The sequence below is a fragment of the Sphingobium sp. TA15 genome (assembly GCF_037101235.1).
In the GTDB taxonomy this organism is placed as follows: domain Bacteria; phylum Pseudomonadota; class Alphaproteobacteria; order Sphingomonadales; family Sphingomonadaceae; genus Sphingobium; species Sphingobium indicum.
On record NZ_AP025355.1, the window covers coordinates 558,215 to 615,634 of the forward strand.

At 63.1% G+C, this 57,420-nt stretch carries 51 protein-coding genes, 2 tRNA genes and 1 pseudogene (1 of these 54 running past the window's edge); 24 read left to right on the forward strand and 30 right to left on the reverse strand.

The annotated features are described in order from the left end of the window. Positions 1 to 16: 16 nt before the first annotated feature. The 3 genes from Sj15T_RS02820 to Sj15T_RS02830 form a co-directional block, all read right to left on the reverse strand. Complete coding sequence (locus Sj15T_RS02820; RefSeq protein WP_049775145.1) at positions 17 to 784, reverse strand: SDR family NAD(P)-dependent oxidoreductase; 768 nt, start codon at positions 782 to 784, stop codon at positions 17 to 19. A 5-nt stretch (positions 785 to 789) separates the two neighbouring features. Further along, positions 790 to 3,051, reverse strand: coding sequence for a TonB-dependent receptor (locus Sj15T_RS02825; RefSeq protein WP_013039790.1), 2,262 nt, complete (start codon positions 3,049 to 3,051; stop codon positions 790 to 792). A 121-nt stretch (positions 3,052 to 3,172) separates the two neighbouring features. After that, positions 3,173 to 4,120: a nitronate monooxygenase gene (locus tag Sj15T_RS02830; RefSeq protein ID WP_013039791.1), complete on the reverse strand. Its 948-nt coding sequence runs from the start codon at positions 4,118 to 4,120 to the stop codon at positions 3,173 to 3,175. On the opposite strand from Sj15T_RS02830, the gene Sj15T_RS02835 reads away from it, so the two are divergent. From Sj15T_RS02835 to Sj15T_RS02875, 9 genes and pseudogenes are all read left to right on the forward strand, one after another. Further along, on the forward strand, positions 4,119 to 5,120 hold the full coding sequence (locus tag Sj15T_RS02835) for an alpha/beta hydrolase (protein WP_081440638.1): 1,002 nt from the start codon (positions 4,119 to 4,121) through the stop codon (positions 5,118 to 5,120). The two genes, Sj15T_RS02830 and Sj15T_RS02835, sit on opposite strands and share 2 nt — an antisense overlap. 128 nt (positions 5,121 to 5,248) lie before the next feature. Continuing rightward, positions 5,249 to 6,031, forward strand: coding sequence for a TetR/AcrR family transcriptional regulator (locus Sj15T_RS02840; protein ID WP_013039793.1), 783 nt, complete (start codon positions 5,249 to 5,251; stop codon positions 6,029 to 6,031). Positions 6,032 to 6,850: 819 nt separating this feature from the next. Continuing rightward, positions 6,851 to 8,407 (forward strand): AMP-binding protein, encoded by a 1,557-nt coding sequence (locus Sj15T_RS02845; protein WP_013039795.1) that lies wholly within the window; start codon positions 6,851 to 6,853, stop codon positions 8,405 to 8,407. A 41-nt stretch (positions 8,408 to 8,448) separates the two neighbouring features. Then, positions 8,449 to 9,186, forward strand: a complete 738-nt coding sequence (locus Sj15T_RS02850) for an SDR family NAD(P)-dependent oxidoreductase (RefSeq protein WP_013039796.1) — start codon at positions 8,449 to 8,451, stop codon at positions 9,184 to 9,186. Positions 9,187 to 9,295: 109 nt separating this feature from the next. Next, positions 9,296 to 9,400, forward strand: a pseudogene (locus Sj15T_RS02855) (hypothetical protein); the annotation flags it as partial. A 106-nt stretch (positions 9,401 to 9,506) separates the two neighbouring features. Next, complete coding sequence (locus Sj15T_RS02860) at positions 9,507 to 10,688, forward strand: acetyl-CoA C-acyltransferase family protein (protein ID WP_013039797.1); 1,182 nt, start codon at positions 9,507 to 9,509, stop codon at positions 10,686 to 10,688. Between the two features lie 457 nt (positions 10,689 to 11,145). Next, positions 11,146 to 11,493, forward strand: coding sequence for a transposase (locus Sj15T_RS02865; protein WP_037484504.1), 348 nt, complete (start codon positions 11,146 to 11,148; stop codon positions 11,491 to 11,493). Continuing rightward, entirely contained in the window at positions 11,466 to 12,290 is an 825-nt protein-coding gene (locus Sj15T_RS02870) for an IS3 family transposase (RefSeq protein ID WP_242495903.1), read from the forward strand. Before Sj15T_RS02865 ends, Sj15T_RS02870 begins: the two co-directional genes overlap by 28 nt. Positions 12,291 to 12,380: 90 nt before the next feature. Next, on the forward strand, positions 12,381 to 12,716 hold the full coding sequence (locus Sj15T_RS02875; protein WP_148225544.1) for a hypothetical protein: 336 nt from the start codon (positions 12,381 to 12,383) through the stop codon (positions 12,714 to 12,716). A gap of 101 nt (positions 12,717 to 12,817) precedes the next feature. Here Sj15T_RS02875 and Sj15T_RS02880 read toward each other — a convergent pair. From Sj15T_RS02880 to moaA, 4 genes are all read right to left on the reverse strand, one after another. After that, positions 12,818 to 12,892 (reverse strand) — tRNA-Asn (locus Sj15T_RS02880). A gap of 181 nt (positions 12,893 to 13,073) precedes the next feature. Then, positions 13,074 to 13,148 (reverse strand) — tRNA-Asn (locus Sj15T_RS02885). 78 nt (positions 13,149 to 13,226) lie between these two features. Further along, the gene (locus Sj15T_RS02890; RefSeq protein ID WP_007683197.1) at positions 13,227 to 14,003 is read right to left on the reverse strand and encodes an NAD kinase; all 777 of its coding nucleotides are present in this window, start codon (positions 14,001 to 14,003) and stop codon (positions 13,227 to 13,229) included. Then, on the reverse strand, positions 14,000 to 15,010 hold the full coding sequence (gene moaA, locus Sj15T_RS02895) for a GTP 3',8-cyclase MoaA (RefSeq protein WP_041385817.1): 1,011 nt from the start codon (positions 15,008 to 15,010) through the stop codon (positions 14,000 to 14,002). Before moaA ends, Sj15T_RS02890 begins: the two co-directional genes overlap by 4 nt. Positions 15,011 to 15,129: 119 nt before the next feature. Between moaA and Sj15T_RS02900 the strand changes: the two genes are divergently transcribed. After that, positions 15,130 to 17,142 carry an EAL domain-containing protein gene (locus tag Sj15T_RS02900; RefSeq protein WP_041386337.1) on the forward strand — a complete coding sequence of 671 codons (2,013 nt, stop codon included), beginning with the start codon at positions 15,130 to 15,132 and terminating at the stop codon, positions 17,140 to 17,142. Here Sj15T_RS02900 and Sj15T_RS02905 read toward each other — a convergent pair. The 4 genes from Sj15T_RS02905 to Sj15T_RS02920 form a co-directional block, all read right to left on the reverse strand. Further along, positions 17,131 to 17,877 (reverse strand): TorF family putative porin, encoded by a 747-nt coding sequence (locus tag Sj15T_RS02905; RefSeq protein WP_013039804.1) that lies wholly within the window; start codon positions 17,875 to 17,877, stop codon positions 17,131 to 17,133. The genes Sj15T_RS02900 and Sj15T_RS02905 overlap by 12 nt on opposite strands. Then, entirely contained in the window at positions 17,864 to 18,274 is a 411-nt protein-coding gene (locus Sj15T_RS02910; RefSeq protein ID WP_013039805.1) for a hypothetical protein, read from the reverse strand. Before Sj15T_RS02910 ends, Sj15T_RS02905 begins: the two co-directional genes overlap by 14 nt. A 328-nt stretch (positions 18,275 to 18,602) precedes the next feature. Further along, a complete protein-coding gene (gene mfd, locus Sj15T_RS02915) occupies positions 18,603 to 22,067 on the reverse strand; it encodes a transcription-repair coupling factor (protein ID WP_013039806.1) in 3,465 nt (1,154 codons plus the stop codon). Between the two features lie 111 nt (positions 22,068 to 22,178). Further along, a complete protein-coding gene (locus tag Sj15T_RS02920; RefSeq protein ID WP_007683316.1) occupies positions 22,179 to 22,448 on the reverse strand; it encodes a succinate dehydrogenase assembly factor 2 in 270 nt (89 codons plus the stop codon). A gap of 85 nt (positions 22,449 to 22,533) precedes the next feature. Here Sj15T_RS02920 and recG point away from each other — a divergent pair, with 85 nt between their 5' ends. After that, entirely contained in the window at positions 22,534 to 24,597 is a 2,064-nt protein-coding gene (gene recG, locus Sj15T_RS02925) for an ATP-dependent DNA helicase RecG (RefSeq protein WP_041386339.1), read from the forward strand. A 387-nt stretch (positions 24,598 to 24,984) separates the two neighbouring features. Next, complete coding sequence (locus tag Sj15T_RS02930; protein ID WP_013039809.1) at positions 24,985 to 26,076, forward strand: mechanosensitive ion channel family protein; 1,092 nt, start codon at positions 24,985 to 24,987, stop codon at positions 26,074 to 26,076. Here the strand turns inward: Sj15T_RS02930 and Sj15T_RS02935 are convergent. Both Sj15T_RS02935 and tyrS read right to left on the reverse strand, forming a co-directional pair. Then, positions 26,048 to 26,401, reverse strand: coding sequence for a PilZ domain-containing protein (locus tag Sj15T_RS02935; RefSeq protein ID WP_007683312.1), 354 nt, complete (start codon positions 26,399 to 26,401; stop codon positions 26,048 to 26,050). The genes Sj15T_RS02930 and Sj15T_RS02935 overlap by 29 nt on opposite strands. A 76-nt stretch (positions 26,402 to 26,477) precedes the next feature. Then, positions 26,478 to 27,695 (reverse strand): tyrosine--tRNA ligase, encoded by a 1,218-nt coding sequence (tyrS, locus tag Sj15T_RS02940; RefSeq protein ID WP_013039810.1) that lies wholly within the window; start codon positions 27,693 to 27,695, stop codon positions 26,478 to 26,480. A gap of 168 nt (positions 27,696 to 27,863) precedes the next feature. Between tyrS and Sj15T_RS02945 the strand changes: the two genes are divergently transcribed. Then, the gene (locus Sj15T_RS02945) at positions 27,864 to 28,952 is read left to right on the forward strand and encodes an anhydro-N-acetylmuramic acid kinase (RefSeq protein ID WP_041385818.1); all 1,089 of its coding nucleotides are present in this window, start codon (positions 27,864 to 27,866) and stop codon (positions 28,950 to 28,952) included. A gap of 217 nt (positions 28,953 to 29,169) precedes the next feature. Here Sj15T_RS02945 and Sj15T_RS02950 read toward each other — a convergent pair whose 3' ends face one another. Continuing rightward, entirely contained in the window at positions 29,170 to 30,345 is a 1,176-nt protein-coding gene (locus tag Sj15T_RS02950) for a VWA domain-containing protein (protein ID WP_013039812.1), read from the reverse strand. A 140-nt stretch (positions 30,346 to 30,485) separates the two neighbouring features. On the opposite strand from Sj15T_RS02950, the gene Sj15T_RS02955 reads away from it, so the two are divergent. Next, on the forward strand, positions 30,486 to 31,850 hold the full coding sequence (locus Sj15T_RS02955) for a methyl-accepting chemotaxis protein (RefSeq protein ID WP_021223967.1): 1,365 nt from the start codon (positions 30,486 to 30,488) through the stop codon (positions 31,848 to 31,850). 400 nt (positions 31,851 to 32,250) lie between these two features. Here Sj15T_RS02955 and Sj15T_RS02960 read toward each other — a convergent pair whose 3' ends face one another. The 8 genes from Sj15T_RS02960 to Sj15T_RS02995 form a co-directional block, all read right to left on the reverse strand. Further along, on the reverse strand, positions 32,251 to 33,279 hold the full coding sequence (locus Sj15T_RS02960; RefSeq protein ID WP_013039814.1) for a hypothetical protein: 1,029 nt from the start codon (positions 33,277 to 33,279) through the stop codon (positions 32,251 to 32,253). Positions 33,280 to 33,373: 94 nt separating this feature from the next. After that, positions 33,374 to 33,787: a GFA family protein gene (locus Sj15T_RS02965; RefSeq protein ID WP_041385821.1), complete on the reverse strand. Its 414-nt coding sequence runs from the start codon at positions 33,785 to 33,787 to the stop codon at positions 33,374 to 33,376. A 38-nt stretch (positions 33,788 to 33,825) separates the two neighbouring features. Then, positions 33,826 to 34,671: a MoxR family ATPase gene (locus Sj15T_RS02970; RefSeq protein WP_007683305.1), complete on the reverse strand. Its 846-nt coding sequence runs from the start codon at positions 34,669 to 34,671 to the stop codon at positions 33,826 to 33,828. Between the two features lie 65 nt (positions 34,672 to 34,736). Beyond that, entirely contained in the window at positions 34,737 to 35,435 is a 699-nt protein-coding gene (locus tag Sj15T_RS02975) for a hypothetical protein (RefSeq protein ID WP_041386341.1), read from the reverse strand. Positions 35,436 to 35,593: 158 nt separating this feature from the next. After that, on the reverse strand, positions 35,594 to 37,639 hold the full coding sequence (gene rpoD / locus Sj15T_RS02980; protein WP_013039816.1) for an RNA polymerase sigma factor RpoD: 2,046 nt from the start codon (positions 37,637 to 37,639) through the stop codon (positions 35,594 to 35,596). A gap of 45 nt (positions 37,640 to 37,684) precedes the next feature. Then, a complete protein-coding gene (dnaG, locus tag Sj15T_RS02985; protein WP_013039817.1) occupies positions 37,685 to 39,580 on the reverse strand; it encodes a DNA primase in 1,896 nt (631 codons plus the stop codon). Between the two features lie 2 nt (positions 39,581 to 39,582). Continuing rightward, positions 39,583 to 39,972, reverse strand: coding sequence for a GIY-YIG nuclease family protein (locus Sj15T_RS02990; RefSeq protein WP_041385823.1), 390 nt, complete (start codon positions 39,970 to 39,972; stop codon positions 39,583 to 39,585). A 176-nt stretch (positions 39,973 to 40,148) separates the two neighbouring features. Further along, entirely contained in the window at positions 40,149 to 40,601 is a 453-nt protein-coding gene (locus tag Sj15T_RS02995; RefSeq protein WP_013039819.1) for a GatB/YqeY domain-containing protein, read from the reverse strand. Positions 40,602 to 40,754: 153 nt separating this feature from the next. Between Sj15T_RS02995 and carA the strand changes: the two genes are divergently transcribed. The 6 genes from carA to Sj15T_RS03025 all read left to right on the forward strand — a co-directional run bounded on the left by carA (position 40,755) and on the right by Sj15T_RS03025 (position 47,094). Further along, a complete protein-coding gene (gene carA / locus Sj15T_RS03000; protein WP_041386343.1) occupies positions 40,755 to 41,918 on the forward strand; it encodes a glutamine-hydrolyzing carbamoyl-phosphate synthase small subunit in 1,164 nt (387 codons plus the stop codon). Beyond that, positions 41,915 to 42,283: a ribonuclease E inhibitor RraB gene (locus tag Sj15T_RS03005; RefSeq protein WP_013039821.1), complete on the forward strand. Its 369-nt coding sequence runs from the start codon at positions 41,915 to 41,917 to the stop codon at positions 42,281 to 42,283. The genes carA and Sj15T_RS03005 overlap by 4 nt, the downstream gene beginning before the upstream one ends. A 26-nt stretch (positions 42,284 to 42,309) precedes the next feature. Further along, positions 42,310 to 42,534 carry a methionyl-tRNA formyltransferase gene (locus Sj15T_RS03010; RefSeq protein ID WP_148225545.1) on the forward strand — a complete coding sequence of 75 codons (225 nt, stop codon included), beginning with the start codon at positions 42,310 to 42,312 and terminating at the stop codon, positions 42,532 to 42,534. Further along, complete coding sequence (gene carB, locus Sj15T_RS03015) at positions 42,534 to 45,869, forward strand: carbamoyl-phosphate synthase large subunit (RefSeq protein WP_013039822.1); 3,336 nt, start codon at positions 42,534 to 42,536, stop codon at positions 45,867 to 45,869. The genes Sj15T_RS03010 and carB overlap by 1 nt, the downstream gene beginning before the upstream one ends. 81 nt (positions 45,870 to 45,950) lie before the next feature. After that, on the forward strand, positions 45,951 to 46,427 hold the full coding sequence (greA, locus tag Sj15T_RS03020) for a transcription elongation factor GreA (RefSeq protein ID WP_013039823.1): 477 nt from the start codon (positions 45,951 to 45,953) through the stop codon (positions 46,425 to 46,427). 7 nt (positions 46,428 to 46,434) lie between these two features. Then, positions 46,435 to 47,094: a rhomboid family intramembrane serine protease gene (locus Sj15T_RS03025; RefSeq protein ID WP_020818864.1), complete on the forward strand. Its 660-nt coding sequence runs from the start codon at positions 46,435 to 46,437 to the stop codon at positions 47,092 to 47,094. A gap of 35 nt (positions 47,095 to 47,129) precedes the next feature. Here Sj15T_RS03025 and Sj15T_RS03030 read toward each other — a convergent pair whose 3' ends face one another. From Sj15T_RS03030 to Sj15T_RS03050, 5 genes are all read right to left on the reverse strand, one after another. After that, a complete protein-coding gene (locus tag Sj15T_RS03030; protein ID WP_007683280.1) occupies positions 47,130 to 47,351 on the reverse strand; it encodes a DUF4170 domain-containing protein in 222 nt (73 codons plus the stop codon). Between the two features lie 105 nt (positions 47,352 to 47,456). Continuing rightward, positions 47,457 to 48,044: a DUF883 family protein gene (locus tag Sj15T_RS03035; protein WP_007683278.1), complete on the reverse strand. Its 588-nt coding sequence runs from the start codon at positions 48,042 to 48,044 to the stop codon at positions 47,457 to 47,459. Further along, on the reverse strand, positions 48,037 to 48,360 hold the full coding sequence (locus Sj15T_RS03040) for a hypothetical protein (protein ID WP_013039825.1): 324 nt from the start codon (positions 48,358 to 48,360) through the stop codon (positions 48,037 to 48,039). Before Sj15T_RS03040 ends, Sj15T_RS03035 begins: the two co-directional genes overlap by 8 nt. Next, a complete protein-coding gene (locus tag Sj15T_RS03045) occupies positions 48,357 to 48,671 on the reverse strand; it encodes a phage holin family protein (RefSeq protein ID WP_007683274.1) in 315 nt (104 codons plus the stop codon). Before Sj15T_RS03045 ends, Sj15T_RS03040 begins: the two co-directional genes overlap by 4 nt. A gap of 98 nt (positions 48,672 to 48,769) precedes the next feature. After that, the gene (locus tag Sj15T_RS03050; RefSeq protein ID WP_007683272.1) at positions 48,770 to 49,390 is read right to left on the reverse strand and encodes a hypothetical protein; all 621 of its coding nucleotides are present in this window, start codon (positions 49,388 to 49,390) and stop codon (positions 48,770 to 48,772) included. Between the two features lie 211 nt (positions 49,391 to 49,601). Here Sj15T_RS03050 and eno point away from each other — a divergent pair, with 211 nt between their 5' ends. From eno to Sj15T_RS03070, 4 genes are all read left to right on the forward strand, one after another. After that, entirely contained in the window at positions 49,602 to 50,876 is a 1,275-nt protein-coding gene (eno, locus tag Sj15T_RS03055; protein ID WP_013039826.1) for a phosphopyruvate hydratase, read from the forward strand. A gap of 76 nt (positions 50,877 to 50,952) precedes the next feature. Then, positions 50,953 to 51,264, forward strand: a complete 312-nt coding sequence (locus Sj15T_RS03060; RefSeq protein ID WP_007683268.1) for a septum formation initiator family protein — start codon at positions 50,953 to 50,955, stop codon at positions 51,262 to 51,264. A 126-nt stretch (positions 51,265 to 51,390) separates the two neighbouring features. Continuing rightward, positions 51,391 to 52,467: a pyruvate dehydrogenase (acetyl-transferring) E1 component subunit alpha gene (pdhA, locus tag Sj15T_RS03065; RefSeq protein ID WP_013039827.1), complete on the forward strand. Its 1,077-nt coding sequence runs from the start codon at positions 51,391 to 51,393 to the stop codon at positions 52,465 to 52,467. Beyond that, positions 52,467 to 53,837 carry a pyruvate dehydrogenase complex E1 component subunit beta gene (locus tag Sj15T_RS03070; RefSeq protein WP_013039828.1) on the forward strand — a complete coding sequence of 457 codons (1,371 nt, stop codon included), beginning with the start codon at positions 52,467 to 52,469 and terminating at the stop codon, positions 53,835 to 53,837. The genes pdhA and Sj15T_RS03070 overlap by 1 nt, the downstream gene beginning before the upstream one ends. 8 nt (positions 53,838 to 53,845) lie before the next feature. Here Sj15T_RS03070 and Sj15T_RS03075 read toward each other — a convergent pair whose 3' ends face one another. The 3 genes in view from Sj15T_RS03075 to Sj15T_RS03085 are tightly spaced (at most 12 nt apart) and all read right to left on the reverse strand, a layout consistent with a single transcriptional unit that may run on beyond the window. After that, entirely contained in the window at positions 53,846 to 54,565 is a 720-nt protein-coding gene (locus tag Sj15T_RS03075; protein WP_013039829.1) for a TadE/TadG family type IV pilus assembly protein, read from the reverse strand. Further along, a complete protein-coding gene (locus tag Sj15T_RS03080; RefSeq protein ID WP_013039830.1) occupies positions 54,562 to 55,167 on the reverse strand; it encodes a TadE/TadG family type IV pilus assembly protein in 606 nt (201 codons plus the stop codon). The genes Sj15T_RS03075 and Sj15T_RS03080 overlap by 4 nt, the downstream gene beginning before the upstream one ends. A gap of 12 nt (positions 55,168 to 55,179) precedes the next feature. Then, positions 55,180 to 57,420: the 3' portion of a Tad domain-containing protein gene (locus Sj15T_RS03085; RefSeq protein ID WP_013039831.1), read on the reverse strand. Its footprint extends 75 nt past the window's final position; only the last 2,241 of its 2,316 coding nucleotides appear in the window; the start codon falls outside the window, past its right edge; it ends in the stop codon at positions 55,180 to 55,182.

A 57,420-nucleotide genomic window follows, 5' to 3' on the forward strand; every position in this document is an offset into this window, starting at 1 on the left:
CGACCCACCGGCACCGTCATAGCGTACTGACGAGATGGCCACCGTCTACCGTTAGGATGGAACCTGTCATGTAGGATGAGGCGTCACTCGCGAGCAGCAGAAGCGGACCGTCCAATTCGTTCAGATGTCCAAGCCTTCGCTGCGGAATCCGCTTGATGATGGCCTTGCCCTTTTCGCTAGAAAATACCTCGTGGTTGAGGTCGGTCTCGAAATATCCCGGCGCGATCGCGTTTACCCGAACGCCGTGGCGCGCAAGCTCGAGCGCCATTGCCTTCGTGAGCTGAACGACACCTGCCTTGGACGTAGCATAGGGCAACACCCTCCCGAGTTGCCGCAGGCCTGCAATGGATGCGATGTTGATGATCGAGCCAGCTTTTCCACGCGCCGCCATCGCTCTCGCTATGAGCTGCGAAGTGGTAAAAACCGCAGTCAGATTGAGATCAATGATCTGCGCCCAGTCGTCATATCTTATGTCTAGAACATCGGCGTCGCGTGCTGTGCCGGCGTTGTTCACCAATATGTCAACCGCCGGGAACTCTGCCAGTTTCGTTTCAAAAGCAACGTGGTCCGTTACATCGACGGCAACTGGGCGGCATCGACCGCCATTATCCGTGATGCGCTTTGCCACATAGGCAAGTGCATCTTGCCGACGCGCGACAGCCAGGACTTCGGCTCCTGCGAGCGCGAGGACCTCCGCAAAGTGAGCGCCAAGACCCGAAGACGCGCCTGTGACGACCGCGACTTTGCCCGCCAGGGCGCCTTCCGCGGCAAAGATGTTGGCGATAGGCGTCACAGCTTGAACTTTCCTGCAACACCGATGACACGACCTTCGTCCAGCGCGCGCACGGTGAAACCAAAGGGCGCCGGCAAGTTTAGCACAAAGCCCTCGTTGGAATCGTTCAGCAGGTTCTTTCCATATAGCGAGATCTCAAACCGACTATCCGGCAGCGTGACAGTGAGGCTTGCGGTGAGCAGCCGACGGCTCGTCAGATATCTGACGTTGTCATCGCTACTAGGTGCAGCACTTCGGAAGGCGTAGTTGGCGTTTGCCGCCACCTTCGTCCCGTTCGCAAGCTCATATGTGTAGGTGCCCCCAATATTGTAGGACCAACGAGCGGAACGCGGGGGCTTCAATCTATAGTCTGCCGCGTCGATCTTTCCATCACCCGTCAAATCGAAGCGTACGTTTTTATAGTCCGTGTCGACATATCCGACATTGGCGTCGAGTTGCAGTCCCTCCACCGGAAGGAGAACCATCTCGGCGTCGAAACCATACACGGTCGCGTCGGTGGCGTTCGCTATCAATGCGATGGTGCCAAACGCAGGGTCGCCAACAATCGAGTCTCGTTGGAGGCCCTTCAGCGTATTGAGGAACACACTGCCGTTCAGCCTGAGTTTGCGATTGAGAAGGTCAGACTTGAAGCCGACCTCATAGGCCCACTGGTCTTCGATGTCATATCGCGGGTTTGACGCTGGCATGGTGTTAGCAGGCACGACCGGCACCACCCCCGGAAGAGATGCCCGGTTGGCAGCCTGCCGGACGTTGTACCCACCGTTGCGAATGCCGCGGCTCACGCTTGCATAAACGAGGACACCTGCCTCAGGCTTGTAGTTCAAGCTGAATTTCGGCGTAAACGTCGGCCATGTGTCGCTGTCGCGATACACGGGAGGGCCCCCGACACCGCAGGTTTTGGTGGCGTAGTCACAGGAGCTGACATTGCCGACCGATGGCTGAAGATATAGCTCCGCCCGTTTTCTCTCGGTGGTGTAGCGACCGCCAAGGGTGAGGGACAAGGTGTCGCTGAAGTGATATTCGCCTTGCGCGAAAACGCCGAAGGCACGCTGGTCAATCGTGCCACCATAGGTGCGGTTGATTGCGCCCGCGAGCAGGACACGATTCTCCAAGTAGAAATAGTGCTGCTGGAAAAAATATCCACCGACCGTCAGGTCCAGTTTTCCGAAACTTCCGGCGTACCGGATTTCTTCACTAAATTGATGCTGCCGCATAAAGTCGGTATTCGTGAACAAGGCGCCGGGTCCACCGTCAAAATCTGCCTGCCACTCGTTGCGGACATTCCGGTATCCGAATATATTGGTTATGACGCCATTGCCAAATCCGACATTTATCGCCGTGTCCGAAGTAATCGCATCGTAGTCGGTGCTCGTGAAACCTGGGTTGTCTTGCAGATTTTGAAAGCCGAGCGAACCTGAGTCTGCGGCAAGCGCCAGACGCTGGAACACACCGCCGTCGCCACGCGTGCGGCCGCGTTCATAAATGATGGTCTGTTCGACGTTGCTCCATGGCTCCAGCACTATCATGGGACGGACGAACCAAGATGTCTGCCGGCCCATGTCGCGTCCGAGCGTGGGATTATTGAACCAGCCATCATCCTTACGGTAATAACCGGCAACCTTGGCACGTACGCCGGTGGAAAGGGGGCCTTCGACGCTGCCGGCGATATTGTACTCGGGGCCGGTCTCGATGCTTGCCTGCCCTCTAATGGACAACGTGTCAGAAGGCCGGCGTGTACGAATGAGGATCGCGCCGCCTGTCACGTTTCGCCCTTGGAGCGTTCCCTGGGGGCCTCTGAGGATCTCAATGCCCTCAAGATCGAACGTGTCGAGAGTCACCCCGATGTTCGTGCCGAGATAGACGCCGTCCACAAACGTGCCCACCGCTGGCTCGGTCGCCGGACTGCTCGAATTGGTGCCTAGGCCACGGATGTTGAAGGAAGCAATGCCCCTCGTGCCGCCGTTTTCCTCAAGGGCCACGCCCGGCGCTCGGATCGCAATGTCGGTCAGATCTTTGAAGCGAGCCTGCTCAAGCTGGGTTGGCCCCAACGCGGTGATGGCGACAGGTACGTCTTGGAGCTTCTCCGCGCGGTTTTTCTTCTGCGCGGTGACCACGATATCTTCGAGCCCAGAGCGCGGGGCCTCCGCTGTTTCTGAGACGTTGTTACCAGCGCCCTGCGCGAGAGCCGGAGACGACATGCAACCCAGTATGGCCACGGCGGCACCGCACAGATAGCTACGCTTTCTAGATTTTTTCACGATCAAACCCCTCCATCGCCGCCAGGGCGACTTTCAATTTTGTTATCTGACTACAAAATATTGTTAACTGACTGTAGAGTCAAGTGCTAAGCGTGAGCGTCCTGGCTCTTGGTGTGGGAACTCAGGAGACTGAAGTGCGGAGTGCTTCGCGATACTGCTCGCCAAGTTCTGCAAGAAGATGCGCAATCGGGGCACTTCGGGTCACATCGCCGACACCGTGCCCACCAGCCCACACGTCCCGCCACGCTTTCACCGTCTCCAATTCGCGTGCGAGATCGAATTTCTCATGTTTTCCATCGCTAACAAAACCAGAGCGTTCGAGACTGGCGCGAAGCATATTCGACGGGATGCCTGTAACCTCTGACGTCAGGATGATGTCGTCGCCGTCGCTTTCCACGAGCATCTGACGGTAATCGGCGGATGCGGCGCTTTCTTCCGCCGCAATGAAGGATGTTCCAACCGCCGCCATATCAGCGCCCAACATCCGCGCAGCCGCGAGTGACCGACCGTTAGATATTCCGCCCGCCAAGACGATGGGGCCATCGAAGAATTTGCGAACCTCCGCCACAAAGGCAAAGGGGTTAAGCCAGCCCGTGTTGCCGCCGGCACCCGCGGTCAATAATATGAGGCCGTCAACCCCAGCTTGCGCAGCCCGCCTCGCATGCTTGATGCTCGCGGCATCAGAGAAAACAAGGCCGCCATAAGCACGGACACGTTCGATCACGATTGCCGGACTTCCCACAGAAGCGATAATCGCGGGGACCTTCGCAGCGATGCAAACTTCGAGATCAGCTTCCAGGCGAGTGTTGGTGCTATGGACGATAAGATTTACAGCCCACGGAAGATCGCGCCCTGAGGCAGTCGTAGCGGCGCCGATCTGTTGAACCCACTCGGCGAAAATCGCAGTCGTCCGGGCATTGAGTGCGGGTATGGACCCTATGGCGCCCGCGCGATTGGCCTCGATCACCATGTCCACCGTCGAGACGAGGAACATCGGCGCTACCACCACAGGCACACTCAGCCGCTCGCGAAGCTCCGAAGCCAGATTGCTGCTGCCGTAGCGGTCCATGCTGTTCTCCTTTCTAACCTGTTCTGACTTTGTCGTCAGACTATTGCAATCTATCGTCAGAGATGCAAGCCTCGCCGTCGATAGATTTCGAGGCGGACTGAAAATGGTGCTTTCACATGGACCTGAAGAAACGGACCTGACGCAGCCGATCACTCTGCGCGGTGCTGACTCGAACTGTTTGAAGGCAGATTTCTGGGAAGGCGAAGGCGACTATCTGGCGATTCTTCTCCACGGTGGAGGGCAGACGAGGCATTCCTGGCGTCGCGCGACAGCAGCGCTGTTAAGTCGTGGATATGCTGTTTTGTCTTACGATGCGCGCGGACACGGAGACAGCGAATGGATTGCCGACGGTGATTATCGCTACCAGGCTCACGGAGAAGACCTGCGCCACATTTGCGACGGTTTTGCAGCAAGCAAGCGTATCGTCCTCATCGGTGCGTCGATGGGTGGCATGGCGGCGCTCTATGCTGCCGGCCACTCGAAAGCGCATATAGCGGCGTTGGTCCTCGTAGATATCGTGCCCTGGCCCGTACAAGCGGGCGCAGATTCCATCTTGGCTTTTATGAAGGCCCATGGAGAAGGCTTTGAAAGTCATGCCGACGCCCTGCAGGCGGTCGGCCAAGCATTTCCGGATCGGCAATCGGGCGGCAATGTCGCGAGGATCGCGCGAAATCTGCGAAAGAGAGAAAACGGCAGATTTTACTGGCATTGGGATCCGCGCCTTCTTGATCATCAAGGGTTGGCGGAGGCCATCGTGGCTGAAGGCTGGGTAGAGCGCGCCACTTCAACATTTTTAGGGCCGACCCTCGTTCTTAAGGGCGCTATCAGCGATGTGATCGATGAGCAGGGAATAGCGCGTCTCCGTTGCGAAATGCCGCAGCTGGAAAGCAGGAGTATCCCTGGCGCTGGCCACATGATCGTGGGGGACAATAATGATGCTTTCAACGATGCCGTCGCGGCTTTTCTCGACGCTCACCTCGACAGCGCCTTTCCCACCTAGTGGCGCTGTCGACTAGCATTTGATATTTGGGCTGCAAACAATCATACCGTCAGTCGATAGACCGAACCTAGGGTCAGTCCTGCAACGGCGCATTGCCGAGCTGGGTCGACCTGCTCGAAAGGAAGACGATGGTTGCCAAGTGGCGGAATGCTTTTCGGACGAACGAGGAACTGCACAGGTTCAAACGCTACGCTGTCCTTCGAGAGGCAACGAGGACGATATCTCGCCGTGGCTTTCATAACACATCGCTTGACGAAATCGCCGAGGGTTTGGGCATATCTAAGGGAACATTGTATAATTACGTAAAAGACAAGCAGGAAATACTGTTTGACTGCCACATGATCGCCTTAGATCTCGGTGACCGTGCATGTGAAGTGGCCAAAGAATATGATGGAAGCGGACTTGATAAGCTCCGGATTTTACTACTGTGCTACATAGGATGGATGTATGGGGAAGACGGCATTGGTGGCGTGACTTCAGACGTCAACGCACTTCGCCTTGAAGATCGCGAGGTGGTCGTCAAACGACGCGACCGACTCGACCGAGAGATGGTTTCTCTCGTCGTTGGCGGGCAGTCAGATGGGAGCATCATTTCGACCGATCCGCACCTCGCCATTTTCGTAATTATGGGCGCGATTAATTCGATTGCCACTTGGTACGCTCCAGACGGCCGCATGGCTATAAATCAGATTGCCGAAGAGGTGGTCGCGATGCTGACCCGTTCTTTGGCAACAGATGTGTCCGCACACAACGCCGCATTTGCGATCCCACCGCATCCCGAAGTGTCACTCGCGTTCACTGCTCCGGTCGGCTCGCGTAAGGGCGTTGCGCCACGATCTGCGAAAAAGTCGCCGCGCGCTGAATCCAATCCAAAAAAAGCAGCGACCTCAAAAGGGCAGCGTAAAGTTTAGGCTTGGTGGCGTAATGGCACCCCCCCTGCGGCGAGAAATGGGGATCGGAGACAGGCGGCTTCCAGCCGCGACTGCAGGAGCAGCCGTCAATCAACACCGCCACCGTCGCGAACCAAGCCATGCCGCTCGCGATATCGGGCAGGCGATATGCCGAGTTGACGAATGAAGGCGCGTCGGAAGGTTTCTATATCCCGGAAACCGCATCGAGCAGCCGTCAACTTTGGTTGCAGGCCCTGTTCAAGCAACTTCCTCGCGGCTTCAATTCTCGCACTCTCGACCCATGCGGACGGTGTGGTGCCGATTTCGGCACGGAACATCGAGCAAAGTGACGAGGGCTTAGGACCAGTCGACATTCAGCCCATGGCGGCCTGCAAATGGCAGTTTTCCGTGCTTCCGGTGCTCACGTACTTTAAGTACGCTGCGCTCCGGGTCACGAAAAACTACCATTTTCGGCTCGCCCTGAACTGAATGTCGACTGGTCCTAGTCCTGCGCAGGTCGCGAGATCCGAGATGTCGTGCTGCAAGCCTGGATGTGCCATCACCCAGCGCTGCACTTCTTGCAAAACGGATCGGCCGGCAGGAGCAATCTGATGGTCGCGACTATATTGAAGCTGTCCCCCGGGCCTTCGGATATACATAACGAGCTGGCTCGCGCAACTTTTACAACACCGGACCGACTTCCATCAGTCCAGAAGGCTATGGAGAAATCGCGCTCCAAAATCTGAATATAAAGTCATTTGGTTGACGCCAGCGTATCGTTTGCCTATTCCCTAGCTAGGGCGCGCGAGAATCGGCGCGCCGCATTTGGGAGAGAGCCGAATGCTGATTATCGAGCATTTCGAGCATGGCGTTGCGCAGTTTCCGGATCGCGCGGTTCTCATCGATGACAATGGGTCGATGAGCTATAAAGAGATGGCGGGCACTGCTTGGACGATTGCGCAGGCACTACTTCGTATCGGCTTACCTGCAGACAGCTCTGTTGCGCTGCTGTCGCCTAATCACCGCATGGTACTCGCTTGTCAATATGGCACGTTGAAAGCCGGTGCGGTCTGGGTTCCGGTCAACTATCGTAATTCTGTGTTCGATAATGTCGCTCAGTTGGCCAAATATGATACGCGAGTATTGTTCTTTCATAGCTCTCTGCGAGAGCATGCTCTAGCGATCAAGGCAGCCATTCCGGATCTCAGAGCTGCGATCTGTATCGACATGGAAGTTGAAGGTTTTCCGGCTTTATCCGACTGGTGCCAGGATAAGGCTGCGCAGGAGCTGCCGTTCCCTGCGCGGGCGATGGAAGATCCCATCGCCATCCTAAGTACGGGTGGCACAACCGGAGAACCGAAGGGCGCTGTTCATACCAATCGGTCATTCGAAACTGTTATTTCGACGATCTATGCCCTGTTCCCTTTTGATGAGCCGCCGGTGCACTTGGTTGTTGCGCCGCTAACACATGCTGCCGCAGTCTTTCACTATGCTTTGCTACCGCGTGGCGGCACGCACGTCCTGCTCTCTTCAACGGATCCGGTCGCGGTTCTACAGGCTATTGAGCGTCACAAGATATCGGTAGTCTATTTGCCGCCTACTCTGATCTACATGATCTTGGCCCATCCTCGGTTGAAAGAGTTCAATCTGAGTTCGCTGCGCTACCTCATGTATGGGGCGGCGCCAATGTCGGTGGAGAAGTTGCGCGAGGCAGCCGCTGTTTTCGGGCCTATTCTCATTCAAAGCTACGGACAGACGGAGTGCCTCATGTTCACGACGGCCCTTACGCCGCGGGATCATGCCGAAATTCTCTCGAATCCAGCTATCGAGCATCGGATCGCGTCCGTGGGCCGTTCAGGCCCTTTCGCTCGGACTGAGGTCATGACGGAGGATGGGGAAGTCGCGGCTGATGGAGAGGTTGGTGAAATCGCATTCCGCTCATCAATGCAAATGACGGGCTTCTATAAAGACGCGGACGCTACGAACGCTATTCGTAAAAACGGCTGGCAGTTTAGTGGCGATCTCGGTCGGCGCGATGCTGATGGCTACATCTACGTCGTCGATCGTAAACGGGACATGATCATTTCAGGGGGATTCAACGTGTTTCCCGGAGAGGTGGAGCAGGTAGTCCTTGGTCACCCCTCCGTGCAGGATTGCGCTGTCGTCGGAACGCCGGACGACAAATGGGGAGAGATGGTAACGGCCGTCGTCGAACTCAAACCAGGTTCCTCAATCGACACCGCCGAATTCCTTACATTTTGCAAATCGAAACTGGGCAGCGTGAAAGCGCCTAAACGGGTCGACATCTGGCCGGAACTTCCACGTAGCACGGTTGGGAAAACCCTACGTCGCGTAGTGCGCGATCACTTTTGGGCAAACCAGCAACGCAAAATCTGAGCCTGTCTGGCTCGTCTGCGATAATCATCAGAGGAATGATCATGTCAGGTCAGGTTGAGGGCAAAATCGCGATTGTCACGGGCGCAGGCTCGGGCATCGGCAAGGCGATGGCCGAAATGTTCGCGAAAAATGGCGCAACTGTCGTTGTCGCCGATATCAGTGGCGATGAAGAGGGCGTGGCAAAGGCGATCGGAGGTCTAGCGAGCCATTTCAACGTTGATGTAACCCAGCATGAGCAGGTCGAAGCGCTGTTTGCCGACACGGTAGCGCGCCACGGAAGGGTCGACATTGTGCTGAACAATGCAGGTGTCAGCGGAGGTTTCAGGCCAATTCACGAAACCGCGCCTGAAACGATAGGCAAGGTGATTGACATCAATCTCACAAGTGCGTTTCGAGTTATGCGCTGTGGTATCATCGAAATGTTGAAAGTCGGTGGCGGTGCGATCGTAAACACCGCCTCGATCGCCGCATTTCGAGCGACATGGGGTCACTCTTCTTACACCGCCTCGAAAGGTGGCGTTGTGGCAATGACACGCGCGGCCGCAATCGAATATGCAGACAAGAACATTCGGGTGAATGCCCTTTGCCCCGGCGCTATCGAGACCGCCATGCTTTCGGGTGCCGATCCGGACATCAGGGAGCGGGTGCGGCAGTCTATTCCTATGGGACGGTTCGGTCAGCCCGAGGAAATGGCGTCCGTCGCACTGTTCTTGGCTTCACCCGCCGCGTCCTATGTCACTGGCGTTGCGCTGCTCGCTGACGGAGGCCGGGCCGGATGAATTCTACCCTTACGGGCGGCCCGACGAGTATTCGCATCGCTGTTTTGAGTGAGCTTAGCGACGGCGAGTGCCGTGTGTCAGCTACCCCGGAGACTGTAAAGAAATACATGCCTTCATAGTGGGGGTTGGCGTCGCAGGCCTTCAAGCGATCGCGACCGCCCGCCGGCTCGGAGCGCAAGTCAGTGCCACTGACGTGCGCGCAGCGACCAAAGAGTAGATTGAGTCGCTTGGGCGCTGGCCTGCGTCGACCTGGCCGCGTGCGGCGGCACCTTCAAGAGCCTCAACGCACGGTAACGCGATCACATTCACAGGAGTTTGGCATGAACGAGGTTTTTCTGGTGTCCGCAGCCCGTGCACCCATCGGGTCTTTTGGTGGCTCCCTTAAGGACTTCACGCCGGGCGACATTGGCGCCCTAGTAGCAAAAGCCGCCATTGCGCGCGCTGGCATCGAAGCGGATCTCGTCGCGAACGTTGTATTTGGTAGTGTCATTCCGACTATTCCGGGCGATGCTTATGTCGCTCGGATCGCCGCCATGGGCGCCGGCATTCCCAAGGAAGCACCGGCGTTGACCGTCAACCGCCTCTGCGGCTCCGGTATGCAAGCCATCGTCAGTGCGGCTCAGTCGATCTTGCTGGGCGACTACGGCATCGGCTTGGCGGGCGGCACCGAAATCATGAGCCGCGCGCCATATTTTGCCCAAGGTGTACGTTGGGGCCAAAAGATGGGCGATACTGCGATGCTCGACGGGCTGACGGGGGCACTAACTGATCCTTTCCACGCCTACCACATGGGCATGACTGCTGAAAATGTCGCACAAGAATACGGCATTTCACGGCAGGATCAGGACGAGCTGGCGCTTGAGAGCCAGCGACGCGCGGCACATGCGATTGCGCAAGGACGGTTTGTGGACCAGATCGTACCCGTGGACATCACGATCAAGAGAAAAGCCGTCACATTCGATACCGATGAATATGTTCGTGTCGACGCTACAGCTGAGGACTTCGCCGGGCTCAGGCCGGTTTTCAAGAAGGACGGCGGGACGGTTACGGCAGGTAACGCCTCGGGAATCAACGATGGTGCCGCAGCCATGATCCTTGCCAGTGGACAAGCAGTCAAGGATCACGGCCTGACGCCACTTGCCCGTTTGGTTTCTTACGGCCATGCCGGGGTTGATCCGGCCTTCATGGGCGTTGGCCCGGTGCCGGCAACTCGCAACGCGTTGGCAAAGGCCGGCCTTTCGGTCTCGGACCTCGACGTGATTGAATCCAATGAAGCATTCGCGGCGCAGGCCTGCGCCGTCACGCGAGCGCTCAGCCTCGACCCCGCGAAAGTTAACCCAAACGGCAGCGGCATTTCCCTCGGACATCCGATCGGCGCGACTGGCGCCATTATCGTGACGAAGCTCGCCTATGAGCTTCAGCGGACCGGCGGTCGGTTTGGCCTCGCTACCATGTGCATTGGCGGCGGCCAGGGCATTTCCACGATATGGGAGCGGACCTGATGGTTGTGACGCCCCATCTAAGTGCGGCGCACGGCGATCTTTTGCGTATCCTTCTGCCAGTCGCGGTCGGTCCTCGCTTCTAGCGCGGCATTCGCTGCATCTTGGGGCCGCTTATGAAAGCGCGGCTGTCATGGTCCGGGGAAGCTTTTTGCCTCAAGATGGCAAATGCCTACCTGCAGGCCGTCAGGAAGGCTTCAACGAGCGCAGATCTCGCAGATCTTATGGCCGCCGTGACGAGAGATATGGGATTCAAGCACTGGGCGTTGATCCATCACGACGATCGGTCCGTTGCCTCAGAGAGAGCGAGGGACATGGTCCCCCGCTCGCCAAAGCCAGGGACGAGTTCAACATGGGTCAAATCTCAGCGGAAATTACTCGCCTCCTGGAGTGGGCCCCTGGGGTCGGACAGGTGGGACCATAATGATTGACCGTGGGTTTGGCTTTTGGAGAAAAGCCAATGCGACACCGTTCCCACAGCATGGAGTTCAAACGTCAGGTCGTTCAGGAATATCTGGGCGGCGAAACATTGCATGGGCTGGCCAAGCGTCATGACGTTTCTCGCCAATTGATCCGGGTCTGGATTGAGAAGTATGAGGCGGGCGAGTTCGACGATGACGCGCAAGCGGCTGATCTCATCCAGCAATATGAGGCCCGCATCGCCGCGCTGGAACGCCTGGTAGGCAAGCAGGCTCTCGAACTGGAGTTTCTAAAGGGGGCTCTGCAAAGCGCACCGCGGCCGAGAAACGGGACTACATCCGTCATCACCGGCCCCTTGGCATCTCCGTCTCCCAGGGGTGCAGACTGATGGGTATCGCACGTTCAACCTATTATCATGGGCGGGTGAAGCGGGTTGACGAAGCCGATCTGCTGGCCGCAATCATGGCGATCTGCGATGAGTTTGAGGCTTATGGCTGGCGACGCGTACGGGCGGCCCTTCAGCACCAGGGCATCTGCGCAAATCATAAGCGCATCAAGCGTTTGATGCGGGAACACAGCCTTCAGCCGCGGAGACGGCGGAGATATGTCGCAACGACTGACAGTGATCACGATCTGCCGATCTTCCCGGACCTGGCAAAGGACGTCGCTCTGACAGGTGCGGATCAGCTCTGGGTCGCAGATCTGACCTATGTCGCGATTGCGAGTGGCTTTGCTTATGTGGCGATCATCCTAGACGCATGGTCAAGGCGGGTGGTTGGCTATGCCATCGGTCGGTCGATCGATGCCCGCCTCGCCATTGCCGCGCTTGAAACTGCTATCGCAAGTCGGCAGCCCTCACCGGGCCTCATTCATCATTCGGACCGTGGATCCCAGTACGCAGCCGCTTCCTACCGTGCGCTGCTGGCAGCCAATGGCATTACCGGATCGATGAGCCGGCGCGGAAATCCTTACGATAACGCCAAGGCGGAAAGCTTCATGAAAACGCTCAAGGTCGAGGCGGTCTACCCGATGGCGTTCGAGACTTTCGAGGATGTCGCCACCCATCTTCCACCGTTCATCGACCGCGTCTACAATGAACGCCGACTGCATTCCGCTCTGGGCTATTTGAGCCCGGTGCAGTTTGAGGAGTTACACACCAAAACTATGGTCAAATCCGCGGCCTGATACCTGTCCGACCCCAGGGGCCCACTCCATCCCCGGGTCCCTTCTCAGCGGCAATCAACAGAGAGAACCCTGCGCGAATCGCACACGGATATGAGCCGTGAGCGCCTAGAGACTGTTGAGCGGCTGCGCGCAGACGCTGATCGCCTTCAGGGACGGCTAGACAAACTCTACGTGGACCATCTTGATGGGCGTATTTCCGGCGAGATGCATGACCGGATGGCGGCAACATGGCGCGAAGAGCGCGAGCGTTGCATGCGTCATCTCGACAGCCTGCATTGCGTAGAAGATGCGGTTATCGACGATGGTATCGCATTGCTGGAGTTGGGTCGAAAGGCCCACAGGACGTTTAGTATACAGCCGCCAAACGCTAAAAATGCGGTTTTGAATCTGTTAGTTTCGAACAGTTTTTGGGCAGGGGGTCTCTGACGGTCGAGTTCAACGAACCATTTGGAATTATTGAGAAAAGCTTCGGTTGGGATACCGGCCAGGAACCCCCAAAGGGGGCAGAAAATCCGCCTAATCCTGTTTGGCTCCCCGAGTAGGATTCGAACCTACGGCCATTCGATTAACAGTCGAATGCTCTACCGCTGAGCTATCGGGGAGCGACCCGGCTTCCGCTGGGCAGGCCGCGCATATGCAGCGGCTTTTGCGAAATGGCAAGGGTGGGAAATGCCGCCGGTCCGAAAAAATGCGCGGGCGGCCCGATATGCGCGGAAAATGGGTCGGGGCGCATCGATCCGGCCGGTTGAGGGAGGATTTCCGGCACCGCCGCCGGATGGAAATTGGCTCCCCGAGTAGGATTCGAACCTACGGCCATTCGATTAACAGTCGAATGCTCTACCGCTGAGCTATCGGGGAGCGACCCGGCTTCCGCTGGGCAGGCCGCGCCTATAGCAGCGGCTTTCCGGCAATGGCAAGCGCCAAATGACGGAATTTTCACGCGATGAACTGTTCCGCCGCGATCCGGTCGTCCAGCGTATGTTCCGGGTCGAACAACAGCGTCAGCGGCGTCGCGCGGTCGATCTTCACCTCCACCTGGGCGACGTCGCGCACTTCGCGCTGGTCCGCCACGGCGCTGACCGGGCGCTTCACCGGATCGAGCGCGGTGAACTGGATCACGGTATTTTCCGGCAGGATCGCCCCGCGCCAGCGCCGGGGGCGGAAGGGGCTGATCGGCGTCAGCGCCACCAGCGCCGATCCCAGCGGCAGGATCGGCCCATGGGCGGAAAGATTATAGGCCGTCGATCCGGCCGGCGTCGCCACCAGCACGCCGTCGCACACCAGTTCGGGCAGGACGGTGCGGTCGTTGACCTTCACCTCCAGCTTGGCGGTCTGGCGCGTTTCGCGCAGCAGCGAGACTTCATTGATGGCGGGGATGGAAAAACGCTCCCCATCCACGGTGTCGACGATCATGCGCAGCGGGCTGACCTTGAAGGGCTTGGCGGCCTCTATCCGCTGTTCCAGCCGTTCGAGCCGCCATTCGTTCATCAGGAAGCCGACCGTGCCCAGGTTCATGCCGAACACCGGCAGGATGCGCCGCCCCTCCAGCATGGAGTGCAGCGTCTGGAGCATGAAGCCGTCGCCGCCCAGCGCGATGATCATGTCCGCCTGCTCCACGGGCACGAAATCATAGGAAGCGCGCAGCCTTTCCTCCGCCGCCTTGGCTGCCGGGCTGGGGGACGCGACCAGGGCGCGCCGGACGTCGTCGGTCATCCGCCGGTCACGCTCATATGCCGCCGCACCGCCGGCGCGGCGCCCGCGCCGATGCGGAAGTCATGCGCCGCCGGCTTCAGCCGCAGGGCGCGGTCGATCAACGGCTCCACCGCCGGCAATCCGCCCTGGCGGAAGGCGGCCTTCAGGTCGACATGATCCTCATGGCCCAGGCACATTAAGATCTTGCCCTCGCAGGTCATGCGCATGCGGTTGCAATCGGCGCAGAAATTATGGGTGAGCGGCGTGATCAGCCCCAGCCGCGCCTTCAACCCATCGACCGCATGATAGCGCGCCGGGCCGCCGGTGCGGTGCGGGATCGGCGCCAGCGCGCGATGGCGGCGGATGGAATCGGCGACCTGCGTCAGCGGCAGATAATGGTCCGTGCGGTCTTCCCCGGTCTCGCCCAGGGGCATGGTCTCGATCAGGGTCAGGTCGAAACCCTGATCGTCGCACCAATGCAGCATCGGCAGGATCTCGTCCTCATTGACGCCCTTGAGCGCGACCATGTTGATCTTGACCGCCAGCCCGGCCGCCCGCGCCGCCGCCAGCCCCTCCAGCACCGGCCGGATGTCGCCGTTCCGCGTCACATGGGCGAAACGTTCGGGGTCCAGGCTGTCCAGGCTGACATTGACGCGCCTGACGCCCGCATCGGCAAGCGCCTGCGCATGGTGCGCCAGCCGCGTGCCGTTGGTGGTGAGCGTCAGTTCATCCAGGCCCGCGCCCACATGCCGCCCGATCCGCCGGACGAGGTCGATGATGTCGCGCCGCACCAGAGGTTCGCCGCCGGTCAGCCTGATCCTGCGCACGCCCCGGGCGATGAAGAGGTCGGCCAGCAGCGCGATCTCCTCCAGCGTCAGAATTTGGTCCCTAGGAAGGAATGTCATCCGCTCCGCCATGCAATAGCGGCAGCGCAGGTCGCAGCGATCCGTCACCGAAATCCGCAAATAGCTGATCCGGCGGCCGAGTGCATCGGTCAGGGCCGTGCGTCCAGGATCGGCCATATCCATATGTCCTAGCTAGGCGATGGACCTGCCCCGTGCAAGCGTCACTGGTTGCGGCAGCGTAAACAGGTCGCTAACCGATGGACATTAGGGAAGAGGGCGTGAACCGTCCCGAGGAGCATCATGTGAGCGGCGAGACCGCACTGGACGGACAGCGCAGCCTCTTCATCCTGTCGCCGGGCGACCGCGACGGATTGTCGCAGCAGGCGAGGGCGGCGGGCTGGCGCGCCATCGCCGCCCGTCGCGCCACCGATGCCGCGCAGCGCTTCCTGCACAGCGACGCCCAGATCGCCCTGGCCGACATGCGCGGCGCGGGCGATGGCGACATCCGCCTGATCGCGTCGCTGGGTCCGTCGGTGGATGCGGGCGGGGGCGCGCTGATCGTGCTGGTCGACGCGGGGGACATGGCCGCGGTGCCGACGTTGCTGGAGGCGGGGGCGACGCATTTCCTTGCCGCGCCCTTCACGCCCGCCGAACTGCGCGCCACGCTGGCTTCGGCGCAGCGGCTGGTCGACCGGCTGGTCGGCGGGACGACGCACAGCCGGCGCGCCCAGCGCATCCGGCGCGGCGACGCGCTGTTCTGGGAGAGGGATGGGGACCGCATCCGCATCAGCGACAATCTTGCGCGCCATCTGGGCCTTGACCGGCAGAGCGTCGACCCGGCGACCTTCATCCGCCGCCTGCCGCGTGCCGAGCGCCGTTCCGTGATCGCCGCCCTGCGCGGCATGATGCGGTCCGGCCGTCCGGAGGCCTTCGCCCATGCCGCGCCGGGCCGTCCGGGCGACCGGCTGGTGCATCATCTGCGGCTGGTCGACGGGGTCGTCGCGGCGGATGTGGAGTGGCTGTCCGACGCGCATGGCCATGACGCCACCGGACGGGACGACCTGACCGGGCTGCGCTCGCGCCAGGCGGCGCTCGATTGGCTGGAACAGCGGCAGGGGCTGGCGACGACGGTGCTGCTGTTGTCGATCAGCCAGTTCGACCGCATGAACGCCGCCTATGGCCAGGTCGTGGGCGACGCGCTGCTGGGCCGGATCGCCCGCCGCATAGAGCGCATGACCGTCGACATGGCGGTCGGCGCGATGGTCGCGCGCATCGCCGGGACGGAATTCCTGATCGGCCTGACGGGCGAGGCGGCGACGGCGGAAAAGGCGACCTTCCTGGCCCGGCAACTGATTGGCGCCATCGGCCGGCCGTTCAGTGCTGGGGACCATCTGATCCGCCTCACGGCGCGCTGCGGCATCGCCCAGTCGCGGGCGGATGACGACGCCACCCGCCTTATCCGCCGCGCCGGCACCGCTTTGGCCGACGCCAGGGTCGGGGGCGGGGAGGGCATCCGCATCTTCTCCTCCGAAAAACGCAGCCGCCAGGTGGATGCCGACCAGTTGGAAACCGACCTGCGCCTCGCCCTGGATCGAGGGGAAATCGGCATATTGTTCCAGCCGCAATATCCCGTGGATGGGGAGCATATGATCGGCGTGGAGGCATTGGCCCGCTGGAACCATCCGCAATATGGCGCTCTGGGGGCGGGAATGCTGTTCGCCACGGCGGGGCGTTCCGACTATATGCTGCCGCTTTCCGCGCATATCCAGGCCGAAGCGCTGCGGCAGGCCGCCGCCTGGCCGCGCGCGCTGTCGCATCTGCGCCTGTCGATCAACGTCACGGCGGAGGACATCGCCCAGCCCGGCTTCATGCCGCAATTCCTGAACCTGGTGGACATGAGCGGCTTTCCCCGGTCGCGCCTGACGGTGGAGATCACCGAGAGCGGCCTGATCGAGGATGTGGACAATGCCACCGCCTTGCTGACGGCGCTGCGGGCCGAAGGGCTGGCGGTGGCGGTGGACGATTTCGGCACCGGCTATTCAAGCCTCGCCTATCTCAAGAGCCTGCCGCTCGATTATCTGAAGATCGACAGCGGGCTGGCGCAGGACATCGCCGGGACCGCCCGCGACCGAATCATCGTGCGCGGCGTCATCCATATGGCGAAGTCGTTGGGCCTGCGCGTCATCGCCGAAGGGGTGGAGACGGAGCAGCAGCTGGACCTCCTCACCCGCGAAGGTTGCGATTATTATCAGGGTTTCCTGCGTTCGGCGGGCGTTTCCTCCGCCGATCTGGTGGCGCTGGCGCTAAAGGCCTAACCCCACCCGTCCGATCAGGCTTGCCCCCGCATGGCGGCCTCCGGGGCCTGCGATGCCGCTGTCGGCATAGCGCAGGCCGGCGAACCAGCGGCCTTTCATATAGTCGACGCCGATGCCATAGTCCCAATAGGTGCCGTCCGGACGCAGCCGAGCGGCGCGGCCCGGGTCGCGCGCATCGCCCGAAGACCGGCCGATCCGCGCCGAGACGGTGAGGGGCGTGCCCGGCAACCCCATCGCTGCCGAAGCGGACAGATAGAGATTGTCGCCGCCGATGGACGATTGCCGGGGGGCATAGCTGCCGTTGAAATCGATGCTGGCCGGTCCGATCTGGAAAGCCGCGCCTGCGCCGAATTCGCCATAGCCTTGCCCCGAACTTCCAGGGAAAAGGCGATAGCGCCCTTCGGCGGAAAGCCGCCAGCCGCCGACCTGTCGCGCATAGGCCGCGCCCAGGTCGACGACGGCATCGGCTCCGCCGTGCCGGTCGCTGCCGCTCAGCGAGGCGGCCGTGCCGTCGATGCTCAGCCCGTCCGCCACGGGCACGGACAGCGTGCCCCGCAGCACCGGGTCGCCCTCGCTCCAACTCAGCCCCCGGCGCCGTTCCTCGCTGGCGACTTCGACCGTCGCGGAGATGCCGTCGGCATATTGCGCGAAGGCGGGGCCGGCGCCGACGCCAGCCTGGAAGGCGCAGGCCAGAAAGGCGCAGGCCAGCGCCGCCCCTTTCTCAGTTGGAGGCAAGATTGCGCACGGCGTCAAGCTCTGCCAGCAGCGGCGCGCGGTCCGCCTGCGCAACCGCGATCAGATGGTCGCGGATTTCGCCTTCATGACGCGCCAGATTGCGTTCCCCCGACTGGCGGCCGGGGGTGCAGGCGCCATGCTCGCTGCCCGAAAACTGCTTGTCGCTGGAAACCGTGCGGCTGAGCGCCGGCCCATGGCTGAGCGCCCGGTCGACCAGGATGGTGGCGGTCCACTGGCACCGTTGCATGTCCGTGCGGTTCGGGGTCTTGGCGCCGATGGTCCTGGCGCGGAACTCGGCGCGGGCGCTGTAGGTCGCCTCCACCGGCTTTCCCCCATGGTCGATCCGGACGCTGTGCGTGGCCGCCGCCGCGGCGAGGGCAATAAGGGTCAAACTCATGTCTTTCTCCTGCTCGACGCCGGACTTTGCTGTCCGGTCGTCAGAGCGGGATTTAGGTCGCGACTGTTGCTGGCTGTTGTCCCAGGGATGACAAAGGGGTGCTGGCGCTTGATGCGGGGAAACGCCAATAGCGGCATTGCCTCACCGTCACCCGGACCCTTCGGCAAGCTCAGGACAGGCTTGATCCGGGGAGCCGCTTTTCCCTCTGCACCGCGCCTCGTCCAAGGCAGCGGGACCCCGGGTCAAGCCCGGGGTGACGGATAGGGGAACGGCCGCTTCTCCACCCAAGAACACTCGGACTGGCGGATCTTGAATTTGTCGACACACCCTAGGCCGCGGCTTTCGCCAGCCCCTTGGAAAGCTGCAGCGCGCCATTGAGCCGCGCCGCCGGATCGGCCCAGGCGCGGTTCACCACGACCTTGCTGTCGGGCCGCAACCGCGCCACGCCGTTCAGCCGCTGGATATAGGCGACCAACCCCTCCGGCCGGGGGAAGCGGTCCTCGAAGAAGCTGACCAGCGCGCCCTTCGGTCCGACATCGATTTTCGCGATATTGGCGGCGACGCAATTCTGCTTGATCTCGATGATCTTGAACAGGTTTTGCGTCGGCGGAGGCAGCTTGCCGAAGCGGTCGATCAGTTCGGCGGCGAAGGCCTCCAGCCCCTGCCGGTCCTCGACTTCGTTGAGGCGGCGGTAAAGGCCCATGCGCAGGTCGAGGTCGGGCACATAATCCTCCGGAATGAGGATCGGTGCGTCGACGGTGATCTGCGGCGAGAAGCTCTCCCGCGCCTTCTCCAGCCCCGCGCCGCCGGCCTTCGCCTCCAGGATCGCGTCCTCCAGCATCGACTGGTAGAGTTCGAACCCGACCTCCTTGATATGGCCGGACTGCTCGTCGCCCACCAGATTGCCCGCGCCGCGTATGTCGAGGTCGTGGGACGCAAGCTGAAACCCCGCGCCCAGCGTGTCCAGGTCGGACAGAACCTTCAGCCGCTTTTCCGCCGTTTCGGTGATCACCCGGTTGGCGGGCGTGGTGAAATAGGCATAGGCGCGCGTCTTCGCCCGCCCGACCCGCCCGCGAAGCTGATAGAGCTGCGCCAGGCCGAAGCGGTCCGCCCGGTGGATGATGAGCGTGTTGGCGGAGGGGATGTCGAGCCCGCTTTCGACGATGGTGGTCGAGAGCAGCACATCGTAGCGCCTGTCGTAAAAGGCGGACATGCGTTCCTCCACCTCCGTCGCGCTCATCTGGCCATGGGCGACCACCGGCCGCACTTCGGGCACTTCGGTGCGGAGAAATTCCTCGATCTCCGTCAGGTCGGAAATGCGCGGCACGACGAAGAAGCTCTGGCCGCCGCGATAATGTTCGCGCAGCAGCGCCTCGCGGATCACCACTCCGTCCCACGGCATGATGTAGGTCCGCACCGCCAGGCGATCCACCGGCGGCGTCTGGATGACCGACAGTTCCCGCAGGCCCGACATCGCCATCTGCAAGGTGCGCGGAATGGGCGTCGCCGTCAGCGTCAGCACATGGACGTCGGTCTTGAGCGACTTCAGCCGTTCCTTGTGCGTCACGCCGAACCGCTGTTCCTCGTCCACGATGACAAGGCCCAGCCGCTTGAATTCCAGTCCCTTGGCCAGCAGCGCGTGGGTGCCCACCACGATGTCGACGGTTCCGTCGGCAAGGCCGGCCTTCACCGCCTTCGCCTCCTTGTCCGGCACCAGGCGGGACAGGCGGCCGATCTTCACCGGGAAACCCCGGAAACGCTCCTCGAAATTCATGTGATGCTGCCGGGCGAGCAGGGTGGTCGGGCAGATCACCACTACCTGCATCCCCGCCATCGCCGCGACGAAGGCGGCGCGCAAGGCCACCTCCGTCTTGCCGAAGCCGACATCGCCGCAGACCAGCCGGTCCATCGGCCTGCCAGCGCCCAGATCCTCTATCACGTCGCTGATCGCCCGGTCCTGATCGTCGGTTTCCTGATAGGGGAAGCGGTCGACGAAGGCGGGATAGCCCGCGCTGTCGGGTTCCGCCACGGTCGCGGGCCGCAGGGCGCGCTCCGCCGCGGTCTTGAGCAGTTCGCCCGCAATCTCGCGGATGCGTTCCTTCATCCGCGCCTTGCGCCGCTGCCAGGCCTCCCCGCCCAGCTTGTCCAGGCTGACGCCTTCGCTTTCGGAGCCGTAGCGGGAGAGAACCTCCAGATTTTCGACCGGCACATAGAGCTTGTCGCCGCCCGCATATTCCAGCGCGACGCAATCATGGGCCGCCTTGGCGACGGGAATCTGGGTCAGCCCCTCATAGCGGCCGATGCCATGGTCCATGTGCACGACCAGATCGCCGGGCGAGAGCGTCGCCAGTTCGGCCAGGAAAGCGTCCGCGCTTTTCTTCCGCTTGGCCCGCCTCACCAGCCGGTCGCCCAGCATGTCCTGTTCGGTCAGCACCGCCACGTCGGGCGCGGTGAAGCCATGATCCAGCGGCAGGACGGTCAGCACCGTGCTGCCCCCGGCCGCGATGCCCAGCGCCTCCTGCCAGCTGTCCGCCGCCGCGATCCGCTTCAGCCCATGATCGGCCAGCAGGCCGGAAAGCCGTTCCCGCGCCCCGCCCGAATAGCTGGCGATGACGACCTTCTTCTTTGTCCGCTGGAGCGCGGCGATATGCTTGCCCACCGCCTCATAGACATTGGCGTTCTGCGCCCGCTCCGGCGCGAAGTCGCGTGGGCCATCCACGGCGAAGTCGAGGACGGAGGCGCTTTCCGGCTCATGGAAGGGGGTGGTGGCGTGCATCGGCCAGTCGCGCGCCAGGGCGGCCCATTCCTCCGCCTCCAGATAGAGGGCCCGTGGCTCCAGCGGCCGATAGGCGCCCGGATCGGAGGATTTCGCCGCCGCGCGGTTCGCATGATAGTCCCTGATCGCCTCGAACCGCGCCTCCGCCGCGCCCGCCACGCCATGGTCCAGCAGGATCAGGCTGTCGTCGCCCAGATGGTCGGTCAGGGGCACCAGCCGTTCCTCGAACAGCGGCAGCCAATGTTCCATGCCCTGCAGGCGGCGCCCGTCGCTCACCGCCTGATAGAGCGGGTCGCCGGTGGCCGTGGCGCCGAAAATTTCGCGATAGCGGCCGCGGAAACGCTTGATCGTCTCCTCGTCCAGCAAAGCCTCCGACGCCGGGAGCAGGGTGAAGCCCTCGACGCTGCCGCTGGTCCGCTGGTCGGCGGGATCGAAGCGGCGCACCGTCTCTATCTCGTCTCCGAAGAAATCGAGCCTGAGCGGCTGTTCCTCGCCGCCTGGGAACAGGTCGACAATGCCGCCGCGTATGGCGAACTCGCCCCGATCATGCACGGTGTCGGTGCGCACATAGCCATTGGCCTGCAGCATGTCGGCCAGCCGCGAGATGGCGATCCGTTCCTTGGGCGCGAGCTTCGCCACCAGTTGCCGCACGCGGAACGGCGTCAGCGTGCGCTGGGTGAGGGCGTTGAGCGTGGTGAGGACGAGTTGCGGCCCCTGCGGCCTCCCTTGCAGGGCGTAGAGGCCCGCCAGCCGCGCCGCGGCGGTGCGCAGCGAAGGGCTGGCCCGGTCATAGGGCAGGCAGTCCCAGGCGGGGATTTCGACGATCTCGATCTCCGGCGCGAAATAATGCGCGGTATCCGCCACGGCGCGCATGAGCTGTTCGTCAGGGGCGACGAACAGGGTGCGGGACGGGGCTGCCCGCGCGATATCCGCCAGCAGCCAGGGCTGGAAACCGGCCGGCACGCCGGAAAGGGTCATCGGGGCGGAGGCTTTGAGAATCTTGAGAAGGTCGGTCATTCTTTACTCAGTCCCCCTCCCGCAAGCGGGAGGGGTTAGGGGTGGGCATTGCAACGGCGGTGGAGCAGGCCCACCCCCAGCCCCTTCCGCTTGCGGGAGGGGCGCGTGAGGCTACTTCTTCCCGATCTCCACGAAATCCATCTTCGCGAACCTTTCCCACATCGGCCCGCGCCATTGTTCCGGCAGCGGCAGCGTGCCCAGGGCCCAGGCCATGATGTCGGCATCCTGTTCCTCGATAAACCGTTCGAACCAATCCAGTTCCTCTTCGCCCCATTCCGCATGGTAGCGATCGAAAAATCCGCCCACCGCGAGGTCCGCTTCCTTGATGCCGCGATGCCAGGCCCGGAATTGCAGGCGGCGGATGCGAGGGTCTTCGTTCACAATTTGTTCCTTGGACGAGCATGGCGAAATTGCCGATCGGATGTTTGCGCATCGTCCCGGCTGGGCTAGACGCATGCAGATAGCCATGCGACCCGACATCCTCAACCCACTCTTCACCGAAATCGAGGCGCTGAAAGGCGTCGGCCCCACATTGGCAAAACCGCTGGAGCGGTTGGGCCTGGCGCGGGCCGTCGACGTCGCCTTCCACCTTCCGGTCAGCTTTGTCGACCGCCGCATGGTGGACGAACTGATGCTGGGCGATTCAGGCCGGGTCATCGGCATCACGCTGACGCCCACAGACTATCGCGCCTCCGGCAGCGCCCGCGCCCCGTTCCGCGTGATCGCGCAGGACCGGCACGGCAACAGCGTCGCGCTGGTCTATTTCGGCCGCAACAGCGCCTGGCCGCGCAAGCTGCTGCCGCTGGGCGAACCCAAATTCGTCTCCGGCAAGCTGGAGGCCTATGGCGACAATCTGCAGATCGTGCATCCCGACCATGTCCTGCCGCCGGAGGAAGCCGCCACCATTCCCGCGCGCGAGCCGGTCTATGGCCTGTCCGAAGGGTTGACCAACAATCGCCTGCGCGACCTGGTGGCGCAGGCGTTGGCCCGCGCGCCCGAACTGCCCGAATGGATCGAACCCAGCCTGCTCGCCCGCAAGGGCTGGCCGGGATGGCGGGAGGCCCTGCAGCGCATCCATGCCGATCCCGCGGACGCGCTGGCCCGCGAGCGGCTCGCCTATGACGAGATATTCGCCGGCCAGCTCGCGCTGATGCTGGTGCGCCAGTCGTCCCGCAGGCGCAGGGGCGTGCCCGTTGCCGGGGACGGCCGGCTGCGCGCCATGCTCAAGCTGCCCTTCGCGCCGACCGGCGCGCAGAGCCGCGCCTTCATGGAAATAGAGGGCGACATGGCCCAGCCCGTGCCCATGCTGCGCCTGTTGCAGGGCGATGTGGGGTCGGGCAAGACGCTGGTCGCGCTGATGGCGCTGCTCAATACGGTCGAGGCGGGGGCGCAGGGCGCGCTGCTGGCGCCGACCGAAATCCTTGCCCGCCAGCATTATGAAACGCTGCGCGGGATGGCGTCGGGCCTGCGGGTGAATATCGCCATCCTGACCGGGCGCGAAAAGGGCAAGGCGCGCGAATCCACCCTCATGGGACTGGCGGACGGCAGCATCGACATATTGGTCGGCACCCACGCCATCTTCCAGGATGCGGTGCGATACAAGAACCTCGCCCTGGCGGTGATCGACGAGCAGCATCGCTTCGGCGTCGCGCAGCGCATGATGCTGGCGGCCAAGGCGGAGCGCGCGCCGCACCTGCTGGTGATGACCGCCACGCCGATCCCGCGCACGCTGACGCTCACTTATTATGGCGAGATGGACGTGTCCCGCCTGGACGAGATGCCGCCGGGCCGGCAGCCGATCCAGACCGTCGTCATGTCCTCCGGGCGTCTCGACGAAGTGGTTGAGGCGCTGGCCCGCCATGTGGAGGGCGGGGGGCAGGCCTATTGGGTCTGCCCGCTGGTCGAGGAAAGCGAGAATAGCGACCTTGCCGCCGCCGAGGCGCGGGCGGAAACGCTGCGGACGCGTTTCGGCGAGCGCGTCGCCATCGTGCACGGCCGGATGAAGGGGCCGGAAAAGGATGCCGCGATGGAATCCTTCGCCTCCGCCCGGGCAAAGATATTGGTGGCGACCACGGTGATCGAGGTCGGCGTCGACGTTCCCAACAGCAACCTCATCATCATCGAAGGGGCCGACCGCTTCGGCCTGGCGCAGCTTCACCAGTTGCGCGGGCGGGTGGGGCGGGGGCAGAATCAGTCGGTCTGCATCCTGCTGCGCGGCAATGCGCTGAGCGAAACCGCCAGGGCGCGCCTTGCGCTGATGCGGGAAACCAATGACGGTTTCCGCATAGCCGAGGAAGACCTGCGCCTGCGGGGCGCGGGCGAGATACTGGGCACGCGCCAGTCGGGCGAGCAGCAGTTGAAGCTCGCCACGCCGGAGCATCTCTCCGCCTTGCTCGATCCGGTGCGGGACGACGCGCATCTGCTGATCGACCGCGATGGGGGACTGAGCGAGGCGCGGGGGCAGGCGGCCAGGATCTGCCTCTACCTCTTCGAACGCGACGCGGCGGTGGGTTTGCTGCGCAGCGGGTAGGAACGTGGCGTTCCTGCGAAGGCAGGAACCCAGTTCGGGCGGTATTGCGGCTGGCGGCGTCGGAACTGGACTCCTGCCTTCGCAGGAGTACTGCGGCGTTGCGGAAGCGATGGCTTGTCGCATCCGCCGACCACGCATGCTGGGGCAGGCGGCTGGAACCTGCCTCTGCCGCTTCGAACGCGACGCGGCGGCGGGTCAGCCCAGCACCCCCTGTGTTCCTGCGAAGGCAGGAACCCAGTCCCGACGGTGCTGCTGCTGGCAGCGTCGGAACTGGACTCCTGCCTTCGCAGGAGCACGGCAGGGGTTTGAGGGATTGCCGCGCGCATTGTGGAAGCAACGGCTTGCCGCACCCGCGAAACCATCCCGCCGCCCTGTCGTTGCATGGCCATGCAATCCGACATCAGCCTGCACCATGTCACGTCGATGGCGGCGATCTCCATCGGCCTGTCGGTCGCCGTCGCCTTCCTGGTCCACTGGCTGGCCTATTGGCTGGCGACCCGCATCGTCCGGCGGATGCGGATAGAGCCGGTGATCCTTCCCGCCCTCTACCACCCCAGCCGCTGGCTGATCGTCCTGATGACGCTGGCGGCGGGCATCCAGCCGCTGACCTTCAGCCCGAATGTGGAGGCGCTCTGGTCCATCGGATCGAAAATGCTGTTCATCCTGCTGATGGGCTGGCTGGTCTTTTCCCTGATGCGGGCGGGGCGCATCATCCTGGAACGCCGCAGCGACATCAGCGTGGAGGATAATCTGAAGGCGCGGCGGCAGCATACCCGCATCCGCATCCTCTATCGCGTGGCGCAGTTCATCGTCGGATTCCTGATCGTCTCGCTGATGCTGATCGTCATTCCCGGCGTGCGGAGCGTCGGGGTTACGCTGATGGCGTCGGCGGGGCTGGCGGGGCTGGCGGTCGGCGCGGCGGCGCAGCCCGCGCTCAAGAACCTGATCGCCGGCATCCAGATGGCCTTTTCCGAACCGATCCGGCTGGACGATGTCGTGATCGTCGAGGGAGAGTGGGGCCGGATAGAGGACATCAAGCTGACCTATGTCGTCGTTCGCATCTGGGACGACCGGCGGATGATCGTGCCGGTTTCCTATTTCCTGGAAAAGCCGTTCCAGAACTGGACGACGAAGACCTCCGACCTGCTCGGCACCGTCTTCCTCTATGTCGATCCCGCCGCGGACATAGAGGCGATCCGGGCGAAGTTCATCGAGGCGGTCAAGGCCAACAGCCGCTGGGACGGGCGCGTCGCAATATTGCAGGTGACCGATCAGCGCGCCGATGCGCTGGAGCTGCGCGGCCTGCTGAGCGCCAGGAATGCCGGCATAGCCTTCGACCTGCGCTGCGAGGTGCGGGAGGCGATGATGGATTTCCTGCGGACGCGCATGCCGCAGGCGCTGGTCCGATCGCGGCAGCGGCTGGAGGCGGGGGACGATCTGGGAAAGGCGTTTACCAGGCCGTCTGGCGCGGCGGAATGAGCGACAGCATGGCCTCATAGACTCGCGGTTCGATGGGCTTGAGGAACTCGACGCCGATCCGCCCATCCTCCGACCAGCGCACTTCCGCGGCATGATCCTTCACCACGGGCAGCCATATCGTCACCCGTTCGCCCATGCCAAGGGGCGCCTCCGTCCGGCACATCAGTCCCAGGGCGGAGATGTTGATGATCCGCGTGCCATGGGTCCGCCCCTGCGCCGTGATATGGCTGACCATATCGACCAGGTCGCGCTGCGCGCGCCGTTGGTTGACGGCGCTATCCCGCGACTGGTTCAGGTGGGAAAGGCTTGCGAACACCGAAGGCATGTTCGCAGGATAGGCTGAGGAAGATGGCCTCTTCCTTAAATCCCATGGTTAAAGCCTTTTAAAGGTTCTTTTGATTTCAGGCGGTTATCAGCCCGTGCTTCTTCGCGCCGAAGCTGAGCTTGTCCCCCGCCTTCAACGGCAGGGCAGGGTCGCTCACCACCTCGCCATTGACGCGGATCGCGCCCTCCGCCAGCTTCCGCCGTACTTCCTTGTTGGAGGCGGCAAAGCCCAGCGCGGTCGTCCCCTGCACGATGTTCAGCCCTTCGGCGCCAAGGCTGGCGGTCGGCAGGTTGGCGTCGGACGCGCCCTCTTCGAAGGTCCGCCGGGCCGTTTCCGCAGCCGCTGCGGCGGCATCGGCGCCGCGGCAGAGCGCCGTGGCCTCGTTCGCCAGGATTTTCTTCGCCTCGTTGATCTCCGCGCCCTGCAAGGCGGCCAGCCGCTCCACCTCGTCCATCGGCAGGTCGGTGAACAGCCGCAGCCGGTTGGCGACGTCGGCATCGGCCGTGTTGCGCCAGAACTGCCAGTAATCATAGCTGGAAAGCTGGTCCTCGTTGAGCCATACCGCGCCGCCCACGGTCTTACCCATCTTGGTGCCGTCCGCATTGGTGAGCAGCGGGGTCGTCAGTCCGAACACCTGCGTGCCGTCCACCCGGCGCGTCAGTTCGACGCCGTTGACGATATTGCCCCACTGGTCCGATCCGCCCATCTGCAACCGGCAGGCCGAACGGCGCGACAGTTCCAGAAAGTCATAGGCCTGGAGGATCATATAGTTGAATTCCAGGAAGCTGAGCGACTGTTCCCGGTCCAGCCGCAGCTTCACCGAATCGAAGCTCAGCATCCGGTTGACCGAGAAATGCTGGCCGATGTCGCGCAGGAAGGGGATATATTCCAGCCGGTCCAGCCATTCCGCATTGTCGAGCATGATCGCGTCGGTCGGCCCGTCGCCGAAGGTCAGGAACCGTTCGAACACCCGCTTGATGCTCGCCACATTCTGCGCGATGGCGTCTGTGGTCAACAGCTTGCGCGCTTCGTCCTTGAAGCTGGGGTCGCCGATCTTGCCGGTGCCGCCGCCCATCAGGACGATCGGCTTGTGCCCGGCCTTCTGCAACTGCCGCAGCATCATGATCGACACCAGGTGGCCGACATGCAGCGAGGGCGCCGTGGGATCGAAGCCGATATAGCCCGGCACCACCTGCCCGGCGGCGAGCGCGTCCAACCCCTCCGCATCGGTCAACTGGTGGATATAGCCGCGCGCGTCGAGCAGGCGGAGCAGGTCGGAGGAATAGCTGGTCATGATGCCGCGCCCTGTAGCATCGGCTCACCGACACGAAAAGGGCTTCATGGGGCAAGCTGATCCCGCCCCGTTCGGGCTGAGCCCTTCGACAGGCTCAGGGCATGCTTGTCGAAGCCCTCCACTTCTCTAAAGAAGGAACAAGTCGCAGCCCGAACGGAGGAAATGGAAATGCTGGCAATAGGCCTGATGTCGGGCACCTCCCGCGACGGCATAGACGCCGCCCTGATCGAAACCGACGGCGAAGGCTCGAACAAGGGCGTCGCCTTCCACGCCATGCCCTATCATGACGGCTTCCGCCTTCGCCTCGCGGAAGCCTGCCAGCGGGCAATGACCATGGAAAAGCCCGGCTTCGAACCGCTGATCCACGCGGTCGAGGAGGAACTGACGGAGTTCCATGTCGAAGCGGTGTCGGACCTGCTGGCCCGCAGCGGCCATGTGACGCAGGACATCGCCGTCATCGGCTTCCACGGCCATACCGTGGCGCATCGCCCCGAATGGCGCTGGACCTGGCAGATCGGGGACGGCGCGGCCCTGGCGGGCGCCTTCGGCATTCCCGTCGTCGCGGACCTGCGCAGCGCCGACGTCGCGGCGGGCGGGCAGGGCGCTCCGCTGCTCCCGGTCTATCACCGCGCCCTGGCGCATGACCTGCCCAAACCCGTCGCCGTGCTGAACCTGGGCGGGGTCGCCAACATCACCGCCATCGCCTCCGACGGGGAGATCGTCGCCTTCGACACCGGCATGGCGAGCGGCCTTATCGACAATTGGATGCAGGCCCGTGGCGACCGGGGTTTCGACGAAAATGGCGAGACGGCGGCAGGCGGACGGGTGGATGAGGAACGACTGGCCGATATGCTGTCCGACCCCTGGTTCGCCGTCCCTCCGCCCAAGAGCATAGACCGCGAGGCCTTCGCCATCGAGGCGGTGCGCGACCTTTCCCTGGCGGACGGCGCGGCGACCCTGACCGCCTTTTCCGCCGCCGCCGTGGCGCGGGGGCTGGACCATCTGGCGGAGCGGCCGAAGCGCATCTATGTCGCCGGCGGCGGTCGCCGCAATGCGACGCTGATGCGGATGCTGGGCAGCTATAGCGGGGCGGAGGTCCGGCCGGTGGACGAGCTGGGATGGGATGGCGACGCGCTGGAGGCGCAGGGTTTCGCCTATATGGCCGTCCGCCACATGAAGGGCCTGCCGATCAGCTTCCCCGGCACCACCGGCGCGCCGCGGCCGATGACGGGGGGCGTGTTTTTCGAACCGGCATAGGATGTTGATGGCCGGCATTGGCCTGCGCTCTGGATTCGTTTTTTCCGCGATTTTCTTTAGTCCGCAATCGGTTCCGATCGATTGGAAATCGCACTCAGCGCGCCGTGCTCCTGCGCAGGCAGGAGCCCAGTCCAGACGGGGCGTTGACTTGCGGGGGTGGAACTGGACACTCTCATACGGCTTCTTGCTTCCCCCGACGCCATCGGCCCGACGGCGCTCACCTTTTGCGCGTCAATTCCCGCATGGCGCCGTCTATCCCGTCGATGGTCAGCGGATACATGCGCCCGTTCATGATCTCGCGGATCATCATGGTCGACTGGCTATAGCCCCAATGCGCCTCCTGCGCGGGGTTCAGCCACACGGCAGCCGGATAGGTATGCAGCACGCGGCCCAGCCAGGTCGCGCCCGGCTCCTCGTTCATATGTTCGACCGACCCGCCGGGATGGCTGATCTCATAGGGACTCATCGCCGCGTCGCCGACGAAGATCACCTTATAGTCATGCCCATATTTGTGCAGTATGTCCCAGGTCGGCGTCCGTTCCGAAAAGCGGCGGCGGTTGTCCTTCCATACGCCCTCGTACAGGCAGTTGTGGAAGTAGAAGAATTCCATGTTCTTGAATTCGCTGGTCGCGGCCGAGAACAGTTCCTCGCACAGCGTGATGAACGGGTCCATCGATCCGCCCACGTCTAGGAACAGCAGCAGCTTCACCGCATTGTGCCGTTCCGGCCGCATGCGGATGTCGAGCCAGCCCTGCCGCGCCGTTCCCCGGATGGTTTCGTCCAGGTCCAGCTCATCCGCCGCGCCCTCCCGCGCGAAGCGCCGCAGCCGCCGCAGCGCCACCTTGATGTTGCGGGTGCCCAGTTCCTTCTGATTGTCCAGATTGGCGAATTCGCGCTTTTCCCACACCTTGATGGCGCGCTTGTGCTTGCTCTCGCCGCCGATCCGCACGCCTTCGGGATTATAGCCGCCATGGCCGAAGGGGGATGTGCCGCCGGTGCCGATCCACTTGTTGCCGCCCTGATGACGCCCCTTCTGCTCCTCCAGCCGCTTCTTCAGCGTCTCCATGATCTCGTCCCAGCTGCCCAGCGACTTGATCTTCTCCATCTCCTCCGCGCTCAGGAACTTCTCCGCCACCAGCCGCAGCCATTCCTCCGGAATTTCCGCCTCGACGCCCTCGGCGCCCAGCACGCCCCTGAACATGCGGGCGAACACTTGGTCGAAGCGGTCGATCAGCCCCTCGTCCTTCACATAGGTGGCGCGGGCGAGATAATAGAAATCCTCCGGCCGCTGGCCGATGACGTCGCGATCCAGCGCCTCCAGCAGCAGCAGATGTTCCTTGATGCCGGCGGGAATGCCGGCAGCGCGCAGCGCATCGAGAAAGTTGAGCATCATGATGGCGTCCCTTGTCCGCCAGCTTGATCGATCATGCAAGCACCCCCGCGTTGTCGGAATGTTAAGTGTTGCAATGCATCGTTAACAAGGCAGTATCCATATCGGGCGGAATAGGGCGGCGATCATTGGAAAATCTAGACTTGTTGACCGACCTGGGGGAACGATCGGGCGACATCGCATTGCAATGCAGCGAAACGGCCGGCTTCCTGGGCGAACTGACTCGCCGCATCCATGACGATTCGGCGCATCTGGTCGAATTGCAATCGACGATGCAGGCGCTGGCGGTCAGCCAGAATGAAAGCGTGCTGGCGGCCCAGGAACTCAGCCTCACCGCCCGCCGCGCGGGGCAGATCATCGCCCAGGGGCATGAGGCCATCGGCCGTTCCCTGGGCCAGGTGACGGAACTGATCGAGAATGTGACCGGCCTTGAAGGCCATCTGCGCCAGTTCCTGGACGTCATCGAGACGGTGGGCGACATTTCAGGGCAACTCGGCGCCATCGCCCGGCAGACGCGCCTTCTGGGCGTCAACGCAGCGATCGAGGCCGCCCGCGGCGGCGAAGCGACGCAGGGCTTTGCCGTGGTGGCGGACGAAATCAGGCGGCTGGCCGAGCAGGCGGGCGAGTCGGCGGCATCGGTGGGCGACAAGCTGGGGCTGCTCGACCGCGACGCCCGGCAACTGATCGGCGGGGTGGAGGCCAATATCCTGCGCGGCCGCGACGTCGGTTCGCATATCGACACGCTGCGCGTCAGCATGGCCGAAATCGCTTCGCTGGTGACGCAATTCGGGGAACGGTCCGACACGATCGTCACCTGCACGGACGAGGCCGACGGCGACGTGGCGGCGCTGCGCCAGGGACTTGCCCGTTTCAGCCAGTCGGCGACCGAAAGCGCGACCCGCGTCGAAACGGCGCGCGGCCATCTGGAGCGGCTGGAGGGCATGGCCAATGCCATGCTCAACACGGCGGCTCATAGCGGCCATGTCACGCGCAACAGCCGCTATATCGCCTTCGCCGAAGAGGGGGCGGAGGAGGTGCAGGCGTTGATCGAAGGGGCGCTGGCGCAGGGGGAATTGGACATGGCCGGCCTGTTCGATACCGCATACCGGCCGCTGCCCGGTTCCGAGCCGACGCAATATGAAAATGGCTTCACCGCCTTTGCCGACCGCTTCGTGCAGCCCCTGCTCGACCGGCGGACGGCGCAGGACAGCGCCATAGTGGGCTGTTGCCTGATCGACATGAACGGTTATCTGCCGACCCATATCAGCGCGCGCAGCCAGCCGCAGCGGCTCGGCCAGGCGCGCTGGAACATGGAACATGCGCGCAACCGGCAGATTTTCATGGACAGCCAGACCCGCCGCGCCCTGGACGGGGATGGGGACTTCTTCCTGTTCACCTATCGCCAGGATCTGGGCGAGGGACGTTACCGGGCGCTGCGCAGCGTGTTCGTGCCGCTGATGTTCGGCGGGCGGCGCTGGGGGCTTTATGAGGTCGGCTATCTGATCTGAGTTGCGGGGCGGTTTGTCCCGATTTCATGGGCAGGCGATTTCGTCCGAGGCATTGCCTGGAAAGCCGTGTCGCGCCGAAACAAGTTAGGCATGACGGATGTTTTCCGCGATTTCGCCGGCGGCGTGGACAAATTCAACATTGGCCGGACTGAATGATTTGGGTGAAGAGCGGACCTATCCTATTCCTCCCCATCGATAGATGGGGAGGGGGACCAGCCGCAGGCTGGTGGAGGGGAATGGGGCACGATCTGCGTATTTCCCCTCCACCACCGCTTTCAGCGGCGGTCCCCCTCCCCACGCTGCGCGTAGGGAGGATTTTAGGTCCGCAACTGGCCATATCACGCCATTTTCGAATTTGCCTGCGCCGCCTAAACCGGCAATCGGCTTCCATCGCTCGGAACTAACGCAGCTTCGCGTCCGCAGTTCGCACCGTCATCTGACCGTTGGCGGTGTAAGCCGCCGTGGCCCCCGCCTGCGCGGTCTGCGGATCCTTTCCGTCCAGTATCTGGGCCATCTGCCGCGCGCTGGGCACCTTGTCATAGACGCCGTAGAGATCGGTTTGCCCCACCGAATGGATCGAAAGCCGGTAGCCGCGGCCTGCTTCGGCCGGGTCGAACGCCATCACCGTGCCCGCATCGTCCACCGGCACGATGATCGCGCCGTCGGCGATGCCGGCCTGCTGGAGGATGTCGCGGCTGCCGTCGGCGGTATCGACCTTCCCCCGGATGCAGAGGGCCTCTTGCCCTTCGCGCGGCAGGGCGACGTCGACGGGGGCGGCGGCGGATCGTTGAGTCAGCCGGGCTTCGCCGGCGTCGGCGGCGGGGCAGGCGGTCAGCCTTGCGGGCTTGGTCGCATGGATGGAGGAGGAGTCGTCGAAGCGGAGTCCGGCCAGCATCCCGTCCAGCCCAGCGAGCACTTCCTTCCGCCGTTCCGTCGGCCCGGTGACGCGCAGCTTCACCAGCCATCGCCCGACGTGCAGGAAAGCCGCGGCGGTGGTGAGCGCACCGTCGGCGGCATCGTCATAGACGGCGCGGATGGCGCCATCGGCATGACCCGCCACGGCGACGCTGGCATAGGCGGTGCGCCGCGTCCTGGCGCCGAAGCGCTCCGTCACGGCCTTGTCCGTCATATAGGCGGCCAGCGAGGCGTCGGCATAGCTCGGCAGATAGACATAGAGCGTCGCCTGGATCGCGCCGTCGTCCGACAGATATTGCGCGTAATTGTCGATCCCCTTGCCGCCGTGGGAAACCTCCCCGCTCTTGGACAGCGACAGGCCGGCGACGCTTTGCGGCATGCCGATCCCGGCCGCGTCGGCGCGCAGGTCGGTAATGGTGGTGGTCCAGGCTTCCTGTTCCTCGGCCGCGCGCGCGAATGCGGGCGCTGACAAGGCCAGCACCGCCGATAAAAGGGACAACGCACGCTTGGGCATTGGCATCCTTCCCTAAATTCATGGCCGTCTTTTCGCGGCTTTGAATGTCAGAAGGGAAGTTGAGCCGAAATGCACCGGCGGCGCAAGCGGCCTTTCAGGCTATGGGAGGGATTTGTGCCGGATAATGGGGCAGATCAGGGTCCAGATGCGCCCAATCGGGCGCTGCGTCGGTCCAGATGACCGCCTGAGGGGCCAGAAGATCGGGATCGTCCAGCGCTCCCGCCCGGATGAAGCTCAGGTGCGGGCGCGATTCGGCCAGGCTGAACAGCGGCGTGCCGCATTCGGGGCAGAAGCCGCGCCGCATCGCCGTGCCGCTGTCCGCGATGCTGTGATGCCAGCGCACCTCGCCCGTGACCGTCAGCTTGTCGGACGGGAAGCAGACGTTCACGGTCCCCGATCCGCCCCCCAGATATTGGCAGAGCCGGCACCAGCACATGCGCGCCGCCAGGGGTTCCGCGTCGATGGCTATCCGCACCCTTCCGCACAGGCATCCGGCTTTATGAGGCATGGTTCGGGCCTTTCCGATGGGCGGGAGGGGAGCGGCCCCTACCGTCCCTGCCGCCTGGCCATGAAGGCCAGCCGTTCGAACATCATGACGTCCTGCTCATTCTTGAGCAGGGCGCCGTGCAGCGGCGGGATCGCCTTGGTGGGATCGCGGTCCTGCAACACCTCGAGCGGCATGTCCTCCGCCAGGATCAGCTTCAGCCAGTCGAGCAGTTCGCTGGTCGAGGGCTTCTTCTTGAGGCCGGGAACTTCGCGGATTTCGTAGAAGATCTCCAGCGCGCGGTTGACCAATATCTTCTGGATGCCGGGGAAATGCACGTCGATGATGGCCTGCATCGTCTCCCGGTCGGGGAATTTGATATAGTGGAAGAAGCAGCGGCGCAGAAAGGCGTCGGGCAGTTCCTTCTCATTGTTGGAGGTGATGACGACCACCGGCCGTTCCTTCGCCGCCACGGTCTCCCCCGTTTCATAGACGTGGAAGGCCATGCGGTCGAGTTCCTGCAACAGGTCGTTGGGGAATTCGATGTCGGCCTTGTCGATCTCGTCGATCAGCAGCACCGGAAGGGTGGGGGAGGTGAACGCCTCCCACAGCTTGCCCTTGCGGATATAATTGCCGATGTCGTGAACGCGCTGGTCGCCAAGCTGGCCGTCGCGCAGCCGGGCGACGGCGTCATATTCATAAAGGCCCTGATGCGCCTTGGTCGTCGACTTGACGTTCCATTCGATCAGCGGCGCGTCCAGGGCCTTGGCGATTTCCTGCGCCAGAACGGTCTTGCCGGTGCCCGGCTCCCCCTTCACCAGCAGGGGGCGGCGAAGCAGCACCGCAGCGTTGACCGCGACCTTCAGATCGTCGGTGGCGACATAATCCTGCGTGCCTTCGAACCGCATATTCCTGTTTCTCATCTGCCTGCGTCGCGCCAACTATGGCAAAGCAGGGGATGAGCGCAAAGCCTTTATGCGCGGTTCAGGGTCTGATCCTTGCCGGCGCGGATCCCGGCGCGGGCCTGAAGCACGTCCCACAGCCCGCGATGCTGGTTGAGCAACTGGCGCGTTCCGAACAGGATGGCGCGGTCGATGGCGTCGTCGCCGCCGATCTGCCTGGCGACCTCCAGCGTCGCGGCGCGATCCGGAAGGTCGCAGAGATGGGGTTCCAGCCCGACGCGAATCGCGGCGATGTCCAGCACGTGCCGCACCGCCCGCCAGTCGAGCACCAGCGCGATGGCCGCCCCCATGGCGCAGCCGCGCCGGTCCGACTGGGCCAGCATGTCGAGCGCGTGGCGCTGCTGGCTGACGACGGTTTCGCAATCGCTCTGCCCCGCGGTGCTGGGAGCGGGGCCGACGGCGACCGTCACCTGGGTCAGATAGGCCCGTTCCCGCGCGAAGGCGTCGGCCGCCTGGACCAGCCAGGTCCGCGCCGCATTGTCGGCAGAGCGCGTGGCGGCATGGTCGATCACGCCGGGATGACGGCCATGGAGCAGGCAGAGATAATAGGCCGCGTCCGCCAGGTCGGGCAGCGACAGCGCGGCATTCGGCCCGAAACTAGCCCGCGCGCCGCTGGCATAGCCATGGCCGGCGGTGCCGTCGGCGGCGACCACGGCGTCCAGAATCTGCGATACATCGCCAAATTGATAGCGCGGTGCTGCTTCGCTCATCATCTTCCCCTGCACGCGCCGGACAACCAGCGGAGCCACATTCCGCGACCGTAGAGAGTCGAGGTAAAAGAGGAGTTTACGCCGGTAAAAAAGGGCGGCCAAAAGCCGCCCTTTCGGATCATTCCGCCGTATCCCGGCCTCGGCCTGCCGACGCGCCCTTATTGGTCGAGGAAGCTGCGCATCTTGCGGCTGCGGCTGGGGTGCTTCAGCTTGCGCAGCGCCTTCGCCTCGATCTGGCGGATGCGTTCGCGGGTCACGCTGAACTGCTGGCCCACTTCCTCCAGCGTATGGTCGGTGTTCATGCCGATGCCGAAGCGCATGCGCAGCACGCGCTCCTCGCGGGGCGTCAGCGACGCGAGGACGCGGGTGACGGTTTCCTTGAGGTTCGCCTGGATCGCGGCATCCACGGGGATGATCGCGTTCTTGTCCTCGATGAAATCGCCCAGGTGCGAATCCTCCTCGTCGCCGATCGGTGTTTCCAGGGAGATCGGCTCCTTGGCGATCTTCATCACCTTGCGCACCTTCTCCAGCGGCATGGACAGGCGCTCGGCCATCTCCTCCGGAGTCGGTTCGCGACCCTGTTCGTGCAGGAACTGGCGGGACGTGCGGACCAGCTTGTTGATCGTCTCGATCATGTGGACCGGGATGCGGATGGTCCGCGCCTGGTCCGCGATGGATCGGGTGATCGCCTGCCTGATCCACCAGGTGGCGTAGGTGCTGAACTTGTAGCCGCGCCGATATTCGAATTTGTCGACCGCCTTCATCAGGCCGATATTGCCTTCCTGAATAAGATCAAGGAATTGCAGGCCGCGGTTCGTATATTTTTTAGCGATGGAGATGACGAGGCGCAGGTTCGCCTCGACCATTTCCTTCTTCGCGATGCGCGCCTCGCGCTCGCCCTTCTGCACCATGTTGACGATGCGGCGGAATTCGGAAAGCGACATGCCTGTCGCCTGCGCGATCTCGCTCACCTCGACGCGGATGCGCTCCACGGCGCGTCCCTCGGCAGCGGCGAAGGCCGCCCACTTCTTGTCCAAGCCCGACACCTTGTCGAGCCAGCCATCGTCCAGCTCATGGTTCACATAGCGGTCGAGGAAATCCTTGCGGCTGACCTTGTGCCGCTCGGCCAGGCGCAGCATCTGCCCGCCCAGCGCGGTCAGGCGCCGGTTATAGGCATAGAGCTGGTCGACCAGATATTCGATCTTCTGCTGGTGGAACTGGACGCTTTCGACCTCGGCGGTGAGCTGCTCGCGCAGTTCCTGATAGTCGTCCTCCGCCTTCTGGCTCAGCGTCTCGCCATTGGCCATGGCGGCCATGCGCGATTCCTGCGCCTTGGAGAAGGTGCGGAAAATCTCCGTGATGGTCGCGAATTTCTCCAGCGCCATCGGTTTCAGCGTCTCTTCCATCTGGGCGAGGGAAAGGGTGTTGTCCTCCTCTTCCTCCTCCTCCATCCGGCGGGCGCGCCGCTCGGTCAGGCCGTCCTCATCCTCGTCGGTATCGGCGGATTCCTCCTCCGGCTCCTCCTCTTCCTTGAAGCTGGGGCCGGCGGTCTTCTCGCTGATCTCGCCATCGTCGTCCTCGGCGCCCTCCTCCAGATTTTCCGGGGCCGGATCCTTGGACAGCATCGCGTCGAGATCGAGGATCTCGCGCAACTGCATCTCGCCATTGTTGAGGGCGGTCGACCATTCGATGATCGCGTTGAAGGTGGTCGGGCTTTCGCACAGCCCCAGGATCATCGTGTCCCGGCCCGCCTCGATCCGCTTGGCGATGGCGATCTCGCCCTCGCGGCTGAGCAGTTCCACGGCCCCCATTTCCCGCAGGTACATGCGCACGGGGTCGTCCGTGCGGTCGACCGTTTCCTTCTTCTTCTCGGTGACGGGACGCGGCGAGCCGTCATCATCGGCGCTGTCGTCCGCGCTGTCGTCGTCGCCGTCGTCGCGCTGGTCGTCCCCGTCCTCGCCGGCTTCCTCATTCTCGACGATGTTGACGCCCATTTCGTTGAGCGCGGACATGATGTCCTCGATCTGTTCGGAGGACATCTGGTCCTGCGGCAGCGCGTCGTTCAACTCGTCATAGGTGATGTAGCCGCGCTTCTTCGCGCGGGCGATCAGCTTCTTGACCGACGCCTCGTTCAGATCCAGCAGCGGCGCATCGCCGGTATCCTGATCTTCGCCCGCACCCTTGCCGTTCGCCTTGCTCGCCATTTATTCGCCTTAATTCCGCCGCCCCCGTGAAAGGGACGATCCATATCATATAATATCTTCGGACTGCGCCAGTTCCGCCAGGCGGCGATCATGATCCAGCTTCAACCGGCGGACCCTTTGCTGTTCGGCAAAGCTGTCCTCGTTGAGGTCGTCTGTCGCCCGCCGTGTGGCCTCCGCCAACGCCGCCTCCAGCTCCGGTCCCTGCGCCATCACCCGAATCGCCTCGTCCAGATCGCGCCGCACGCGATCCGAGTCGGCCTTGCTTCTGTGGGGGGTGAATGTGAACGTGTCGGCCCGGAGCATCCCCTTTGCCATATTATACACTTCACCTTGCCCCAATATGGTAAGGAGGCCATCGGTTTCAACTGTTTCTTTGCTGAACGACGCGGCGATCATCGCGTTCAGCAATTCCGCCAGCACGGGGTCGGCGATGCGAAGCCCCGCAAGCATCTCGCGATGCAGCGCAATCTGTTCGGGATGCCGCAACAGGCTGGCCAGCACGGCGCGCAGCAGGCGTTGCTCCATGCCGCTGGCGCCGATCGCCCGCGCCTCGCTTCCGGCGGGGGGAAGGGGGGGCTTCCAATTGCCCCGCCGGTCGCGCTGCCAGCCGGAGCGGGCGCCGCTCCCGCCGCGCTGATGACGGGGCTGGAATGCTGCCCGCGCAAAGAACAGCGCGTCATAGCGTTCCCGAAAGGCGTGGACATAATGCGCCCGCACGTCGGGATGGGCGATGGCGTCGGTGATCGCGGAAAGGCGCTGCTTGAGCGCCGCCTTCTGCTCCGGCGTGTCGAGCGGTGCGGCCCCCTGCTCATATTTCCAGAGCCGCTCGACCAGCGGTTCGGCCGCCGCCAGCACCGATTCCATGGCCTGAGGCCCCTGTGCGCGGATCAGATCGTCCGGGTCCTGCCCCGCCGGCAGGGTCGCAAAGGCCAGGCTCATTCCCGGCCGCAGCAAGGGCAGGGCGCGCGTCGCCGCCCGGATCGCCGCCTTCTGCCCCGCCGAATCGCCGTCGAAGCACAGGATCGGCACATCGGCCATCTTCCAGAGCCGCTCTATCTGATGTTCGGTCAGCGCGGTGCCCAATGGCGCCACCGCTTCCTCAAATCCGGCCTGGGCAAGGGCGATCACGTCCATATAGCCTTCGACCACGACGACCCGTCCGGCCTGGCGGCTGGCCGGAGAGGCCCGGTCGATATTGTAGAGCGTCCGCCCCTTGTCGAAGAGCGGCGTGTCGGGCGAGTTCAGATATTTCGGCTCGCCCGCGCCCAATATCCGCCCGCCAAAGGCGATGACCCGGCCCCTTATATCCCGGATCGGCAGCATCAGACGCCCCCGGAACCGGTCATAGCTGTCGCGTTTCCTGCCCCCGTCCGGCTCCGCGCCATCGGGATCGATCAGCAATCCCGCCTCGATCAGCAGAGGCTCGCCGAAAACGTTGAGCGCCGCCTTCAGCCGCCCGCGCCCGTCAGGGGAAAATCCGAACCCGAAGGCCTTGGCGGTCGCCGCGCTTATCCCCCGCTTCTGGAGATAGGCCCGCGCCTCCGCGCCCTCTATCCCGCCAAGCTGCTCCTCGAAAAAGCCCTGCGCCGCGGCCATGACGTCGTGCAGCCCCTTGGCCTGTTCCGCCCGCTTGGCGGCGCGGGGATCGGGCGCGGGGACCTCCATGCCCGCCGCCTGCGCCAGTTCCTTCACCGCCTCCATGAAGGGCAGGCCGCGCTGATCGGTCATCCAGCGGATCGCGTCGCCATGCGCCCCGCAGCCGAAACAGTGGTAGAAGCCCTTTTCGTCGTTGATGGTGAAGCTGGGCGTCTTTTCGTTATGGAAAGGGCAACAGGCCTTATATTCGCGCCCCGCCTTCTGCACCTTCACCGTCCGCCCGATCAGGGTGGACAGCGAGGTGCGGGCGCGCAGTTCATCCAGGAAGGCGGGGGATAGGCTCATGCTTAACTGGCATCCTCGCCCCTGAATTCATCTCCCCCACACCCGTTCGTTTCGAGCCCTTCGCCTGCCTGCCAAGGCAGGCGCTCAGGACAGGCCGAGGTCGAGAAACGCTCACGCGGCGGCCGGGCGAAATGAGACACTGAAGACCAATTCCCCGCTATCATTGCTTCCTTCTTGGCGCGCGACCAGCCGCCAACGATCCGCTCCGCCTCCAAGGCTTCGATCCGCGAAGAAAAAGCCTCGCTCCAAACGAGCGTCACCGGCAAGCGCCTGCGCGTAAACTGGCTCCCTTGCCCTGACTGATGCTGCCCAATTCGATGCTCCAGATCGTCGGTATGCCCTGTATAATAGCGCCCGTCCGAGCATCGCAGCATGTAAGTCCAGAACGCCATGATTTGATTATGCCGGAACAAGCGCCTGTGTCGAGCCACACATGCTCACCCCGTTCGTTTCGAGCGAAGTCGAGAAACGATATGTGCGCGCTTTCCGTTTCTCGACTACGCTCGAAACGAACGGGGGTCGGAATAAGGGAGGCGGTCAAAAATGCCGCGCCCCCCTCCAAACCCCTTTAAGAAAGCGCCGCCTTCACCAACCCGCTGGCCTTGCTCATATCGATCACCGACCCGTGCCGTTCCTTCAGCACGGCCATGACCTTGCCCATATCCTTGACGCTCGCGGCGCCCACCTCCGCCTTGATCCCCTCAATGGCGGCCTTGGTCTCATCCTCGCTGAGCTGCTGCGGCAGGAAGCTGTCGATCACGTCCAGTTCGGCCTGCTCCTTCGCCGCCAGTTCGTCGCGCCCGCCATTCCTGAACATCTCGATGGATTCGCGCCGCTGCTTCGCCATCTTCTGCAACACCTCGACCACCACCGTGTCGTCATCCGGTACGTTCGAAGCGGTGCGCAACTCGATATCCCGGTCCTTCAGCTTCGCCAGGATCAGGCGCACGGCGGCCAGCCTGTCCTTCTCTCCCGCCTTCATGGCGGCGACCTGGGCGCTTTTGATCTCGTCGCGAATCATGCGAATGAATCCTGTCTCTTCCGGAAAGGTCCAGATATAACGCCAAAAGAGATTTTTAACAGGAGTTGACCCGGCGGCCTCACCCGCATAGGTGACCGGCCGTTTAACCCGCTTCAGACGGGTTCCCGCAAAAGCATAAAGGACGATATGACCATGGCGAACGCCAAGACCCTCATTGTGCCCAAAGGAGCGACAGGGGTATTGGTTTTCGCCGATGGCTCGGCGGTGTTCGGCCGCGGTTTCGGCGCTGTCGGCGATGCGGTGGGCGAACTGTGCTTCAACACGGCGATGACCGGCTATCAGGAAGTTATGACCGACCCCAGCTATGCGGGCCAGATCGTCACCTTCACCTTCCCGCATATCGGCAATGTCGGCACCAACCTGGACGATGTGGAGGCAGACCTGCCCCACGCGCTGGGCTGCGTCGTGCGGCAGGACGTCACGGAACCCAGCAACTTCCGCAATGTCGAACCCTTCGACCAGTGGATGAAGGAAAATGGCCGCATCGGCCTTTCCGGGGTCGACACCCGCGCCCTGACCCGCATGATCCGCCTGAAGGGCGCGCCCAATGTCGTGATCGCGCACGATCCGGAGGGGCGGTTCGACATCGAAGCGCTCGCCAACAAGGCCGCCGCCTGGCCGGGTCTGGAGGGTATGGACCTCGCCATCGAAGTCTCCGCCAAGGAAAGCCGCCTGTGGAAAGACGGCGTGTGGAAGCTAGGCTTCGGCTACGGCCTCGATGAAGCCGGTGAAGAGCGCCCTCATGTCGTCGCCATCGATTATGGCGCGAAGAATAACATCTTCCGCAACCTCGTAAAGGCCGGCGCTCGCGTCACCGTCCTGCCCGCCACCGCCAGCTTCGAGCAGGTGATGGAGCAGAATCCCGACGGCGTCTTCCTCTCCAACGGCCCCGGCGATCCCGCCGCGACCGGCGAATATGCCGTGCCGGTGATCCGGAAGGTGCTGGAAGCCGGCAAGCCCATCTTCGGCATCTGCCTCGGCCACCAGATGCTGGCGCTCGCCGCCGGAGCGAAGACCATCAAGATGCATCAGGGCCATCGCGGCGCCAACCACCCGGTCAAGCGCCTGTCCGACGGCCTGGTCGAGATCACCTCGATGAACCACGGTTTCGCGGTCGACGCCGACACGCTGCCCGCCAATGTGAAGCCGACCCATGTGTCGCTCTTCGACGGCAGCAATTGCGGCATCGAACTGACGGATAAAAGGGCCTTCTCGGTGCAATATCACCCCGAAGCCTCGCCCGGCCCGCAGGACAGTTTCTACCTGTTCCAGCGCTTCGTTGAGGAGCTTAAGTGAGCCTCAACCTGCCCCTGGTTGACGAAGCCCGCCTCGCAGCAGAGTGGGAGGCGGACAAGGCCGTCCTCGCCAATCTCGCGGCGAATGGCGACGTGGCGCGCATCGCGCGTCCGGTCGATGTCAGCTTCAAGGGCAGCGAGAAGGATTTCGAACGCGTCCTGACCATCGCCAGCCAGTTCGGCTTCGTCGAACTGGACCGCGAAGAGGACGAGGATGGCGACCTCTTCCTTTTCCTCGAATGCGAGCAGCCCGTCGATGAACAGTCGATCCGCGCCCTGACGAGGAAATGCCTCCAGATCGAAATCCTCTGCGGCGTCGAATATGACGGCTGGGGTTGCGAGGCCCGGACGGGGGGCGTGCATTGATGAAACACATTTGGGGGAACTGAGCGATGGCTACAGTGCGCGACTTTACGGTTGAGCATTTAGACAATGCTCGGCCGCATGACGAGGTCGAGACGATCGTTCGATTAGTCGATTGCGGTCGAGAAAAGCTCATCCAAATAGATACTTACGGCCGGCCAGGCCGAGAAATTCCTGGCAAGCTTTCGCAAACAATCCGCTTAGATAAAGCCGCTTTTGAAAAGCTGGTTCAGCTCGGGAAAAGTCACTTCTAATGCCCAAACGCACCGACATCTCCTCCATCCTCATCATCGGCGCTGGCCCGATCATCATCGGCCAGGCTTGCGAGTTCGACTATTCAGGCACGCAGGCGGTGAAGGCGCTCAAGGAAGAGGGCTATCGCATCATCCTGGTGAATTCCAACCCGGCCACCATCATGACCGACCCGGAATTCGCCGACGCGACCTATGTCGAGCCGATCACGCCCGAAATCGTGGCGAAGATCATCGAGAAGGAACGCCCCGACGCGGTGCTGCCGACCATGGGCGGCCAGACGGCGCTCAACACGGCGCTGGCGCTCTTCAATGACGGCACGCTGGACAAATATGGCGTCAAGATGATCGGCGCCGATGCGGCCGCCATCGACAAGGCCGAGGATCGCCTGAAATTCCGCGACGCGATGGACAAGATCGGCCTGGAATCCGCCCGCTCGCGCATCGCACATACTATGGAAGAAGCGCTGGAAGCTCTTGAATTCACCGGGCTTCCGTCCATCATCCGCCCCAGCTTCACGCTCGGCGGCACCGGCGGCGGCGTCGCCTATAACAAGGAAGAGTTCAAGCGGATCGTCGCCGAAGGCCTCGACGCCTCGCCCACCACCGAAGTGCTGATCGAGGAATCGCTGCTCGGCTGGAAGGAATATGAGATGGAGGTCGTCCGGGACCGGAACGACAATGCCATCATCATCTGCTCCATCGAAAATGTCGATCCGATGGGCGTCCATACCGGCGATTCCATCACCGTCGCGCCCGCGCTGACGCTGACCGACAAGGAATATCAGATCATGCGCAACGCTAGCATCGCGGTGCTGCGTGAAATCGGCGTGGAAACAGGCGGTTCGAACGTACAGTTCGCAGTCAATCCGAAGGATGGCCGCCTGATCGTCATCGAGATGAACCCCCGCGTCTCCCGTTCTTCGGCGCTGGCGTCGAAGGCGACCGGCTTCCCCATCGCCAAGGTCGCGGCGAAGCTGGCCGTCGGCTATACGCTTGACGAGATCGAGAATGACATCACCGGTGCGACCCCGGCCAGCTTCGAGCCGACCATCGACTATGTCGTGACCAAGATCCCGCGCTTCGCCTTCGAAAAGTTCAAGGGGTCCGAGCCGCTGCTCGGCACCGCGATGAAGTCGGTGGGCGAGGTGATGGCCATCGGCCGCAACATCCATGAATCGATGCAGAAGGCGCTGCGGGGCCTGGAAACCGGCCTTTCCGGCTTCAACAATGTCGATCATCTGGAGGGCGCGCCCAAGGACGACATCGTCGCCGCCCTGGCCCAGCCGACCCCGGACCGCCTGCTGGTCGCCGCGCAGGCCCTGCGCGAAGGGCTGACCGTCGCGGAGATCCACGCCATCGCCAAGTTCGATCCCTGGTTCCTGGAACGGATCAAGGAAATCATCGATGCGGAGGCCGAAATCCTCAGCAACGGCCTGCCGCAGGACGCGGACGGTATGCGCCGCCTGAAATCCATGGGCTTCTCCGACAAGCGCCTCGCTTATCTGGCGCTCAAGTCCGCCAATCTGCGCGGCATGGAGCGGGGCATCGCGCGCGGTTCGGGCCTGATCCACGAAGCGGTCAAGGCCATGACCGGCGGCGTCACCGAGGATGAGGTTCGCGCCCTGCGCCACAGGCTGGGCGTGCGCCCGGTCTTCAAGCGCATCGACACCTGCGCCGCCGAGTTCGAGGCGAAGACGCCCTATATGTATTCGACCTACGAAGCCCCGATCTTCGGCGAGGCGGAAAATGAGGCGCAGCCCAGCGACCGGAAGAAGGTGGTGATCCTGGGCGGCGGTCCCAACCGCATCGGGCAGGGCATCGAGTTCGACTATTGCTGCGTCCACGCCTGCTTCGCGCTCAGCGAGGCCGGTTACGAGACGATCATGGTCAACTGCAATCCTGAGACTGTATCAACCGACTACGACACCTCCGACCGCCTCTATTTCGAACCCCTGACCGCTGAAGACGTGTTGGAAATCCTGAGCGTCGAAATGTCGAACGGCACGCTGGCCGGCGTCATCGTCCAGTTCGGCGGCCAGACGCCGCTCAAGCTGGCGCAGGCGCTGGAGGATGCGGGCGTGCCGATCCTGGGCACCAGCCCCGACGCCATCGACTTGGCCGAGGACCGGGAGCGGTTCGCCGCGCTGATCGACAGGCTCAAGCTCAAGCAGCCCGCCAACGGCATCGCCCGCAGCCGCGAGGAGGCCATCGCCGTCGCCAACCGCATCGGCTACCCGGTCCTGATGCGCCCGTCCTATGTCCTTGGCGGCCGCGCCATGGAGATTGTCGACGGCCAGGCGCAACTGGAGGAATATATCGCCACCGCCGTTCAGGTGTCGGGCGACTCTCCGGTCCTGATCGACCAATATCTGCGCGACGCGGTGGAGGTGGATGTGGACGCGCTCTGCGACGGCGACGACGTGGTGGTCGCCGGCGTGCTCCAGCATATCGAGGAGGCGGGCGTCCATTCCGGCGACTCCGCCTGCTCGCTGCCGCCCTACAGCCTGTCGGACGGCATCATCGCGGAGATCGAGCGTCAGGCCGACGTCCTGGCCCGCGCCCTGTCGGTCCGTGGCCTGATGAACATCCAGTTCGCGGTCAAGGATGGCGTCGTTTACCTGATCGAGGTCAACCCCCGCGCCAGCCGGACAGTGCCCTTCGTCGCCAAGGCCATCGGCACCCCCATCGCCAAGATCGCCAGCCGCGTGATGGCGGGCGAGAAGCTGAAAGACCTGCCGAAGATAGACCGGAACGCCATCGGTCATATTGCGGTCAAGGAAGCCGTCTTCCCCTTCGCCCGCTTCCCCGGCGTCGATCCGGTCCTCTCGCCGGAAATGAAGAGCACCGGCGAAGTCATGGGCATCGACAGCGATTTCGCCACCGCCTTCGCCAAGGCGCAGCTGGGCGCGGGGACCATCCTGCCCAAGGGCGGCACGGTGTTCGTGTCGGTCAAGGACAGCGACAAGCCGGTGATCCTGCCCGCGGTGCAGAAGATGGCGGCGCTGGGCTTCACCATCATCGCCACGGGCGGCACGGCCCGCTATCTGGGGGAGCAGGGCATCGCCGTCCAGCCGGTCAACAAGGTGGCCGAAGGGCGCCCCCATATCGTCGACAGGATCACCGACGGCGACGTCGACCTGATCTTCAACACGACGGAGGGGTGGCAGTCGCTCAAGGACAGCAAGGCGATCCGCACCAGCGCGCTGCGCGCCAAGGTTGCCAGCTTCACCACCGCGGCGGCCAGCGTCGCGGCGGCGAACGCCATCGAGGCGCTTCGGGGGCATGCCCTTGAAGTGCGTTCGCTCCAGTCCTATTATCCTGTGTCGCAAGCCTGATCCCCTGCACAAGGAAGCATGCTGCGGGCGGCCCCAGGGTGGGGGCCGCCAAAGGGAAGTTTTGACGAAGGATTTGCAAGAATGGCGACCGTCGAGAAGATGCCGATGCTGCAGATGGGCTATGACAAGCTCAACGAGCAGCTCCGCGAATTGAAGGCCGAGCGGCCGTTGATCGTGGACGCCATCGAAGAAGCCCGCGCGCACGGCGACCTGTCGGAAAATGCCGAATATCACGCCGCCAAGGAGCGTCAGGGCCAGGTCGAAGCCACCATTGCCGATCTGGAAGACAAGCTGTCGCGCGCCCAGATCATCGATCCCAGGACGCTTTCGGGCGACAAGGTCGTGTTCGGCGCGACCGTCACCCTGCTCGACGAGGACGACAAGCCGGTGAAGTACCAGATCGTCGGCCAGGCCGAGGCGGACGCCAAGGTCGGCATGATCAGCTATAACAGCCCGCTGGGCCGCGCGCTGATCGGTCGCCAGATCGGCGAGGAAGTCGAAGTGTCGGTGCCGTCGGGCGACAAATTCTACCTGGTCGACAAGATCGATTTCATCTGATCCATCCGTGAAACTGCCTGCCGGCCGCATGACGAACGGGATCGCGGCGATAACCTTCGCCGCGTTTCTCCTGCTCTACCTGACGGGGCAGGTCGACAATGCCGCCATCATCGCCGGGTTCATCCCGGCGCGGGTGGAGGATGGCGCGCTGCTGGCCGGCATGGCGGCGGTGCCGGTCTGGCTGACGCCGATCAGTTGCACGCTCGTCCACGCCAACTGGCTGCATATCGGCTTCAACCTGTTCATGTTCGTCTTTTGCGGGCGGCAGGTGGAGCATGTGCTGGACAAGGGCGGGACGCTGCTGCTCTACATCGCGGGGGCCTATGGCGCGACGGCGCTGCAATGGGCGATCGATCCGCACTCCACCAGTCCGATGGTGGGCGCCAGCGGCGCCATATCGGCGATCATCGCCACCTATGCGCTGCTCTACAGCCAGCAGAAGGTCCGGCGCGTAGGGCCGGTGTCGGCCAATCTGGTCCGCCTGCTCTGGCTGGCGGCGAGCTGGATCGCGCTCCAGCTGATGATCGGTTTCGCCACGGCCCAGGGTCTGGGCGACATTGGCCGGATCGCGATCGCCGCGCATATCGGCGGCTTTCTGGTGGGGCTGGTGCTGACGCGGCCGCTGCTGCGCTGGCGTTTCCGCAAGCGTCCCCAGCCCTTTTCCTGAAGGTCTGATTTCAGCAGCGCCCGCTTTCCCGGTCCTCAACCGCTGGGCAGGTCGGGTTCCAGCAGCCGGTGCAGGTGCACGATCACATAGCGCATCTCCGCATCGTCGACCGTCCGCTGCGCCGCGCCGCGCCAGGCATTTTCGGCGGCGGCATAATCGGGATAGACCCCGACCAGTTCGATCGAGTTCAGATCTTCGAAATCCAGCGTCTGGGGATTTTTGACGCGACCGCCCATTACAAGGTGCAGCTTGCTCATGGTATCTTATGTTCTCCCGTTCGGTGAACCCATACCCTAGCAGGCCGCCCGCACCCGTCCAAGGGGGCAGGCGGTCGGACCGGCATGCTTTTGGCGGCGGCGCGATCAGCTTTTCGGCAGCCGCGCCTTTACCGCTTCGCTGAGGGCATCGACCTTGGCGGCCACCAGCGCCGCGACGTCGTCGGCAAGGCGCGACGCCTTCGCGCCCAGATCGGCCGACGCCACGGTGTCGCGGGCCGATGCCGCCGCTTCCTTCGTTCCCTCGGCCGCATTGTGCAGCGCTTCACCGGCGTTGGCGCGCAGGCTTTCCGCATTTTCCGCCGCCACGGCCTTGGCGGCCAGCGCCGCTTCCAGCACCCTGGTGCCCGCGCTCGTGGCAAGGGCGGGCAGGGCCTTCATCGCGGCGCGGCTCCTGGGGAACATCCAGGCGATGACGGCCCCGGCCGCCACGGCGCCCGCAACGGCGGCGATGGGATGTTCCTGGACGATCTCATTGGCGCGGGCCGCGATCCGCTGCGACCTGTCCCGCGCATCCGCATAGGCGTCGCCGGCCTTTTCGCGGCCGGTCTGGATAAGGTCGCCGGCGCTTTCCCGCGCGCGATCCGCCGTGCCGCGGAACTTGCCGGACGCGGTCCCGGCAATGTCGTTCGCCGCCTCGCGGGCGCGGGTGAGTTGAGTGCGGATGTCAGCCATCGTCAGTCTCCGAAATCTCTTCTGTGCGGTTGCTTATCCGAACGTATATCCGCCGGAAAAGTGCCCCCAGCGGACGGCGCAGCAAATAGAGGGCGAGCGCGCCGGCCGCCGCCGCGCTCGCGGCCGGCCGCTGCCGGACCTGGGCAGCGGCGTGGGCGGCCCCGCCCGTCAGCGTTTCCGTCGCCTTGTCCTTCGCGTCCTGCTTGAGCCGGGCGGGGGCGACGCGCGCCTTGGCCGCAAGGGCGCTGGAGAGGAGCGCGGCCTTGCGCGCATCCGCCCGCGCCGCCGCATCCCGATAGGCTTCCTCGCGTTTCACGGCTTCACCGCCTTCCTCATCCGGCCGATGCGCCCCTTCGCGACCAGCAGCAGCAGCAGCGCGACGACCAGCGCGCCGCCGAACACCGCCGCCGCCGCCCAGCCCGGCCCGACAAGGGGCGACAACGCCAATATGACGCCCACCAGCCCGGCGACGATCGCCGCGAAGACAAGCATGACGCCCGCCGTCGCGAAGATCAGCGCGTCGCGGACCCCTGCGCCGATGATGCCGGCGCGCAGCTTCTGCCGTTCGGCTTCCGCTTCCGCATAGGCCCGCCCGTCGCTGTACAGGCGCGCGAAGACGTCCCGCACGGACTCTTGCTGTGCCTCGTTCTGCAGGGGCTCTTGGGTCAAAATATCCTCCGCCCCGGCGCCGGGGCCTTATCGTCCGTTAATGGGCAGGGACGCGATCAGGCGTCTTCGTCCGGCCCTTTGGCAAGACGCATCAGCACGAAGCCGACCACCGCCGCCGCGCCGATGGCCACGGCGGGGCTCTTGCGCACGAAATCCCGCGCTTCGGTCATCAACTGGTCGACATCCTTGCTGTCCAGCGTCTTCGCCGCGCCGGCCACGGATTCGGCGGCCTGGCGGGCATAGTCGCCATATTGCGGACCCAGCTTCGCATCCACGGTGCCGGCCGTGTCGGAAATCAGCTTGGCCAGGCTCTGCATGGCCGATCCGGTCTTGTCCTTGGCGACGCCCGCGGCCGACTTGGCCGTTTTCGACGCCTGGTCCTTGAGCGGGTCGATATGCGCCTTCCAATCGACGGCGTTCAGCTTGTCGGCGGCGGCCTTGGCCGCCTTTTCGGCCTGCGCCTTGATCGGCGCGATCTGCGCGGTCCAGCCATGGGCGACGGCGCCGTTGCCGGGCGTCTTGGGCGCGGCGGCCTTGCGCGTGGTGGCGGTCTTGACGGGCGCGGCCTTCACCAGCGTGCCGGACAGGGCGGCCTTGGCCGGCTTGGCCTTGGGCGCCTTGGCGGGGCTGGCCTTTTTGACGCGCTTGGCGGGCGGGGTTTCGGGGGTGTCGGCCATCGTCCTAAGTCTCCCTTTGAAATGCAGCGGAATCGCTAAGCGGGCTGGCGGCTCTCCCTCTAATGCTTCCCACCGCCCACAGTTCCGTTGCCGTTACTATTTTGAGCATCGGCATTTTTCGAGTCCTTGCAAGCCCCCGCATTGCCAAGCGGAAGGTCGGTGGCTAAGCGGGGCGCGAAAAGCGACCAGAGCCAGTTCCAAGGAGCGATCCATGACCGCCATTCTCGATATCCACGCCCGCCAGATCCTGGACAGCCGCGGCAATCCGACCGTCGAGGTCGACGTGATGCTGGAGGATGGCAGCTTCGGCCGCGCCGCCGTGCCGTCGGGCGCGTCCACCGGGGCCTATGAAGCGGTCGAGAAGCGCGACGGCGACGCGACCAAATATCTGGGCAAGGGCGTGCTGGCCGCCGTCGCCGCCGTCAACGACCAGATCGCCGAGCAGATCATCGGCCTGGACGCCGAGGATCAGGCAGAAGTCGACGCCGCGATGATCGCGCTCGACGGGACGGACAACAAGTCGAACCTGGGCGCCAACGCGATACTGGGCGTCAGCCTGGCCGTGGCGAAGGCGGCCGCCGATGCGCGCGGCCTGCCTCTCTATCGCTATGTCGGCGGCGTCAACGCCCATGTGCTGCCGGTGCCGATGATGAACATCATCAATGGCGGCGAGCATGCCGACAACCCCATCGATTTCCAGGAATTCATGATCATGCCGGTCGGCGCGGAGAGCATCGCCGACGCCGTGCGGATCGGTTCGGAAATCTTCCATACGCTGAAGAAGGGCCTGCACGACAAGGGGCTTGCGACGTCGGTGGGCGACGAGGGCGGCTTCGCGCCCAACATCGCCTCCACCCGCGACGCGCTCGACTTCATCATGCTGTCGGTGGAGAAGGCGGGCTACAAGCCGGGCGACGACGTCGTGCTGGCGCTGGACTGCGCGGCGACCGAATTCTTCAAGAACGGCAAATATGAGATTTCGGGCGAGGGCCTGTCGCTCAGCCCCGTCGAGATGGCCGATTACCTCGCGGCCCTGTGCGCCGACTATCCGATCAAATCGATCGAGGACGGCATGAGCGAGGATGATTTCGAAGGCTGGAAGGCGCTGACCGACAAGATCGGCGGGAAGGTCCAGTTGGTGGGCGACGACCTGTTCGTCACCAACCCCAAGCGCCTGGAAATGGGCATCGGCAAGGGGCTGGCCAACTCGCTGCTGGTCAAGGTGAACCAGATCGGATCGCTGACCGAAACGCTGGCCGCCGTCGACATGGCGCACCGGGCGCGCTATACCGCCGTCATGTCGCACCGCTCCGGCGAGACCGAGGACGCGACCATCGCCGACCTGGCCGTCGCCACCAATTGCGGCCAGATCAAGACCGGCTCGCTCGCCCGTTCCGACCGGCTCGCCAAGTATAACCAGCTTATCCGGATCGAAGAAGAACTGGGCGACATCGCGCTTTACGCAGGACGTTCGATTTTCCGTTAAGTCGAATATCCGCCACCGGCCGCAAGCGCCTTAAATTTCGCTTGCGGCTGGCCCTTCCCTGTGATTCAACTGGCCCATGGCGCATATCGCGAAACTCCGCATATTGCTTTTTTCGGCTTTCGGGCCTGCGATTGCGGTGCTTCTTCTTCTCTTCTTCGCGGGCTATGTGGTGCTGGGTTCCAACGGCGTTCTGGCCTGGGGCGACTATAAGCGGCAGCTCCATCATGCGCGCGCCGAACTGAAGCAGGTCCAGGCCAGCCGGCAGGAATTGAAGAACCGGGTGGACCTGCTCGATCCCCGGCGCGTCGATCCCGACCTTTCCGACGAGTTGATCCGGCGGGAACTGGGCGTCGTTCATCCTGATGAGGTGATCGTCCCGCTGAACTGATCGCCGCGGATGGCCGGCGGGTCGCCCTGACCGCGCTTTTGGGCGCCATGCCGCGTTGCATTTGGTGGCGGACTGTCGCTATATCGGCCTTCCTTCCATCCTCACCCACGTAAAAGGATAAGAGCCTTGGCGAAACCAACGACGCCGCGTCCTTCACGCGCAAAGGCAAAGGCGGCTGCACCCGCCGCCGGCGCGGACCATAACCGGCCTCGCCCCGACACTCCGAAAGATTATGACGCCAGCAAGGAGGAGTTGCTGGAATTCTACCGGCAGATGGTGCTGATCCGCCGTTTCGAGGAAAAGGCCGGCCAGCTTTACGGCCTGGGCCTGATCGGCGGCTTCTGCCACCTCTATATCGGGCAGGAAGCGGTCGCCGTGGGCATCCAGTCGGCGCTTCAGCCGGGCAAGGACAGCGTCATCACCGGCTATCGCGACCATGGCCACATGCTGGCCTATGGCATCGATCCCAATGTCATCATGGCGGAACTGACCGGCCGGGAAGCGGGCATCTCCCGCGGCAAGGGCGGTTCGATGCACATGTTCAGCGTCGAGCATAAATTCTACGGCGGCCATGGCATCGTCGGCGCGCAGGTGTCGCTCGGCGCGGGCCTTGGCTTTGCGCACAAGTACAATAATGACGGCGGCGTCTGCGTCGCCTATTTCGGCGACGGCGCGGCCAACCAGGGCCAGGTCTATGAGAGCTTCAACATGGCCGAGCTATGGAAGCTGCCGATCATCTTCGTGATCGAGAACAACCAGTACGCCATGGGCACCAGCGTCAACCGCTCCTCCGCGGAAGACCAGCTCTATCGGCGCGGCGAGAGCTTCCGCATCCCCGGCATCCAGGTGAACGGCATGGACGTGCTGGCGGTGCGCGGCGCGACGGAAGAGGCGCTGAAATGGGTGCAGGCGGGCAATGGTCCCATCCTGCTGGAGATGAAGACCTATCGCTATCGCGGTCACAGCATGTCCGACCCGGCCAAATATCGGTCGCGCGAGGAAGTGCAGTCGATGCGCGAAAAGTCCGACCCGATCGAAGGCGTCAAGAAATATCTGGCCGAAATGGGCGTGGGCGAGGACGAACTCAAGAAGATCGACCAGGACATCCGCAAGGTCGTCAGCGACGCGGCGGATTTCGCCGAAACCTCTCCCGAACCGGAACTGCACGACCTTTATACCGACGTGCTGGTGGAGCAATATTAATGGGTATCGAAATCAAGATGCCGGCGCTGTCCCCGACGATGGAGGAAGGCACGTTGGCGAAGTGGCTGGTGAAGGAAGGGGACGAGGTCCGCTCGGGCGACATCTTGGCCGAGATCGAGACCGACAAGGCGACGATGGAATTCGAAGCCGTCGATGAAGGCAAGATCGGCCAGATCATGGTGGCCGAGGGGACCGAGGGCGTGAAGGTCGGCACCGTCATCGCCACCATGGCCGCGGATGGGACCAGCGAGACCGCCCAGGCCCCGAAGGCCGCGGAAAGCGCGCCGCCGGCCGCTCCGGAACCCAGGAAGGCCGAAAGCGGCACCGCCAAGCTGGCGACCGAGGCCAAGGCGACCGTCAAGGATCCCGCGCTGCCCGAGGGCACCGGATATATCAAGACGACCGTGCGCGAAGCGCTGCGCGACGCCATGGCGGAGGAAATGCGGCGCGACGAGCGCGTCTTCGTCATGGGCGAAGAAGTGGCGGAATATCAGGGCGCCTACAAGGTCACCCAAGGCCTGCTGGAGGAGTTTGGGGACCGGCGCGTCATCGACACGCCGATCACCGAATATGGCTTTGCCGGCATAGGCGCGGGCGCGGCGATGGGCGGGTTGAAGCCGATCGTCGAGTTCATGACCTTCAACTTCGCGATGCAGGCGATCGACCACATCATCAACTCGGCGGCCAAGACCAACTACATGTCCGGCGGCCAGATGCGCTGCCCCATCGTGTTCCGTGGCCCGAACGGCGCCGCCAGCCGCGTCGCCGCGCAGCACAGCCAGAATTACGGTCCGTGGTATGCGTCGGTTCCGGGGCTGATCGTGATCGCCCCCTATGACGCGGCCGATGCCAAGGGCCTGCTCAAGGCGGCGATCCGCTCGGACGATCCGGTCGTGTTCCTGGAAAACGAACTGGTCTACGGCCGCAGCTTCGACGTGCCAGAGGTGGACGACTATGTCCTCCCCATCGGCAAGGCGCGCATTGTCCGCGAGGGCAAGGATGTGACGCTGGTCAGCTACTCCATCGGCGTCGGCGTGGCGCTGGAAGCGGCTGAGGCGTTGGCCGGCGAAGGCATCGATGCGGAGGTCATCGACCTGCGCACGCTGCGCCCGCTCGACACGGCGACGGTGCTGGAGAGCCTGAAGAAGACCAACCGCCTGGTGGTGGTGGAAGAGGGCTGGCCGGTCTGCTCGATCGCGTCTGAAATCGCGGCCGTGGTGATGGAGCAGGGCTTCGACGACCTCGACGCCCCGGTGCTGCGCGTAACCAACGAAGATGTGCCGCTGCCCTATGCCGCAAACCTCGAAAAAGCCGCCATCGTCAATCCTGACAAGGTCGTGGAGGCAGCAAGAAAGGTCTGCTACAGATAGGCATATGCTCAGCAGGTGGCGGGCGTGACGCTTTCTGTATTATATAATTGAGAGTAATCGCGGTCGTCGCGAACAACCATCGCGGCGACCGCATTGATGGTACGATAACTCGGAAGGCCGATACTCTCCAGTTGAGCGACCGGGAAAATAGGTTCGTACCGATAATATAGTTCGACGAAAATAACGCCTGCTCCAGGCGGCGCGTATACCTGCCGATCCGTCGGACCCATGCCAATCAGGTTATCGTTGCCCTGTACGCCATATTGCGGCGTGAAATCTCTGGCGAGTCCAAAGCAGCGTTGCCAGTGGATATAATTCCTGTCCACATGACCGGCATCGGGGTCCGGTTCAAGGCTTGAGATAATGATTCTGGCCTTGTTTTTTATGGTGGAGGAACCACCGCTCTGCTTTTCGACATAAGTGCTGTTCACGTTCAAATTACCGCCTTGGGCGAGAGCACCTTGCAGCAGATCGTTAATTTGCGCCTCCGAAACTTTCTTTTTGGCCATCGGGTCGCCCTCGCCGATGCGGGATGCGTTGTCGGCCACTTGCAGGGCGAGAGCAGAAATGCGCATCGATGTGATGGAATAGTTGGCGAGTTCGGCGCCTCCCACCATGAGCAGGAGCATGATCGGAGCCATATAGGCAAATTCTATAAGAGCCAGCCCTCGCCGGTCGCCGCCAAGTGATGCTAGCATTTTCATTGCTTTAGAGTTTCGGAATGTCATGTGCAGTTCCTTGGCGTCAGTGTGCCGGAACGATTGGCTTGATCGCCATAAGGCTGGTTCGCCAGCACTGTAGTGGCATTGAGCTTTACAGTTTCGGACATGCCGATCAGGCGGGCGACCGGGAAAAGGCGCGGGTAGGATACCGTCACCGAATAGACGACGACGTCCTTCGCGCCTCCTTGCCCGGAACTGCCGCCCTTCGAGTCATACACATTGTTGAAATTACGATCGACCCAGACCTCTCCGGGTTCGCATATGCCGTCTTGATCGGCGTCTTCCGGCTGCGCCGCCTGGGCCTTCGTGAAGTCGGCATAATATTCGCGGGTAATGATAATGTCTTCATCAGAAAGGCTGGCATTGAGCCGCCGCACGGCGTCCCGCACGCGCCCGTCGATCGCAAGTTGTTGCGCCGCTTCGGCGCCTGACGACAAGGTCAGATCACGCCCTGCCTTCTGCACCGTGCCTTGCAGAACTGTTTGCATATAAAGCGTGTGTCCCACGTCGAACCCACCCAGCAGCAAGGCCAGGAAGGCGGATGCTGTTATGCCGAATTCGACGGCGGCCACGCCGCTTTCGTCCCGGTGCAGATGCTTAATGTCCATTACGACGTCATCCTATTGGGTCAGGCGCAGGTTAGAGATGCGATCGGCGATCTCGCGGAATTTGCCGATCAGCAGGGTGGTGTTCCTTGCCTCATAGAAATAGGATGGGCTGGTCGCGCAGTTGGTAAGGCGCGTCTTTGTCGCAGTGTCCGAACTGCCGTAGTAGATGACCCACAAGGTTATGTTCTTGTTCTTGATAGCTGTGCAAAGCGCATTGGATCGCGCGTTGTTAACCGCATTGAGATTGTCATCATAATTGGCATCATTGGGACCCGCAGGAGCGATCTGGCGACGATCCCACCATTCCAGGCCATAGCTTGCATAGTTGTTGACAGTCGTAGCCGTTGCGCCGTCGGTCATGAAGATCAGGTGACGCTGAATCTGGGCGCCTCCCCCCGTAGTCGCGTTCTCGCTGGCGAAAATGCCGGTCGGCGACATCAGGCGCGCGCCCCAGAGCAGGCCTATATCATGATATGTATTGTTATGCGGAACGAGCGTGCCGACATAATTGCTCAGATCCTGCGCCGACGGGTTGCCCCCTACACCATTATAGTTCGTCAACTTCCGGGACGCTGTGACGCAACTGTTGTTGCTCAGGTTGCGGCCGGTGTCGCCGCTGCTGGTGTTTTCACCGGCTTTTACGGGATCAGTCGTGTAATCCCCGCTCCAGGTGTTGCCCACCAGCGTGCCCTTGGGACCCCATACCGCATTGGGCAGTAGTGGTTTCCATCGCGTCGCCGGATCGGAATCCGGCACACGATCGATATCCATATCGATGGCATCGCTTGGCGATGATGGATAGTTTAGCCAGTCATCGCTGGGATTGCCGTCTGTGTTAAAGAACGTCTGACGTTCTTCAATGCAGCCGTCCCATGTGACCGAAAGATCGGCGACGGTCTCTATGTCGCTTCGGATAGTCGAACCAGAGAGGTAAAGCTGCCTCCTGACCCGCCCGGCCAAGGGGATTGTCACGGTACTGTTCCAGGCCGATTGTCCCGCCTTCAGACCCGCAATATTGATGTCGGTGCGTGGGCCATAAGTCCATTCCGTGATCCGATCATATGCTGTCCATGACAACGGCTTGTTCGCCGTACCATCCCGTGTCTGGAGATAGGTGTTATTCGCGGAGTTGAAGGGCGCTCGTTCCAGCCAGCAACCCCAGGCAGATGTGCCCGACCCATTCTGGAAGTAACGATAGCGATAGCCATATGCTACCGTTTGGGTTCTGCTTCTGACGGTGTTGATATTTTGCTGTATCGCAGGGTAGATTGGCACCTCGGGGGTGGTAACATCCGAGCTGGTGCCGTTGCTTTCTGAAATACCCACGAGTTGATCATAGCTGCCATAGCTATTCAGTGCACTGCACGCCGCTGCGGAAGTAGGTGCCGCTTTCTTTACATAGGCAAGACCATCGGCAAGGGTGGTAGTCGACGTATTGCCTCCACTAACCACGGAATAAGTGCTGGAATAACTACTGGGATTGGCAAAGTTATTTGGCGTCGATGACCACGGCCCCCATGTTGTGGCGCTCTGGGTGCCAGCGGTCCATGCATAGACGGTCTGGATGCCGGTAGCTGTGCGAGATCGATAGGTCCAACTGTCAGCTAGGTAGTTGTTTGGCAAAAGCTTTCCGACATTGACCATATTATCATAGTTCACAAATCCAAACCGGAGTTGCACCTGTGAGGAGAGATCGCCAGTCGGATCGGCACTCGTACCGCATTGAGCGGCGCTAACATCGGTTATGTTTTGCCTAGCTAGCGCTTCATAAAAGCACCGAATGGCCAACTGTAGACCTGCCATTTTCTTGAGGCCGGTGGTGTCGCCCGGAATGACTTCGTTCATCGACCCGGAGTTGTCGAGGACGAACATGACGTCGGTGTTCGGGATGCGCATCTGTCCTTCACAGGTGACCTCAACGCGCTTCGTGGGAACGTTTAGAACGCGCATGAGCGTCATGGGCACGTCTGCGGATGCCGTACCGCTGACAGTGCCGTCCGATTCGCTATAGGATCGGGTACGATTTTCGGCGCCGAAAGAATTCTGTGCGAAATTGAGGTCGAAGGTCGCCAAGGCGGTAGTATTGGGTCGACCGTTATTGTCGGTCCAGCGGCCGCTTCCCATTATGCGGCGGCCAGCGAGCGCACCTGCGTCGCAGGCGCTTTGCAGTCTAGTCTTAACGGCATAGATGCGCGCCATGTCGAACGCGCCCCCCACCAAACCAATTGTCGGAATGATTGCGGCGGCAGTTAT

Coding starts and splice junctions, on each gene's coding strand:
- Sj15T_RS02835 (WP_081440638.1), top strand. CDS start 4,119: ATGCTGTTCTCCTTTCTAACCTGTTCTGACTTTGTCGTCAGACTATTG.
- Sj15T_RS02830 (WP_013039791.1), bottom strand. CDS start 4,120: ATGGACCGCTACGGCAGCAGCAATCTGGCTTCGGAGCTTCGCGAGCGG.
- Sj15T_RS02840 (WP_013039793.1), top strand. CDS start 5,249: ATGGTTGCCAAGTGGCGGAATGCTTTTCGGACGAACGAGGAACTGCAC.
- Sj15T_RS02845 (WP_013039795.1), top strand. CDS start 6,851: ATGCTGATTATCGAGCATTTCGAGCATGGCGTTGCGCAGTTTCCGGAT.
- Sj15T_RS02850 (WP_013039796.1), top strand. CDS start 8,449: ATGTCAGGTCAGGTTGAGGGCAAAATCGCGATTGTCACGGGCGCAGGC.
- Sj15T_RS02860 (WP_013039797.1), top strand. CDS start 9,507: ATGAACGAGGTTTTTCTGGTGTCCGCAGCCCGTGCACCCATCGGGTCT.
- Sj15T_RS02865 (WP_037484504.1), top strand. CDS start 11,146: ATGCGACACCGTTCCCACAGCATGGAGTTCAAACGTCAGGTCGTTCAG.
- Sj15T_RS02875 (WP_148225544.1), top strand. CDS start 12,381: ATGAGCCGTGAGCGCCTAGAGACTGTTGAGCGGCTGCGCGCAGACGCT.
- Sj15T_RS02890 (WP_007683197.1), bottom strand. CDS start 14,003: ATGACCGACGACGTCCGGCGCGCCCTGGTCGCGTCCCCCAGCCCGGCA.
- moaA (WP_041385817.1), bottom strand. CDS start 15,010: ATGGATATGGCCGATCCTGGACGCACGGCCCTGACCGATGCACTCGGC.
- Sj15T_RS02910 (WP_013039805.1), bottom strand. CDS start 18,274: ATGAGTTTGACCCTTATTGCCCTCGCCGCGGCGGCGGCCACGCACAGC.
- mfd (WP_013039806.1), bottom strand. CDS start 22,067: ATGACCGACCTTCTCAAGATTCTCAAAGCCTCCGCCCCGATGACCCTT.
- recG (WP_041386339.1), top strand. CDS start 22,534: ATGCGACCCGACATCCTCAACCCACTCTTCACCGAAATCGAGGCGCTG.
- Sj15T_RS02930 (WP_013039809.1), top strand. CDS start 24,985: ATGCAATCCGACATCAGCCTGCACCATGTCACGTCGATGGCGGCGATC.
- Sj15T_RS02935 (WP_007683312.1), bottom strand. CDS start 26,401: ATGCCTTCGGTGTTCGCAAGCCTTTCCCACCTGAACCAGTCGCGGGAT.
- tyrS (WP_013039810.1), bottom strand. CDS start 27,695: ATGACCAGCTATTCCTCCGACCTGCTCCGCCTGCTCGACGCGCGCGGC.
- Sj15T_RS02945 (WP_041385818.1), top strand. CDS start 27,864: ATGCTGGCAATAGGCCTGATGTCGGGCACCTCCCGCGACGGCATAGAC.
- Sj15T_RS02950 (WP_013039812.1), bottom strand. CDS start 30,345: ATGATGCTCAACTTTCTCGATGCGCTGCGCGCTGCCGGCATTCCCGCC.
- Sj15T_RS02960 (WP_013039814.1), bottom strand. CDS start 33,279: ATGCCCAAGCGTGCGTTGTCCCTTTTATCGGCGGTGCTGGCCTTGTCA.
- Sj15T_RS02965 (WP_041385821.1), bottom strand. CDS start 33,787: ATGCCTCATAAAGCCGGATGCCTGTGCGGAAGGGTGCGGATAGCCATC.
- Sj15T_RS02970 (WP_007683305.1), bottom strand. CDS start 34,671: ATGCGGTTCGAAGGCACGCAGGATTATGTCGCCACCGACGATCTGAAG.
- Sj15T_RS02975 (WP_041386341.1), bottom strand. CDS start 35,435: ATGAGCGAAGCAGCACCGCGCTATCAATTTGGCGATGTATCGCAGATT.
- rpoD (WP_013039816.1), bottom strand. CDS start 37,639: ATGGCGAGCAAGGCGAACGGCAAGGGTGCGGGCGAAGATCAGGATACC.
- dnaG (WP_013039817.1), bottom strand. CDS start 39,580: ATGAGCCTATCCCCCGCCTTCCTGGATGAACTGCGCGCCCGCACCTCG.
- Sj15T_RS02990 (WP_041385823.1), bottom strand. CDS start 39,972: ATGGCGTTCTGGACTTACATGCTGCGATGCTCGGACGGGCGCTATTAT.
- Sj15T_RS02995 (WP_013039819.1), bottom strand. CDS start 40,601: ATGATTCGCGACGAGATCAAAAGCGCCCAGGTCGCCGCCATGAAGGCG.
- carA (WP_041386343.1), top strand. CDS start 40,755: ATGGCGAACGCCAAGACCCTCATTGTGCCCAAAGGAGCGACAGGGGTA.
- Sj15T_RS03010 (WP_148225545.1), top strand. CDS start 42,310: ATGGCTACAGTGCGCGACTTTACGGTTGAGCATTTAGACAATGCTCGG.
- carB (WP_013039822.1), top strand. CDS start 42,534: ATGCCCAAACGCACCGACATCTCCTCCATCCTCATCATCGGCGCTGGC.
- greA (WP_013039823.1), top strand. CDS start 45,951: ATGGCGACCGTCGAGAAGATGCCGATGCTGCAGATGGGCTATGACAAG.
- Sj15T_RS03030 (WP_007683280.1), bottom strand. CDS start 47,351: ATGAGCAAGCTGCACCTTGTAATGGGCGGTCGCGTCAAAAATCCCCAG.
- Sj15T_RS03035 (WP_007683278.1), bottom strand. CDS start 48,044: ATGGCTGACATCCGCACTCAACTCACCCGCGCCCGCGAGGCGGCGAAC.
- Sj15T_RS03050 (WP_007683272.1), bottom strand. CDS start 49,390: ATGGCCGACACCCCCGAAACCCCGCCCGCCAAGCGCGTCAAAAAGGCC.
- eno (WP_013039826.1), top strand. CDS start 49,602: ATGACCGCCATTCTCGATATCCACGCCCGCCAGATCCTGGACAGCCGC.
- Sj15T_RS03060 (WP_007683268.1), top strand. CDS start 50,953: ATGGCGCATATCGCGAAACTCCGCATATTGCTTTTTTCGGCTTTCGGG.
- Sj15T_RS03070 (WP_013039828.1), top strand. CDS start 52,467: ATGGGTATCGAAATCAAGATGCCGGCGCTGTCCCCGACGATGGAGGAA.
- Sj15T_RS03075 (WP_013039829.1), bottom strand. CDS start 54,565: ATGACATTCCGAAACTCTAAAGCAATGAAAATGCTAGCATCACTTGGC.
- Sj15T_RS03080 (WP_013039830.1), bottom strand. CDS start 55,167: ATGGACATTAAGCATCTGCACCGGGACGAAAGCGGCGTGGCCGCCGTC.